Origin of the sequence: Nocardioides bruguierae, from assembly GCF_023656415.1 — a bacterium.
Classification (GTDB): domain Bacteria; phylum Actinomycetota; class Actinomycetes; order Propionibacteriales; family Nocardioidaceae; genus Nocardioides; species Nocardioides bruguierae.
The window spans coordinates 451267-492936 of record NZ_JAMOIL010000001.1; the positions used below are offsets into that span (position 1 = coordinate 451267).

Annotated in this window: 44 protein-coding genes (1 of these 44 only partly in view); 16 read left to right on the forward strand and 28 right to left on the reverse strand. The window is 73.9% G+C overall.

Going from position 1 to position 41670, the window contains the following annotated elements:
• Together katG and M8330_RS02205 are read right to left on the reverse strand one after the other, a co-directional pair.
• Nucleotides 1–1385, reverse strand: the 5' portion of a protein-coding gene (gene katG / locus M8330_RS02200; protein WP_250825996.1) for a catalase/peroxidase HPI. It extends 856 nt beyond the left edge of the window; 1385 of the gene's 2241 nt are visible here — the first part of the coding sequence; the start codon lies at nt 1383–1385; the stop codon falls past the left edge of the window.
• A gap of 62 nt (nt 1386–1447) precedes the next feature.
• Nucleotides 1448–1882, reverse strand: coding sequence for a Fur family transcriptional regulator (locus tag M8330_RS02205; RefSeq protein ID WP_250054618.1), 435 nt, complete (start codon nt 1880–1882; stop codon nt 1448–1450).
• 178 nt (nt 1883–2060) lie between these two features.
• Here M8330_RS02205 and M8330_RS02210 point away from each other — a divergent pair, with 178 nt between their 5' ends.
• From M8330_RS02210 to M8330_RS02220, 3 genes are all read left to right on the forward strand, one after another.
• Entirely contained in the window at nt 2061–3227 is a 1167-nt protein-coding gene (locus M8330_RS02210) for a pyridoxal phosphate-dependent aminotransferase (protein ID WP_250825997.1), read from the forward strand.
• A gap of 225 nt (nt 3228–3452) precedes the next feature.
• On the forward strand, nt 3453–4673 hold the full coding sequence (locus M8330_RS02215) for a methyl-accepting chemotaxis protein (protein WP_250825998.1): 1221 nt from the start codon (nt 3453–3455) through the stop codon (nt 4671–4673).
• 67 nt (nt 4674–4740) lie between these two features.
• Complete coding sequence (locus M8330_RS02220; protein ID WP_250825999.1) at nt 4741–6024, forward strand: competence/damage-inducible protein A; 1284 nt, start codon at nt 4741–4743, stop codon at nt 6022–6024.
• 36 nt (nt 6025–6060) lie between these two features.
• Here M8330_RS02220 and M8330_RS02225 read toward each other — a convergent pair whose 3' ends face one another.
• On the reverse strand, nt 6061–6558 hold the full coding sequence (locus tag M8330_RS02225; RefSeq protein WP_250826000.1) for a MarR family winged helix-turn-helix transcriptional regulator: 498 nt from the start codon (nt 6556–6558) through the stop codon (nt 6061–6063).
• 91 nt (nt 6559–6649) lie between these two features.
• Here M8330_RS02225 and M8330_RS02230 point away from each other — a divergent pair, with 91 nt between their 5' ends.
• Complete coding sequence (locus M8330_RS02230) at nt 6650–7918, forward strand: multidrug effflux MFS transporter (protein ID WP_250826001.1); 1269 nt, start codon at nt 6650–6652, stop codon at nt 7916–7918.
• Between the two features lie 18 nt (nt 7919–7936).
• Here the strand turns inward: M8330_RS02230 and M8330_RS02235 are convergent, their stop codons facing one another.
• From M8330_RS02235 to M8330_RS02245, 3 genes are all read right to left on the reverse strand, one after another.
• Nucleotides 7937–10444, reverse strand: coding sequence for an Eco57I restriction-modification methylase domain-containing protein (locus M8330_RS02235; protein ID WP_250826002.1), 2508 nt, complete (start codon nt 10442–10444; stop codon nt 7937–7939).
• Between the two features lie 28 nt (nt 10445–10472).
• Nucleotides 10473–12839, reverse strand: a complete 2367-nt coding sequence (locus tag M8330_RS02240) for a sensor histidine kinase (RefSeq protein WP_250826003.1) — start codon at nt 12837–12839, stop codon at nt 10473–10475.
• 74 nt (nt 12840–12913) lie between these two features.
• Nucleotides 12914–13297 (reverse strand): response regulator transcription factor, encoded by a 384-nt coding sequence (locus M8330_RS02245; RefSeq protein ID WP_250826004.1) that lies wholly within the window; start codon nt 13295–13297, stop codon nt 12914–12916.
• Between the two features lie 342 nt (nt 13298–13639).
• On the opposite strand from M8330_RS02245, the gene M8330_RS02250 reads away from it, so the two are divergent.
• Nucleotides 13640–13990, forward strand: a complete 351-nt coding sequence (locus M8330_RS02250; protein WP_250826005.1) for a hypothetical protein — start codon at nt 13640–13642, stop codon at nt 13988–13990.
• Between the two features lie 23 nt (nt 13991–14013).
• Here the strand turns inward: M8330_RS02250 and M8330_RS02255 are convergent, their stop codons facing one another.
• Nucleotides 14014–15798 (reverse strand): DUF429 domain-containing protein, encoded by a 1785-nt coding sequence (locus M8330_RS02255; protein ID WP_250826006.1) that lies wholly within the window; start codon nt 15796–15798, stop codon nt 14014–14016.
• Between the two features lie 103 nt (nt 15799–15901).
• On the opposite strand from M8330_RS02255, the gene M8330_RS02260 reads away from it, so the two are divergent.
• Nucleotides 15902–16243, forward strand: a complete 342-nt coding sequence (locus tag M8330_RS02260) for a DUF2200 domain-containing protein (RefSeq protein ID WP_250054628.1) — start codon at nt 15902–15904, stop codon at nt 16241–16243.
• An 84-nt stretch (nt 16244–16327) separates the two neighbouring features.
• Here M8330_RS02260 and rnhB read toward each other — a convergent pair whose 3' ends face one another.
• Both rnhB and M8330_RS02270 read right to left on the reverse strand, forming a co-directional pair.
• Nucleotides 16328–16993 carry a ribonuclease HII gene (gene rnhB, locus M8330_RS02265; protein ID WP_250826007.1) on the reverse strand — a complete coding sequence of 222 codons (666 nt, stop codon included), beginning with the start codon at nt 16991–16993 and terminating at the stop codon, nt 16328–16330.
• A gap of 63 nt (nt 16994–17056) precedes the next feature.
• Nucleotides 17057–18451: a PAS domain-containing protein gene (locus M8330_RS02270; protein WP_250826008.1), complete on the reverse strand. Its 1395-nt coding sequence runs from the start codon at nt 18449–18451 to the stop codon at nt 17057–17059.
• Between the two features lie 521 nt (nt 18452–18972).
• Between M8330_RS02270 and M8330_RS02275 the strand changes: the two genes are divergently transcribed.
• Entirely contained in the window at nt 18973–21198 is a 2226-nt protein-coding gene (locus M8330_RS02275) for a sensor histidine kinase (protein ID WP_250826009.1), read from the forward strand.
• Nucleotides 21199–21240: 42 nt separating this feature from the next.
• On the opposite strand, the gene M8330_RS02280 is transcribed toward M8330_RS02275, so the two are convergent.
• Nucleotides 21241–21882, reverse strand: coding sequence for a class I SAM-dependent methyltransferase (locus M8330_RS02280; protein WP_250826010.1), 642 nt, complete (start codon nt 21880–21882; stop codon nt 21241–21243).
• A 226-nt stretch (nt 21883–22108) separates the two neighbouring features.
• Between M8330_RS02280 and M8330_RS02285 the strand changes: the two genes are divergently transcribed.
• Nucleotides 22109–22957, forward strand: coding sequence for a helix-turn-helix transcriptional regulator (locus M8330_RS02285; protein ID WP_250826011.1), 849 nt, complete (start codon nt 22109–22111; stop codon nt 22955–22957).
• A 71-nt stretch (nt 22958–23028) separates the two neighbouring features.
• Here M8330_RS02285 and M8330_RS02290 read toward each other — a convergent pair whose 3' ends face one another.
• The 7 genes from M8330_RS02290 to aqpZ all read right to left on the reverse strand — a co-directional run bounded on the left by M8330_RS02290 (nt 23029) and on the right by aqpZ (nt 27450).
• Nucleotides 23029–23214 carry a hypothetical protein gene (locus M8330_RS02290; protein WP_250826012.1) on the reverse strand — a complete coding sequence of 62 codons (186 nt, stop codon included), beginning with the start codon at nt 23212–23214 and terminating at the stop codon, nt 23029–23031.
• A 209-nt stretch (nt 23215–23423) separates the two neighbouring features.
• The gene (locus M8330_RS02295) at nt 23424–24128 is read right to left on the reverse strand and encodes a class I SAM-dependent methyltransferase (RefSeq protein WP_250826013.1); all 705 of its coding nucleotides are present in this window, start codon (nt 24126–24128) and stop codon (nt 23424–23426) included.
• Nucleotides 24129–24208: 80 nt separating this feature from the next.
• Nucleotides 24209–25036: an IS5 family transposase gene (locus tag M8330_RS02300; RefSeq protein WP_250826014.1), complete on the reverse strand. Its 828-nt coding sequence runs from the start codon at nt 25034–25036 to the stop codon at nt 24209–24211.
• A 50-nt stretch (nt 25037–25086) separates the two neighbouring features.
• Nucleotides 25087–25350 carry a hypothetical protein gene (locus tag M8330_RS02305; RefSeq protein WP_250054636.1) on the reverse strand — a complete coding sequence of 88 codons (264 nt, stop codon included), beginning with the start codon at nt 25348–25350 and terminating at the stop codon, nt 25087–25089.
• A gap of 188 nt (nt 25351–25538) precedes the next feature.
• Nucleotides 25539–25742, reverse strand: a complete 204-nt coding sequence (locus tag M8330_RS02310; RefSeq protein WP_250054637.1) for a cold-shock protein — start codon at nt 25740–25742, stop codon at nt 25539–25541.
• Nucleotides 25743–26006: 264 nt separating this feature from the next.
• Entirely contained in the window at nt 26007–26690 is a 684-nt protein-coding gene (locus tag M8330_RS02315) for a type 1 glutamine amidotransferase domain-containing protein (RefSeq protein ID WP_250054638.1), read from the reverse strand.
• 19 nt (nt 26691–26709) lie between these two features.
• Nucleotides 26710–27450: an aquaporin Z gene (gene aqpZ / locus M8330_RS02320; RefSeq protein WP_250826015.1), complete on the reverse strand. Its 741-nt coding sequence runs from the start codon at nt 27448–27450 to the stop codon at nt 26710–26712.
• A 237-nt stretch (nt 27451–27687) separates the two neighbouring features.
• Here aqpZ and M8330_RS02325 point away from each other — a divergent pair, with 237 nt between their 5' ends.
• Entirely contained in the window at nt 27688–28599 is a 912-nt protein-coding gene (locus tag M8330_RS02325; protein WP_250826016.1) for a homocysteine S-methyltransferase family protein, read from the forward strand.
• A gap of 108 nt (nt 28600–28707) precedes the next feature.
• Nucleotides 28708–29493, forward strand: a complete 786-nt coding sequence (locus tag M8330_RS02330; protein ID WP_250826017.1) for a DUF1206 domain-containing protein — start codon at nt 28708–28710, stop codon at nt 29491–29493.
• On the opposite strand, the gene M8330_RS02335 is transcribed toward M8330_RS02330, so the two are convergent.
• Together M8330_RS02335 and M8330_RS02340 are read right to left on the reverse strand one after the other, a co-directional pair.
• Nucleotides 29457–30275, reverse strand: a complete 819-nt coding sequence (locus tag M8330_RS02335; protein WP_250826018.1) for a phosphatase PAP2 family protein — start codon at nt 30273–30275, stop codon at nt 29457–29459. The genes M8330_RS02330 and M8330_RS02335 overlap by 37 nt on opposite strands.
• Complete coding sequence (locus tag M8330_RS02340) at nt 30272–31024, reverse strand: phosphatase PAP2 family protein (protein ID WP_250826019.1); 753 nt, start codon at nt 31022–31024, stop codon at nt 30272–30274. Before M8330_RS02340 ends, M8330_RS02335 begins: the two co-directional genes overlap by 4 nt.
• Before the next feature lie 96 nt (nt 31025–31120).
• Here M8330_RS02340 and M8330_RS02345 point away from each other — a divergent pair, with 96 nt between their 5' ends.
• Nucleotides 31121–31909 carry a class I SAM-dependent methyltransferase gene (locus M8330_RS02345; RefSeq protein ID WP_250826020.1) on the forward strand — a complete coding sequence of 263 codons (789 nt, stop codon included), beginning with the start codon at nt 31121–31123 and terminating at the stop codon, nt 31907–31909.
• 76 nt (nt 31910–31985) lie between these two features.
• On the opposite strand, the gene M8330_RS02350 is transcribed toward M8330_RS02345, so the two are convergent.
• Both M8330_RS02350 and M8330_RS02355 read right to left on the reverse strand, forming a co-directional pair.
• On the reverse strand, nt 31986–32639 hold the full coding sequence (locus M8330_RS02350) for a class I SAM-dependent DNA methyltransferase (protein ID WP_250826021.1): 654 nt from the start codon (nt 32637–32639) through the stop codon (nt 31986–31988).
• A gap of 699 nt (nt 32640–33338) precedes the next feature.
• Nucleotides 33339–33719, reverse strand: a complete 381-nt coding sequence (locus tag M8330_RS02355; protein ID WP_250826022.1) for a hypothetical protein — start codon at nt 33717–33719, stop codon at nt 33339–33341.
• Nucleotides 33720–34017: 298 nt separating this feature from the next.
• Here M8330_RS02355 and M8330_RS02360 point away from each other — a divergent pair, with 298 nt between their 5' ends.
• Together M8330_RS02360 and M8330_RS02365 are read left to right on the forward strand one after the other, a co-directional pair.
• Entirely contained in the window at nt 34018–34332 is a 315-nt protein-coding gene (locus M8330_RS02360) for a hypothetical protein (protein WP_250826045.1), read from the forward strand.
• Between the two features lie 5 nt (nt 34333–34337).
• Nucleotides 34338–34940, forward strand: coding sequence for a hypothetical protein (locus tag M8330_RS02365; RefSeq protein WP_250826023.1), 603 nt, complete (start codon nt 34338–34340; stop codon nt 34938–34940).
• On the opposite strand, the gene M8330_RS02370 is transcribed toward M8330_RS02365, so the two are convergent.
• Entirely contained in the window at nt 34922–35212 is a 291-nt protein-coding gene (locus tag M8330_RS02370; protein ID WP_250826024.1) for a hypothetical protein, read from the reverse strand. The genes M8330_RS02365 and M8330_RS02370 overlap by 19 nt on opposite strands.
• 105 nt (nt 35213–35317) lie before the next feature.
• A complete protein-coding gene (locus M8330_RS02375; RefSeq protein ID WP_250826025.1) occupies nt 35318–36301 on the reverse strand; it encodes a uracil-DNA glycosylase in 984 nt (327 codons plus the stop codon).
• Nucleotides 36302–36423: 122 nt separating this feature from the next.
• Between M8330_RS02375 and M8330_RS02380 the strand changes: the two genes are divergently transcribed.
• Nucleotides 36424–37266: a GIY-YIG nuclease family protein gene (locus M8330_RS02380; protein WP_250054660.1), complete on the forward strand. Its 843-nt coding sequence runs from the start codon at nt 36424–36426 to the stop codon at nt 37264–37266.
• 69 nt (nt 37267–37335) lie between these two features.
• Here the strand turns inward: M8330_RS02380 and M8330_RS02385 are convergent, their stop codons facing one another.
• Complete coding sequence (locus tag M8330_RS02385) at nt 37336–37527, reverse strand: hypothetical protein (protein WP_250826026.1); 192 nt, start codon at nt 37525–37527, stop codon at nt 37336–37338.
• Nucleotides 37528–37696: 169 nt separating this feature from the next.
• Between M8330_RS02385 and M8330_RS02390 the strand changes: the two genes are divergently transcribed.
• The gene (locus M8330_RS02390; protein WP_250054664.1) at nt 37697–37909 is read left to right on the forward strand and encodes a hypothetical protein; all 213 of its coding nucleotides are present in this window, start codon (nt 37697–37699) and stop codon (nt 37907–37909) included.
• On the opposite strand, the gene M8330_RS02395 is transcribed toward M8330_RS02390, so the two are convergent.
• Nucleotides 37900–38061, reverse strand: a complete 162-nt coding sequence (locus M8330_RS02395) for a hypothetical protein (protein ID WP_250826027.1) — start codon at nt 38059–38061, stop codon at nt 37900–37902. The two genes, M8330_RS02390 and M8330_RS02395, sit on opposite strands and share 10 nt — an antisense overlap.
• A gap of 93 nt (nt 38062–38154) precedes the next feature.
• Nucleotides 38155–38715, reverse strand: a complete 561-nt coding sequence (locus M8330_RS02400) for a hypothetical protein (protein WP_250826028.1) — start codon at nt 38713–38715, stop codon at nt 38155–38157.
• A 301-nt stretch (nt 38716–39016) separates the two neighbouring features.
• Here M8330_RS02400 and M8330_RS02405 point away from each other — a divergent pair, with 301 nt between their 5' ends.
• On the forward strand, nt 39017–39907 hold the full coding sequence (locus M8330_RS02405; RefSeq protein ID WP_250826046.1) for an alpha/beta fold hydrolase: 891 nt from the start codon (nt 39017–39019) through the stop codon (nt 39905–39907).
• Nucleotides 39908–40725: 818 nt separating this feature from the next.
• Here M8330_RS02405 and M8330_RS02410 read toward each other — a convergent pair.
• Both M8330_RS02410 and M8330_RS02415 read right to left on the reverse strand, forming a co-directional pair.
• Complete coding sequence (locus tag M8330_RS02410; RefSeq protein WP_250826029.1) at nt 40726–41247, reverse strand: GNAT family N-acetyltransferase; 522 nt, start codon at nt 41245–41247, stop codon at nt 40726–40728.
• Nucleotides 41248–41395: 148 nt separating this feature from the next.
• A partial coding sequence (locus M8330_RS02415) for a hypothetical protein (protein ID WP_250826030.1) occupies nt 41396–41670 on the reverse strand: 275 nt, incomplete at its 5' end.

Consider the following 41670-nt stretch of genomic DNA (forward strand, 5'->3'; position numbering starts at 1 on the left):
GACTTGGTCAGGGCGGTGCCGGCAGGCACCACGTCCTGCCAGAGCAGGGTCTCGGCGGGCACCTCGGGGCCGAGGTAGCGCGCCAGCGGGCCCATGTCGCGGTGCGTCAGCTTGAACCACGCGCGGGCGAAGGCGTCGGCAAACTTGGCCGGGTCCTCGTAGAAGCTGCGGGCGATCGGCTCGTAGATCGGGTCGAAGCGCAGCGAGAGGTCGGTGGTGAGCATCGTCGGCTTCTTGTTCGGCTCGCCGTGGGCACCGGGGATGGTGTCCTCGGCGTCCTTGGCCACCCACTGGTGGGCACCGGCGGGGCTCTTGGTGAGCTCCCACTCGTAGCCGAAGAGGTTGTGGAAGAAGCCGTTGCCCCACTGGGTCGGGGTGGTGGTCCAGGTGACCTCGAGGCCGGAGGTGACGGTGTCGACGCCCTTGCCGGTGCCGTAGCCGTTCTTCCAGCCCAGGCCCTGGTTCTCCAGCGGCGAGGCCTCCGGGTCCGGGCCCATCTTGTCGTCGGCGTGGGCGCCGTGGGTCTTGCCGAAGGTGTGGCCACCGGCGATGAGCGCGACGGTCTCCTCGTCGTTCATCGCCATCCGACCGAAGGTCTCGCGGATGTCGCGGGCGGCCGCCAGCGGGTCCGGCACGCCCTCGGGGCCCTCGGGGTTGACGTAGATGAGCCCCATCGTGGTGGCGCCGAGCGGCTTCTCCAGCTGGCGGTCGCCGGTGTAGCGCTTGTCGGTGCCCAGCCACTCGGTCTCCGAGCCCCAGTACACGTCGTTGTCGGGCTCCCACACGTCGGCGCGGCCGCCGGCGTAGCCGAACGTGGTGAAGCCCATGTCCTCGAGCGCGGCGTTGCCGGCGAGGATCAGCAGGTCGGCCCACGAGATGGACTTGCCGTACTTCTTCTTCACGGGCCACAGCAGACGACGAGCCTTGTCCAGGCTCACGTTGTCGGGCCAGGAGTTGAGCGGGGCGAAGCGCTGCTGGCCGGCGCCGGCGCCGCCGCGTCCGTCGGTCACGCGGTAGGTGCCCGCGGAGTGCCAGGCCATGCGGATCATCAGGGGGCCGTAGTGGCCGAAGTCGGCCGGCCACCAGGCCTGCGAGGTGGTGAGCACCTCGACGACGTCCGCCTTGACGGCGGCCAGGTCGAGCGCCGAGAAGGCCTCGGCGTAGTCGAAGCCCTCGTCCATCGGGTCCTTGGCCGGGGCGTGCTTGGCCAGGATGTTGAGGTTCAGCCGGTTCGGCCACCAGGTGTTGTTCGGGTCCGCGGTGAGCGGCGAGGGCAGCGTGTCGCCGTGCGCGACGGGGCAGCCGCCGGCCGCGCCGGGCGCCTCTACCGGCTCGTCCGTGGTGATCTGCCCGTGCTCGTTGCCGGGGGTGGGCTCCGTGGTCATGCGCTGTCCTTCCAGTGGGGTGCCGTGGGGCGGGGTGACGCGAGAGGGAGAGGGGCGCGCGCTCAGGCCGTGGCCGCGGCGCGGGCGCAGTCGGGGCAGGTGCCCCAGTACACGACCTCGGCCTCGTCGACGACGAAGCCGTGATCGGCCTGCGGGGTCAGGCACGGGGCGTGCCCGACGGCGCAGTCGACGTCGGCGATGGACCCGCAGCCGCGGCACACCACGTGGTGGTGGTTGTCCCCCGCGCGGGTCTCGTACCGGGCCACCGAGCCCTGGGGCTGGATGCGGCGTACCAGCCCGGCCTCGGTGAGGGCACGCAGCACGTCGTAGACGGCCTGGTGCGAGACCTCGCCCAGGTCCGCCCTGACGGCGGCGATGACCGCCTCCGTCTCGGCGTGCGGCATCGCGGACAGGGCGCGCAGGGTCGCGAGCCGCGGTCGCGTGACGCGCAGCCCGGCCCCGCGCAGCAGGGCCTCCGGGGCGGTCGTCTCGGTCATGCCTGCAACCTGCCGCATGTTCTGGAACGAGTCAAGATTGATCTCGGCGTGGCGATGTGCTCGCTCCGCACACGCGCCTCGACAGGCGGCCCCGTGGTCTGTGACCTCCGGCACGCGCGCGGCGCGCCGACCCCGCCCCGTCCTGGCGAGGCGAGGGGCGCGGGCGTTTCCTGGTGCCGTGCCGCAGCTGTCCACCACCGTCGCCTCCGTGCCCGCCTCGGGCATCCGCCGCATCTACGACCTCGCCCGCGGGCTCGAGGCCCAGGGGCAGGAGGTGCTGGACCTCTGCGTCGGCGAGCCCTCCCTGGCCGTGGCACCGCACGTGCTGGCCGCCGGGGCCCGCGCGTGGACCGAGGACGCGACGCAGTACACCCCCAACAGCGGGCTGACCCCGCTGCGCGAGGCGCTGGTGACGAAGCTGCGCGACTTCAACGCTGCCGACGTGGGCCTCGACCAGGTGCACGTGACGCCCGGCGGCATGCAGGCGCTGCAGCAGGCCATGGCCTTCGCGCTCTCCCCCGGCGACGAGATCCTCGTCCCGGACCCGGGCTACTCGAACTTCCCGATGACCGCCCGGCTCGTCGGCGGCGTGCCGGTCGCCTACCCGCTGCACCCCGAGCGCGCCTTCGTCCCCGATATCGCCGACCTCGAGGCCCTCGTGACCCCTCGCACGCGGGCGCTGCTGGTCAACAGCCCCTCGAACCCGCTCGGGGTGACCTACGACCGGGCCACGCTCCAGGCCCTGCTCGACCTGGCCCGCCGTCACGACCTGTGGGTGATCAGCGACGAGGTCTACGAGTACCTCGACTGGAGCGGCGAGTTCTGCTCGCTCACCGCCCTCGACTCCCCCGCCGACGGCGGCGGCCGCGTCCTCGGGGTCTTCTCGCTCTCCAAGACCTACGCGCTCACCGGTGCCCGCGTCGGCTACCTGGTCACGCCGCCGGGACTGGACGAGCGGTTCCGGGCCGCCCAGGAGGCGTCGGTCTCGTGCGTGAACGCCCCGGCGCAGGTGGCGGCGCTCGCCGCCGTGACCGGGCCGCAGGACGCGGTCGAGGACGCGCGGGCGCACTACGCGAGCACCCTGGCCGCCGGCCGTGCCGCGCTGGACGCGCGGGGCGTGCGCTACCTCGTGCCCGGCGGGGCCTTCTACCTGTGGATCGACGTCTCGCACGTCAGCGGCGGGGACGTGGCGGCGTGGTGCGAGGACTTCCTGCGCACCGAGCACGTGGCCGTGGCTCCCGGCTCGACGTTCGGCAGCCTGGGCGAGGGCTGGGTGCGGGCCTGCTGCGCCGGCGACCGCGACACGGTCGCCCGGGCGCTGGCCCGGGTCCCCGCGCGGCCCTGAGCGGCGGGCGACGAGGGCACCGCCCCGGTGGTCCAGCAGCGAGGAGCCCCGGCGACGAGCGCACGCCCCCGGTGGTCGAGCAGCGAGGAGCCCCGGCGACGAGCGCACGTCGAGACCGCCCGGACGCCCCCTCCCCCCCTCCTCAGGCGCGCGGCGGGCCTGCCGATCAGGGGCACCGTGACGACTCCCACCACTGCCACCGCCTCCGGCCGGACCCGACGGGACGTGTCCCTGACCGGACGCCTCCTCCCCGTCCTGTGGGGAGCCAACGGGCTCGCCTCGATCGCGGGCGGCCTGCTCGCGGGCGGCAACGTCGCGATGATCGCGTTCGGCGTCCTCCAGCTGGTCGTGGGCGGTGCCCTGCGGCCCGTCCCGTGGTCGCGCGTGCCGGCGGCGCTGCCGCTGTCCATCCCGTTCCAGGTGGTGGGCGTCCAGGTCGTGCAGGCGTTCGTGGTCGAGGACCTCTCGCTCAGCGCGGCCGTGGCCAGCGTCTGCCTGGCCCTGTGGGTCGGCGTGTCCCTGCCGAAGTCCTCGCTCTACGCCACCCTGGCCATGCAGGCCGGGGTCCTCGGCCTCATCGCCTGGCAGGACGCCGCGCAGGCGCAGCCCGTCGCGTACGTGGCCGTCGTGTGGCCCGTCGTCGCGGCGGTCGGCGGCTGCCTGTACTGGCTGCGCGACCGGATCGACCTCGCCGCCGAGCAGGCGGCGCAGGCGCAGGCGGACGCGCTCCGGGCCCAGCTCGCGACACAGGCGGCCGACGAGCGGGCCGCGCAGGAGCGCCAGCAGGCCGTCGCCGAGGAGCTGGCGGGCCGGGAGGCGCTCCAGGCCCGCATCCGGTCGCAGGCCGAGGCCCTGGCGCGCGCTGCCGCGACCGTCTCCGACCAGTCCGGGGTGGCGTCCTCGTCCGTCAGCGAGCTCTCCGCCGCCATCGCCGAGCTCTCCCGCACCGCTCAGACCACCGGCGCTATCGGGACCCAGGTCGCCGGGATGGCCCGGGAGGCCGGTGCGGTCATGGATGCCCTCGCCGGCTCCAGCCGAGCCGTGGTCACCGCCTCCAGCGTCATCTCCACGATCGCCGACCAGACGAACCTGCTCGCGCTCAACGCCACCATCGAGGCCGCCCGGGCGGGCGCTGCCGGCGCCGGCTTCGCCGTGGTGGCCGGGGAGGTCAAGGAGCTGGCCCGCCAGACCGGGGAGAACGCCGAGTCGATCAGCTCGACCATCGGCCAGGTCGAGAGCGACATGGTCAACGCCGTCGCGCACGTCGGCCGCATCGGCTCGGAGATCGACGAGCTCCAGCGCCAGGTGGCCACGTTGGCCGCCGCGATCGAGGAGCAGTCGGCCGTGGTCGCCCAGATCACCGGCACCGTCGCCGCGACCGCCGCGGAGGCCCAGGGCATCGCGGACGGCGCGGCCACCCTGGAGGGCATCGCGACCGCGGCCTGAGCCGCCGCCGGTCGCGAGACCGAGGCCGTCCGACCCCCTGCCACCGAGGCCGGACTACGTTGACCGGGTGAGCACGCAGCCCCGTCCCCGCGCCGCCGTCGTCGTGACCGGGACGGAGGTGCTGACCGGTCGCGTGGCCGACGCCAACGGCGGCTGGCTGGCCGAGCGGCTGCGGGGCCACGGGGTGGAGATCGGCACCGTGGTCGTCGTCGGCGACCGCGCCGAGGACCTGCGGGACGCCCTCGCCTGGCTCACCCCGCGGCACGCCCTCGTCGTCACCACCGGCGGCCTCGGGCCCACGGCCGACGACCTCACCGCTGCGGTCGTGGCCGAGCACCAGGGCCGCCCCCTCCTCCTGGACGCGGCGCTCCGCGAGCGCGTGCGGGCCCGGGTGGAGGCGGTGGCCGCCCGCCGAGGCTGGCCCGTCGACACCCCGGCCTCGCTGGCCGGCATCGCCAAGCAGGCGCACGTGCCGCAGGGCGCCACGGTGCTCGAGCCCGTCGGCACCGCCCCCGGCCTCGTCGTGCCGCCCACCCGCGACGGTCACGCGCCCGTGCTGGTGCTGCCGGGCCCGCCCAGCGAGCTGCGGCAGATGTGGCCCGCCGCCGAGACCTCGCCGGTCGTCGCCGGCGTCCTGGCTGCGGGTGCCGGGCTCGAGCAGCGGCACCTGCGGCTGTTCGGCACCCCCGAGTCCGACCTGGCGGCCGCGCTGCGCGACCTCGGCCCCGCCCTGGACCCGCTCGAGCTGACCACCTGCATCGACGACGTCGGCGAGCTGGAGGTGGTCGGGCGCTTCGCGCCCGAGGACGCCGAGGTCTGGCAGGCCCTGGCCGATGCCCTGGCCGCGCGATTCGCCGACACGCTGTTCAGCCCGGACGGCCGCAGCCTGGACCTGCTCCTGGCCGAGGCGCTGCGCGAGGCCGGCGCCACCGTGGCCACGGCCGAGTCGTGCACCGCCGGCATGCTCGCCTCCCGGCTCGCCGACCTCCCCGGCTCCTCGGACTACCTGACCGGCGGCCTCGTCGTCTACGCCAACGAGGTCAAGCGCGACCAGGCCGGCGTCCCCCAGGCGATGCTCGACGAGCACGGTGCCGTCTCCGCCCCGGTGGCACGGGCCCTGGCCGACGGCGTGCGCACCAGGCTCGGCACCACCTGGGGCGTCGGCATCACGGGCGTCGCCGGCCCGGGCGGCGGGACGGCGGCCAAGCCGGTGGGCCTGGTCCACGTCTGCCTCACCAGCGCCGACGTCGTCCTGGCCGACGAGCTGCACCTGAACGGCGACCGGGGACGCGTGCGCAGGCGCACCGTCGAGGCCGTCATGCACCGACTGCTGGCGCAGCTGCGGGGCTGAGCGCGCGGGGCCGAGCGCGGGGCCGAGCGGGGGGGGTCAGGGCCGCAGACCGTCCTCCAGCGCGGCCAGCACCCGCAGCGTCGTGGCCAGGTCCTCCTCGGCGACGTCCGCCTCGGCGAGCGCCTGCGCCACCAGCCCCGACCACTGCCGTCGCACCGCCCGCGTGCTGGCCTCGGCCCGGTCCGTGGCGTGCAGGCGCACCGTGCGCGCGTCCTCCCCGTGGGTGCGCTCGATCAGCCCCTGCCGCTCCAGCGCGCGCAGCGTGGTGGAGAGGTTGCTGCGCTGGAGGCCGGTGGCGGCGGCGGCCTGCCCGGAGGTCGCGCCCGGGTGACGGTGGACGAAGCGGAGCACCGCGACCTCGTTGGCCGTCAGGGGCACGGCGTCGTGGGGGAAGTGCCGTCCCAGCAGCTCGCGGGCGATCGCGGCCACGTGGTCGGCCACGTCGGCGTGCCGGACGGCGTCCGGGTCGCCGCCGGGCAGCGCGGCCCAGCCGTCGCCTCCCCCGGCCGGCGGCGGTGCTGTGTCCGACGTCATGGAGCCTCCCGTTCGACATCTGTCGGTCCCGTGCGGATCATTATGCATGCATAACCATTGACCAGCCATCGACCCTGCACCGAGGAGCACCGTGTCGACCGACGTCCACCGGACAGACCCCAGCACCGACGTCAGCAGCGCCGGCGTCGCCAGCACCGGCGGCCTGGCCGCCGAGGACCGCGGCGGGGTGCCGCGTCCGCTGCTGCTCACGCTGGCCCTGCTGGCGGCGGTGGCCCCGCTCTCGACCGACCTCTACCTGCCGTCGTTCCCGCAGCTCGCCTCCGACCTCGGCACGACCGAGACCGGCGCGCAGCTGACCCTGACGATGTTCCTGATCGGCCTCGCCGGCGGGCAGCTGGTCTTCGGACCCCTCTCCGACCGTCTGGGCCGCCGTCGTCCGCTGCTCGCGGGCGTGGTGCTGTGCATCGCCGCCGGCGTGGTCGCCGTCGCCGCGCCCACGCTGTGGGTGCTGGCGCTCGCGCGGCTGGTCCAGGGCCTCGCCGGCTCGGCGGGCATGGTGCTCGGACGCGCCGTGATCACCGACCTCACCCGCGGCCGGGTCGCCGCGCAGGCCCTGAGCCTGATGATGATCGTGGGCGGCGTGGCCCCCGTGCTGGGGCCCTCGGTCGGCGGTCTGCTGGCCGGACCGCTGGGCTGGCGCGGGCTGCTGGGCATCGTGCTGGCCCTCACCGTGCTGATGCTCGTGACCGTGCTGGCGTTCGTCCCCGAGTCCTTCCCGGCCGAGCAGCGGGCGGCCGAGCGGGCGGCTGCGGCCGACCGGCCGAGCGCCTGGCGGGCCCTGGCGAGCCGACGCTTCGTGGGGTACACGCTCGCCTTCGCGCTCGGCTTCTCGGTGATGATGACCTACATCTCGGCCTCGCCGTTCCTCTACCAGGACCAGATGGGTCTCTCCGAGGCCGCCTACGGCCTGGTCTTCGGCGTGAACGCCCTCGCGCTCGTCGTGGTCAGCGCGATCTCCGCGCGCCTGGTCGCCGTGCACCCGGTGCGGCGGCTCCTCACCGTCGGCCTGACCCTCGTCCTGGTGGCCTGCCTGGTGCTGCTCGCCCTGGTGCTGGCCGACGTGCCGGCGGGCTGGTTCGCCCTGCCCATCTTCGTGGCGGTGGGCAGCCTCGGCCTGGTGATGGGCAACGGCACCGCGCTCGCGATGTCGGCCGTGCCGCACGCCCGCGGCAGCGCCTCGGCCGTGCTCGGCGCGCTCCAGTTCGGCCTGGGCGGCGTCGTGTCGGTGCTCTCCGGCCTGGGCGACGGTGCGATCGGCCAGGCCGTCGTGATGGCCGCCTGTGCCGTGGCCGCGGTGCTGGCCCTGGCACTGGCGGGCCGGGCTCCCCTGGACGACTGAGCGGGGCCGGGCTCGGCCTCAGGCCTCGCGGTCGCGGACGGTGGCCAGCAGGGCGGACTCCCACGGCCGGCTGTCCTGGGGGTCGAGGCCGCAGGCGGCGTCGGTGAGCGCGGCGAAGCGGGCGCGAGCGCCGGCGTCGTGCGCGAGCGACCCGAGCAGCAGGCCCGCCGCCGTCAGGTCGGCGGCGGCCGCGGCACCGGTCGGCGCCGGCACGGCGCGGACGTCGGTGGCCGAGACCTTCAGCGAGTGCGCGCCGAGCCCGGAGCCCAGCGTCCGCGCGACCAGCCAGTCGTGCACGGCCGGGCTGCCCAGCAGGGCGCCGAGCTGCTCCAGGCCCAGCCCGCCGGTGGGCACCACGCTGATCACCGGGACGCAGGGCAGCAGGTTGCCGTCGCGGTCGAGGACGATCTCCAGGGTCCTCCCCTGCGTCGCCACCAGCAGCTTCGGCACGAGGCGACGGGCGGCCCACCGCTGCATCCGCGCGTCGAGCCGGTCCAGGTCGACCACCGGCCTGCGGTAGCGCGCACCGTCGAACCGGCTCTCCACCTCGCCCCAGCGCAGTCGCCAGGGGTCCACCGCGCCGGTGGTCACCAGCCGCGGCCGCGGGTCGTCGTCGTCCGGGCGGGCCTCCACGACGGCGCCGCGCAGGCCGTAGTACTGGTCGCGGTAGTCGGCCGCGACGTCGGCGAGGTCGCCCACGGTCAGGTCGTGCGGCGCGCTCGGCCGCTCCAGCAGTGCCCCCAGCCGCCGCGCCGCGAGCAGGCTCCACCGCCCCGAGGCCCAGGCCTCCGCCAGGACGCGGCGGGGCCGGTCCGGAAGCGGCGTCGCCGGTCGGCCCTCCAGCAGTCGTGGGACGGCGGCACCGGGATCGGGGTCGGGATCGGGGTCGGCGAGCACCAGCGCCACCGGCGTCACGGCGGCGCCGAACTCGGACCCGTCGCCACGCCACAGGGCGGCCACGGCGTGCCGGGCGGCGACGCCCCGGCGCACGTCGGCCGCGTCCGCGGAGGCGAGCACCGAGTCCGGCAGCACCAGCCCGACGCGGCCACCGGGGCGACGGAGCCGGGCGGCCAGCAGCAGGAAGTAGGTGCTCTCGTCGGCCTTCGGGCCGCCCAGCCCACCGTGCACGTGCCGCACGAGGCTCCGTCGACGGCTCACCAGGGCCCCGGCGCGCAGCGGTGAGAGGAACGGCGGGTTGCCGACCACGACGTCCGCCCCGCCCCGGGCCGCGAGGTCGGGCAGGTCGAGGTGCCAGTGCACTGGACGGTGCCGAGCAGCGGCGCCGCGCACCCGGGCCGCCGCCTCGGGGTCCGTGCCGGCGGCCAGCGCGCGCACGCCGGCGTCGGTGACCGGTGCCGGGCGGTCGAGGAAGGCCAGGCACCAGGCGTCGGCCGCGTCCCGGGCCGCGCGGGGTCGGCGGCGCGTCGGGACGCACGGCGTCACCGCGGCCGAACGCTCGCGGGCGTTGGCGCGGCGTCGGTCGGCGAAGGCGGTCCGGTCGTCGCCGTCCGTGGCGGTGAGGGCCAGGTCCGGCACCCCGGCCGCGAGCAGGTCCGGCGTGGTGCCGACCAGGGAGTCGCCCACGACCAGGCGGTCGTCCAGGCACGCGGGCTGGGCCCCGGCCCGCGCGACCGCGTGCCACAGCCGCGCCTGGGCGAGGTCCGCGGCCAGCGGGTCGCAGTCGACCCCGACGAGGCAGCCACGGGCGACCTGCGGCCAGGCGGTGCGCGCCGGCACACCGAGGTCCCCCAGCCGGGCCACGACCCGGTGGCCCGCGGCCACCAGGAAGTCACCCGCCCCGACGGCCGGGTCGAGCACGCGCAGGTCGAGCAGCGCGGCCGTCGGCTCCGGGGCGCGCACGGCTTGCTCGAGGACGGGGTCGAGGGCCTCGTCCAGCACGAGGGCGACGACGTCCGGCGGCGTCCACCAGCTGCCGGAGGCGCGCCGGGCGTCACCACTGCGGACGAGACGCCACTGCGGTGGCCCGGACGCCGGGACGTGCACCTGCGGCTCCAGCTCCAGCAGCCACTCGTAGGCCAGGGCCGGCCAGTCCCCCGCGTCGTCGGGGCCGTGCTCGGTTCCACCGAGACCGGCGAGGGCGGTGGCTGCCACCGTCCACGCTCCGGCGGGGAGCCGGACGCCGGCGAGCGCGTCCCCGTCCGGGTCGGTGCGGAAGACCCCGCCCAGGTGCGGGGCGCCCCCGCGGCCGGCAGCGAGCCGACCGGCCTCCGCGCGGGCCGCGGCCCAGGTCGCGGGCGCTCCCCCGGGGCCGGACCCGGGCGGCAGCACACCAGCGCGGCCCAGGTCGGCCCGCACCAGCAGGCGCAGCACCACCCGCAGCAGGCCGCGGTGCAGGCCGTGCCGGAGCGCCTCGCGGTCGGCCGCCGTGCCCGGGTCGTCCTCGGCCAGGGCGGAGGCCGTCGCGGCCTGGGAGCGGTGGGCGAGCACGCCGCTGCCCAGCACCTCGAGCGCCGTCTGCAGCCGCCGCCGCTCGGCCCGGGACGGGCGTGCGGGGCCGCGGGTCATGCACGCAGGGTAGGGCGTGCCCGAGGGCTCACCGGGGCAGGCCCGGACGTGCCTGCTCACGGGCGCGCGGCAGGTCCAGGACGAAGCGGGAGCCCGGGCCCCCGGGGAACATCGCCGCCTCGTGCGCCCCGGGCACGTGCGGGGCGGCGAGGCAGGAGATCCGGCCACCGTGCCGCTCGACGATGACGCGGCAGACGGCGAGACCGACCCCGGCACCGGGCGCCCCCTCCTCGGCCTGCGCCCGCTCGAACCTGCCGAAGATGCGCTCCCGCCACTCCGGGGGCACTCCGACCCCGTTGTCGGTGACGCTCACCTGCACCCGGTCGCCCACCTCCTCGGCATCGATCTCGATCACCGGCCGCACGTCGCGGGCCACGTACGTGGCGGCGTTGACCAGCAGGTCGTGCACCAGCTGGCGGAACATCTCGGGGTCCACGTGCACCGAGGGCAGGTCGTCCGCGATCTCCACCCGCGCCTGGGGCGCCGCCTGCTCGGCGACCTCGCGCAGCGGGGAGAGCAGCCCGCTCAGCGGCACGTCCTCCGGCTCCGGCTGGGCCCCCTCGGCCCGCGCCTGGGCCTGCATCTGCTCGATCTGCCGGGCCATCCGGTCCGAGGCGTCCTGCGCCCGGGCCAGCGAGCGCCGCGCCCGGCCGCGCTGCTCGTCCCCCTCGTCGTCCTGGGGCACCTGGAGGGCCGCCATGTCCAGCCACCCGCGCAGCAGCGTGAGCGGGCTGCGCAGGTCGTGGGCCGCGACGGTGGCGAACTGCGCCAGCTGGTTGACCCGCGCGTGGTCGGCCGTGACGTCGGTGGCCACCAGGAGCACCTGCTCCCCGCCGTCGGCGGTGACGGGCAGCCGGTCCGCCCGGACGCGGGCGACGATCTCGCGGCCGTCCACCCGGGTGACGAGGAGGTCCACCGGGCCCACGTGCCCCTCGACCCGCGCCCGCCGCAACGGGTGCTGGTCGTCGCGGACCGGCGAGCCGTCGAGGTTGCGCACCACGAGTGCGCCCGGGGCGCCGCGGCGGTCCCGGCCGAGGAGCTGCGCGGCCGCGTCGTTGACGAGGACGGGGCGGTCCTCCCGGTCGAGCACGGCGAGCGCGTCCGCCATGGTCTGGGAGAGGTGGTCGAACAGGTCCAGGCGCTGGGCCAGCTCCTCCTCCCGGCGCCGGTCGCGCCGCGCCAGCGCACGCCGCTCCTCGGCCACGGCTGCGACGGCGAGGCTGCTGACCACGACCGCGGCCACGAACAGCTGGAGCCAGATGGCGCGCAGCTCCGGGTCGACGACGTCGCCGAACAGCACCCGACCCTCCGTGGCCAGCAGCGCGACCGCGGTGCCGAAGACGAGCACCTGGAGGCTGGTGAGGGCGGGGCTCAGCCGCACGGCCGCGGCCATCGCCAGCGGCGGGACGAGGAAGGCCAGGTGCGTCGTGCGCGGGTCGGCGACCGCCGCGTAGGTGATCGCGGTGCCGGACAGCAGCAGCACGGCGTCCACGAGGTCCCAGCGCCGGACCGCGGCGACCTCACGCAGGACGGAACCGCCGCGTCGGTGGTGCTCCACCAGCACGAGCCCGGGCCCGGCGACGACGAGGCCGCCGACCGCCCAGCGGACGACGAAGCCGGCCAGGTGCAGTGGGTCGGGGTGGAGGTAGTGCAGGCCCCAGACCGCCTCGGAGACGCTCTGCACGAACAGGGTCACCGCGGTGGCGACCAGGCTGCCCGCCAGCACCGCGAGCACGACCCCGCCCAGGCACCGCAGCCGGCGGCCGTCCCGCTCGGCGGGCGCGCCGGCCGCGTCGACCTCGGCGCGGTGTGCACGGCCGAGCACCGGCAGGTCCGTGGCGACGCGCAGGACGACGGCACCGACGACGGAGAAGGCCAGGGCACCGGGCAGCTGCACGAGCGCCCAGCCGAGACCGGCACCGCTGAGCAGGACCCCGGCCACGGTGGCCACGACGAGACCGACGACGAAGCGCACCACCTGCCACGGCGTGCGGGCCGTGGCCAGCCAGAGCAGCTCGACGCCGGCCGCGGGCCAGAAGTCGCTGAGCATGCCGGGGCCCGGCGCCGTCGACCGCCCGAGCACGACCGCGAGCAGCAGGGCGCACCCCAGGACCCCGTCGCGCAGCAGGGCGTCACGGACCGAGCCACGGCGGCTCCGCCTGCCGGGCTCGTGCGCGGCACGCTCCCCCGGCACGGCCGGGGCCGTGCCTGCGCCGGCCGAGGACGCGCGCGGCACCCGGAGCAGCTCGGCCGGTGGCAGCAGCCGACGGGAGACCTCCCCCGTGTGCCGGGGCAGGTGCAGGGCCTCCGGGGTCTCCGGGAGCGGGCGCAGGCCGGGGCCGGGGACCGGGTCCGGCGGCGGGCTCGCGCCGGTGCTGCGGTGCAGGGGGGACATCGCCGCATCCTCCGTCGAGTGCTGCGGGGCGGGGGGACCCCGGTCGCGCTGCCGGGGGGGTGGGAGCCGAGGGGTCAGCCCGTGGTCGGGGGGTGCGGCTCGACGGTGAGCTCGTCGACACGGCCCAGCAGCTCGGCCCGCGTGAACGGCTTGCCGAGGAGCCCGACGGCGCCGGCGTCGACCGCCGCGCGAAGGTCGTCGCGGGAGGAGAGCGCGGAGACCATCAGCACCGGCGGGACGGCGCGGGTGGACCCCTCCAGCTCCTGGAGGACCTCGATGCCGTCGAGGCCGGGCATGGTGCGGTCGAGCAGGACGAGGTCGAAGGACTCCTCCGCCAGCGCCGTGAGTGCGCCGCGGCCGTCGGGCTCGGTGCGGACGCGGTGGCCGGCGCCGGACAGCATGAGGTCCATGACCTCACGGATGTCGGCCTCGTCGTCCACGACCAGCACGGTGCTCACCCGACGAGCGTGAGCCCCTTCTGCCTGATTCTGGGGATCTTCCAGCATTCCGTGATGAAGAAGAGATGAAGCGGGCGCAGTCTCGCGCCTGACGCACCGACTCGCCCCAGGTCAGAGCCGGGTCGGCCCTGCGACGCCGCGGGGTGGCCCCCGGACCCGGCAGGGGGGAGGGACGAGCGATCGGTCCAAACCAGCGTCAGGGGACGCGGTACTCGGGCCGGCGACAGGTCCAGACCGCAGGGGGTGCGTGAAGAAGTCGTGAGGGCGAGCGCGTGACCACGCGCCCCGCGCCTCGTTCATCCCTGCACCAGCCCACGCCGAGCCGATGCCCAGGAGGTCGCCATGACCAGCACCGCTCCCCTCAGCACCGCCCGCCCCGTCTCCACCGCTGCCCTCCAGCAGTTCCAGGCGGCCCACCGGCGGACGTGGGACGTGCGGCTGGTCGGCGAGTCCTTCCCGGCCGTGCTGGACCACCTCGAGGCCCGCTACGCCATCGGCTCCGACGAGCTGGGGCGGGTGCTCATCCAGCACCAGCCCACCGGTGAGGTCGAGTCGTTCGCGACCCGCGACCTGGCCGTGGCCCTGGACGTCCTGCTGACCCGCGAGATCGAGGCCGCGCAGGAGCTCGACCGGCAACACGCCGGTGCCGGGGCGCACCGACGCTTCCAGGTGCTCAGCTTCTCCGCCGCCTGAAGCGGCCGGCCCCCGAGGGAACGTCAGTCCGCAGGCCGGTCGGCCCGCGCCTCGTCCATCTGCGCCAGCCGGGCGGCGAGCAGGTCGCGACGGTGCACGTTGCCCTGCAGACCCACGTAGCCGTCCCGGTAGGCGCCGAGCAGGGCGTCGTCGAGCCGCCGCACGGCACCGGGCGGGAACCGGTAGCCCATGGCCTCGTTCAGGCCGGTGAGACGCGGGTCGCGCAGCACCCCGCCCAGCTCGTCGAGGCTGGTGATCCCCACCTCCAGCAGCAGCCCCGCGATCCAGGCGTAGTGGTCGGAGCGCGACCAGCCGGCGTCGTGGAACTGGCCGGCCAGGTAGGCCGCGAGCTCGCGCGGGTCCAGGCGCGGGTCCTCGGGCTCGGGCCTGGGCAGCCCCTCCCCCGGAGCGTCCTGCTCCCCCGGATCGGTCCCGGCGTCGGGCCGGCTCCGTAGCCGCTCACGGATCGCGGAGAACTCCTGGTCGGCGAGCTCGAGGAGCCCCGCGGCCAGCGTGAAGCGGCGGTCCAGGTCGCGCGCGTGCTCGGCCGGGACGCGGCCCTTGTAGCGCGCCTCGTGCTCGAACTCCGCCCACGCGTGCTGCAGGACGGTGCGCAGCTGCACCTGCGCGTCCCGGCCGTGCAGCTCGGGCCGGGCCTCGCGCAGCTCGTCGGGCGCACCGAGCAGGAGGTGGCGGCTGGCGTACCCGAACCGACCCTCGCTCGCCGTCGCCTGCCCCATGTCCCGGTCGTCGAGCACGTCGGCCTGGGCGGCGAGCAGGTCGGCCACCGCCGTGACGTCGCTGTGCACGTAGGTCACGACCCGCACCCCGAGCACGTCGGTGATGTCGCGCAGGGGGTCCGGGTAGAGCGGCTGCCCCGCCTCGTCCAGGCGGGTCGCCTTCTCCGCGAAGGAGGTGACGCTCTTGGTGCGGCCGGTGACGGTGAGGTAGTTGATGCCGGCCTCGTCGAGCACCTCGGTGACCAGCTCGACCCAGGCACGCCCGGCCTCGACCAGCGCGGGCTGGTCGTCGGCGTAGGCCTGCACGGCGCGGGCCACGGGGTCGTCGGTGCGGCGGGGCGCGGGCACCGCCCCGCTGGACGTCGGCAGCGCCGGCGTCACGATGTAGCCGGTGGCCAGGTCCCCGTACGTGGCGGTCTGCTCGGGCCGGTGGTCGGCGAACCAGGCGACGTAGGCGCAGACGACGGCGTCCACCTGGTCCTCCACCACCCGCAGCTGCGACTTGCGGGTGGCGGCCTCGACCTGGCGGCGCAGCGCCTGCCACGCCGCGTCGACCGCCACGATGGTCTCGACGTGACCCATCAGCGTGAGCAGCTCGCGCCGCAGCAGGTCCAGGTCGCGCCCGGGCTTGGCCTTGTACTTCAGGGTGCGCTCGAGGTCGAAGAGCACCACGCTCGCGGCGTGCGGGTAGACCTCGATGGCGCGGCGGGCGCGGCCGCTGCGCGGGTCCGGGTCCAGGCCCAGGAGCCGGCACACGCGGCGGGCGCGCGTGCGGCCCTCGGCGAACTCCGGCTTGCCCGTGTTCGAGGGGTGCGTGCCGGCCTCGAAGCGCCGGAAGTCCTTGCTGAGCGCCTGCTCGGCCGGCCGGGAGCCGGTGGCGTTGGTGACGACGATCGGGGCGTCGATGCCCACCAGGCACTCCTCGGCGGTGAACGTCTCGAGCGCCTCGCCGATCTCGGCGTCGGTACGGACGGTCGAGACGTGCAGCAGCCGGGCGTCGGCGTCCAGCACCGCCAGCCCGGTCGGGTTGCGCTCGCCCCAGGCGAGGTCGACTCCCACGTAGTGCACGGGCTCATCCTGCCGGGTCGCCCCGGGGCGGCGCTCGGCGCCACCCCGGGGCCGGACACGTCGAGGCGGGCGCACGGGGCAGGCGGGCCGTATCGTGCTCGACGTGCACCGCATCTTCACCACCCCCGTCGCCGACGTGTGGCCGGCCTACGTCGCCAAGGTCGAGCGCAAGGGCCGCACGGTCGCGGAGCTGCGGGCGGTGACGACGTGGCTCACCGGGTTCGACGACGCCGCGCTCGACGCGCACCTCGCGGCCGGCACGACGTTCGCGGACTTCTTCGACGACGCGCGGCTCAACCCCGACGTCCACCTGGTCACCGGGGTCGTGTGCGGCGTCCGGGTCGAGGACGTGGAGGACCCGCTGATGCGGCGCATCCGCTACCTCGACAAGCTCGTCGACGAGCTGGCCCGCGGCAAGGCGCTGGAGAGGGTCCTGCGCTCCTGACCTGCCCGACCGACTGACCTGCCCGACTGACCGGCCCGACTGACCGGCCCGACCGACCGGCCCGACCGACCGGCCGGGGCCGGCTCAGCCCCTGAACAGGCTGAGCTGCACGACGCCGCGGCGGGAGTGCTCCCACTGCGGGTGCCGGTCCATGAACGACCAGCTGGTGCGGTGCTCCGGCGTCGGCCCCAGCCGGCCGATCGCCTCCTCGTGGGCCTCGGAGAGGTAGCCGACGTTCTCCGCCAGGCCGTAGCCGGGGTGGGTCTCGGCCAGCGCGCGCATGGTGCGGTCGCGGTGCTCCTTGGCCAGCACGGACGCGGCGGCCACCAAAACGCTGGTGCGGTCGGCCCCCGCCCGCGCGGTCACGGACCAGGGGTGCCCGACGTAGTCGTGCGGCCCGTCGAGCAGGACGTGGTCGGGCCGCTGCGGCAGCGCCTCCAGGGCGCGCCGGGCGGCGAGCCCGAGGCAGCGGGCCATCCCGAGGTCGTCGATCTCCGCCGCGTGGGCGTGCCCGAAGGCGTGCCCGGCCACCCAGTCGGTGACCTCGAGCTCCAGGCGCGCCCGGGTGGCCGGGGTCAGCAGCTTGGAGTCGGCCAGCCCCTCGGGGGCCGGGCGGGGGCCGCCCACGACGGCGCACACGACGAGGTCACCAGCGGCCGCGCCGCGCCCCACCTCGTCCACCCCGGCCAGCACGTCGGCCCCGGTGGTGGCGCGCACCTCGTCCTCGAGGTCGTGGGTCGGCAGCTGCACCCGCCCATCCTCGCGTGCGGGCACCCGGGGCCGGCGCAGCCGCGCCGCGGCCGCCGCACGCCGTCAGCGGCCGACGTGCTCCAGCGCGGCGAGCACCGCGCGCAACGAGTCCTGCACCGCCCGCTCCTCGCTGACCGCGTCCTCGACGAGCCGGGCCAGCGTGGTGCCGCCGGAGATCTTCGAGCCGGCGGCCTTGGCCAGGGCCCGCACCTCGTCGAAGAGCTGCAGGGCGCTGTCGGGCTCCTCCAGGCGCACCGACTCCACCCGGCCGTTGAACGCCAGCAGGCTGATCTGCGCCAGCGAGTCGGCCACGTGCTCCAGCGGTCGGCCCAGCCCCGCGGAGAGGCGGCGCAGCTCGTGCAGCGCGCGGGCCGAGGCCTCCACGTCACGCGAGAGGTTCTCGACGAGGCCGCGCAGGTCGGTGAGGCGGACGGGGTCGGGCTCGCCGGCGGTGAGGTCCTCGACGAACACGTCGATGACGTCGAGCTGCATCTTGGCCGAGGACACGGCGAAGGTGAGGTCGGTGAGCTGCCCACGCACCGCGTCGATGGCGTCGCCGACAGGCGTGACCAGACCGGCGAAGCGGGTGGCCTCGTCGTTGATCAGCCGGGCGACGGCCGAGAGGCCGGCCCCCGACGCGCCCACCTGGTAGCCGAGGATCTGGCTGTTGAGGCTGAACCGGCGGATGGTGCGGGCCAGCGTGCGCAGGTAGCCCGCCTCGTCCCCGAGCCGGGTGCTCTCGGCGCTGAAGGGGCCGAGGTTGCCCACGAGCCCGTCGAGCGCGGCCACCAGGGCGGCGTGCGCCCGGTCCAGCTCCACGGTGCCGCCGTGACCGGCGCCGGTGCGGACGCGGCGCCCCGCCCCGTCCGTGCCCCGGCGGCCGTGGCCGGAGAGCTCGGCTCGCGCCGAGACCTCCCGCGGCAGCATCTCGTTCTGGAAGTCGCGGTACGAGGCGTAGCCGGCCTCGGCGAGGATCTCCAGGAGCCGGGCGTGCCCGCCCTCGGCCACGTCGCGCGCGGCCAGGCCCTGGGCCTGGAGCGTCTCCTCGTGCTCGAGCACCTGCTGGTAGACCGCGGAGACCAGCTCGAGCGTGGCGGGGTGGCAGGGCTTGGCCCGCACCGAGAGGTACTCACCGCCACCGCCGACGGGACGGATCGAGGCGAGGGTCCAGTAGTGGCTGCCGTCGCTGGCCAGGTTGTCGGTGTAGGCGACGACCTGCCGCCCGGCCTCGATCTCGGACCACAGCAGCCGGAACAGGCCACGCGGCATCGAGGGGTGGCGGACGATGGAGTGCGGAGCCCCGTCGAGGTCGGCCAGGTCGTACTTCGAGACGTGGGCGAAGACGCTGTTGCCCGAGAGGATGTGGCCCCGGGCGTCGGTGCGCGAGAAGAACAGGTCGGTGGGCGGGAAGGTGGTCTCGGCCCCCGTGGGGGTCGGACGCGTGCGGGCGATGGTCATGACGAGGTCTTCCTGGCAGGACCGACCCGGACTCCGGTGGACCCGGTCGTGCCTGCCCCATCGGCCGCTCTGCCGCAGGCGTGAGGGGCCGTCCGGCCCCACTTCGCCGGGCAGGTGGCCGTGGCACGTGGCGCGCCGCCCGTGAGGGTGCCGTGAAACTGTCGTGCCGATCGGCGGCGAAAGTCCCCGACAGGTGACAGAGTGCTCCCACGGGTATCGGCCGGCACGCCGCTGCTCGTCCCCACCCCCCACCGCAGCGTCCGGCGCACCGGAGGCGCGGGACGGACTCCCTCGTCGGTCCCGCACCCCCGGTGGACCACCGCCTCGGCGCCGCTGCAGCACAGCAGGAGCAGTACTTGTCGACGTCGAGGGTCACACCTCCCCGCCAGCCCGCGCCGGACCGGCGCGGCGCGGGGCTTCCGCCGCGCGCGGATGTCCCCCCGTTCTCCCGGGCCCGCCCCGCCGGCACGCCCCTGCCCGGCCCCGGCGGAGCCCCCAGCCCGTCCCCGGCGCCGCCCCGAGTGGTCGCCCGCGCCTCCTGGTGGGTGCACCTGGCGCTGTGGCTGGGCTACGCCGGCTCGCTGGCGCTCGGCCGACTGCTGCTGGGCCCCGACAACGTCTCGCTCGTCTGGCCGGCGCAGGGTGTCGGCGCCGTGATCCTGCTCGTCAGCGCCACCTCGACCCGCCGGGTCCTCGCCGTCGGCGTCGGCCTGGCCGCGCTGCACCTGCTCGCGAACCTCCTGACTTCCGCCCCGCTCGGCCTGACCCTCTTCGGCACCCTCAGCGGCATCGTCGAGGCCGGCGTCGCCGCCTTCCTGGTGCACTCGCTCCTCGTGGTGCCCCGGCGCCAGCGACTGGCCACCGGCGAGGTCCGGCCTCCCGCCTCCGCGCTGCCGCACGCCGGGTCCGTCGCGGCCACCGGTCCCGCGCGCATCGGCGCCGACTCGACGCCCGCCGACGTGCTGGAGCCGACCCGCGCGCGGCTGGTGACGGCCATGGGCGTGTTCCTCGCGGTCGTCCTGATCGCCTGCGCCGCCGGGGTCCTGGTGGGCACCGCCGGCCTCACGGCCACGGGCTTCCCGGTCACCTCCAGCACCGTGGGCGCCTGGTTCGCGCGGCACATCCTCGGGATGGTCCTCACCCTCGGTGTCGCCCTCCTCCTCGGCCACCTCGACGAGGACGGCGCGGTCCGGCTGCGTCCGGCCTGGCGACGCCCCACGACCACGGTGCACGCCCACCGGGACGGGCTGGGCGCACCCGCCGTCGAGACCGCCTGGATCGTCGTCTGGTTCCTCGTCGCCCTCGGCTGCCTCTTCTGGCCGTTCCCGCAGACCGCCAGCATCGCCCTGCTGGCCTTCGCCTGGATCGGGGCCCGGGCCCGCGCGTCGCTGCTCGTGGTCCTCGTGTGGGTCTACGTGGTCGTCGTGCTCGCCGCGGCCCGTGCCGGCGGCACCACCTTCGCCCAGATCACCGACACGACCTCCGAGTCGTTCGCCGTGCAGCTGTTCCTCTCCTGCGTGATCGCGGCGGCGACCCTCGCCCACGCCTACACCCGCGACTACCGCCGCTTCACCGACACCCTGGCCGCCAGCAGGGGGCTGCACCTGCGCCGCGCGCAGCTGCTGAGCGCGATCACGGACAACATGCGCGACGCCCTGGTCGTCCTGGACGAGGAGGGCCGTCTCGTGGAGGCGAACGAGGCCGGACGCCGGCTGATCGCCGCCACCCGCCGCTCGGCGCCCGACGAGCCCCTCGACCTCGGCCTGGCCCACCCGGACGGCACGCCGCTCGCCGAGGAGGACCGCCCCACCCGGCGCGCGCTGCGCGAGGGCACGGTGCCCGGTGTCGACCTCCGCATCCCCACGGTGGACGGGGACCACATGATCTTCCAGGTCTCGGCCCGGCGGCTGCCCGCCACCGGTGAGGGGGACCGGACCCTCGTGCTGGCCATCGGCTCCGACGTGACCGACGAGCGCGAGCGCACGAACCGGCTCGCCGAGTTCGCCCAGATCGCCGCCCACGACATCCGCAGCCCGCTCACCGCCGCCTCCGGGTGGCTCGAGATGGCCGGCGTGCACCTGGGCGGCGTCGACGCCGGCCCGGTGCACGACCCGCCCCCCACACCGGGCCCCGACGCCACCGAGGACGAGCGCGCGCTCTACGCCGTCCGGCTGGCCACGCGCGCGGTGGAGCGCATGGACGACGTCCTCGCCGACCTGCTGGCCCAGGCCACGGCCGAGGGCGCCGCGCTGCACACCGAGGAGGTCGACCTGCTCGGCCGCCAGGGGCTGATCCCCGAGGTCGTGGCCGAGACCGCGCCGCACGCGCGGATCGTGGTCGACTCCTCCCACACCCGGGTGCTGGCCGACCCGCAGATGCTGCGCCAGCTGTTCCGCAACCTCGTGGGCAACTCGGCCAAGTACATGCCGACGGGCGTCCTGCCGCAGATCGCGGTGCAGGCCTACCTCGAGGACGACCGGCTCCAGGTGCGGCTGACCGACAACGGCATCGGCATCCCCGAGGAGTGGCAGGAGCGGGTCTTCTCCCGGTTCACCCGGGCCCACGCCCACCTGCCGACCTACGAGGGCACCGGCCTGGGCCTGGCGATCGTCCGCTCGGTGGTCGAGCGGCACGGTGGCCGCATCTCGTGCTCGACCCCGCCCACGCCCATCGACCCACACGGCGGGCCCGGCACGACCTTCGCCTTCGACCTGCCGGCCTGGCCCGACGACCTGCCGGGCCGCTGAGGCACGACCCGGCAGGTGCCCGCCACCGCGGGGTGAGGGGGGTCAGGCCGCAGCGACGGCGACGGGGACCACGACGGCCCGCGTGAGGTGGTTCAGCAGCGGCAGCATCACCCGCGGCCCGACGTGGTCGGCCGCGCTGCTCTGGAGCACCCAGCCGGGGCTCTCGAACGGCTCCAGCACCACGCGGTTCGTGTGACAGCCGCCCACGAGGGCCTGCTGCACGGGGTTGAGCACGTCCTGGGCACGGGCCGCCACCGGACGCGGGTCGCGGCCGTGCTCGAGCAGGTGCAGCGCTCCACCGGGGCGCAACAGGCGGCGCACCTCGGAGAGCACCGCGTCGCGGTCGGGCACCGTGCACAACGTGAACGTGATCAGCACGTCGTCGAACGAGCGGTCCTCGGCGTCGATCCGCCCCGCCCCGTCCAGGCCCACGCGGTCGACGGGCACGCGGGAGGCCCCGCGGGCCTGCTCCGACATCCGCCAGCCCACGTCGCTGGGGTCGACCGCGTGCACCGCCGTCACTGCATCGGGGAGGTGCGGGAGGTTGAGCCCGGACCCGAACCCGATCTCCAGCACCTCCCCGTGCAGCCCCTCGGTCGTCTCACGGCGCAGCTGCTCGAGCCCCGGGTTGTCCAGTGCGGCGTGCACGACGTGCGGCACGACGCGGTCCGTCCACCAGCTCATGGCGGTCTCCTCCCCCGCCGCGACCGCGGCGCTCCGACTCCCGGTGCGAGCCTGCCGGACGTCCGGGGCGACCTGCCATACGCGGATCCGCGTACGTGCGCGCCGGCCGGGGCCCTGACCTGTGCGTCCGCCGTCCCGCGAACGTTTCCTCGACGGAAAACCGGGTGCGCAGGGTAAGGACCTCGCGCATCCTTCGAGTCACGCGACACGTGGGGGGAGACCACTGATGTACGTGCCGAGACTGTCCCGAGCGGACCTGGACGACATCCGTGCGGTGGTGACGGAGTGCGAGCGCACGGACGGGAGCCTGCCCCTCCCGTGGACCGTCGTCGACCTGCTCACCCGGCTGCTGCGCACCCAGCAGTGGGCCGTGTTCGCCACCAGCCTGCGCACCGGGTCCACGTGGTTCACGCAGGGCTGGGACATGGTGGACGGACGCTACGTGATGGGCGTCGAGTACGACACCGAGCACGTGCAGGCGCACCCGCTGTACTGGCAGCTGGCGTGCAGCCTGCCCGAGCGCACCGGGGACCTCGCCTCCATCTGGACCGACGACCTGATGCGCACCGTCGCCGGCGACCGCGCGCTGCGGGAGTCCGCGGACCTGGCGATCGCCGCGTCGGACGGGTCCGTGGACGCGGCACCGCCGGAGGGGTACGAGATGATGATGTGCTCCCTGCTGGAGCCGGCCCACCAGCTCCGCGTGCTGGCCGTGCTCGACGACCCGGTGCGCGAGCGGGACCTGTTCCTGCTGGAGCTGCTGCGCCCGCACCTGGTGCAGGGCACCGCCCGCTGGCGTCGCGCCCACCCGCCGAGCCTCGGCCTGACCGCTCGCCAGGTCGAGATCCTCAGCCGCGTCCGCGACGGCCTCACCAACCGGCAGATCGCCCGACGCATGGACCTCTCCGAGGGCACCGTCCGCACCCACCTCAACCACGTCTACAGCCGGCTCGGCGCCACCAGCCGCACCGACGCGGTGCGCCGCTTCTTCGAGACAAACCCCCGGACGTTGCTCGTGCCCGAGGCCGTGCACCACGACCCGTACGGGCCGAGCCTGTCGGCGGAGCGCGGCTGACAGCCCCGCTGCGGGGTCGCTGCACCGGGGCCGGCCGACCGGGTCAGTGCACCGAGGTCAGTGCACCGGGGTCAGTGCACCGAGCTGGTGCACGTGGGCGGCGGAACCTCGCTCGGCCAGTGCGCCTGCGTGATGAAGCAGCCCCGCTCGAGGACCTCGCGCTCCTCCGGGACCGGGACGGACGTGGTGGCGGGCACCCCGAGAGCGACCTGCGCGAGGAGCAGGGCGGTGAGGTGCGGAGCAGGGACGAACAGCATGGCGACCTCCTGGGTGTCAGCCGCCCGGCCTGGTCGCCGAGCGGCGAGTCCAGCGTGCGCCGCGTCACACCCGCGCCGGTATCCGCGGTCCTGCGTACGCGCATCCGCGCAGCGGGCCGGGCAGGCCGCACGAGACCGGGATCCCGGTCTCACTGGGTGTGTCCCTATTGGCCGGTTGGTGGTCCGGGCTCGTCGGCCCGATACGTCGGTCAGAGCGGGCGCGTTGCGCGGACGTAGAGGAACACAGGCGAGGTGTTCAATGCCGCACGCATCCTGTCGTCAGGCACCGCTGGCTTGTCGAACCGGGGCTCGGGTTCGTGGACCGCGTCGATGACCAGCCCCTGGTGCAGCAGTGGAGAGAAGACCGCGGAAACTGGTCTGCGCCACATCTGGGCAGTCGTCTCGATGCCGTCCACGTTCCACCTCTCCTCGATCAGCTCGATGCGGTGGTAATCGCTGCGGTTTGACCTGAACCAGCCGGTGATCGGGTGATGCACCGACATGACGAGTGCTCCGCCGGGCTTGAGGACGCGGTGCACTTCGCTGATCACTCCCTGCCAGTCAGGCAGGTAGTGCAAGACCAAGGAGGCCGAGACGAGGTCCATGCTTTCGCTCTCGACCATTGGGAGCGTCTGGCTGAGATCGGCAACCTCGATGCGGGCGCGGCCATCGAGCAACTGCCGCGCGTGCTCGACCATTCGCTCGGACTTGTCGAGAGCGACGACCTCGGCGCCAGCCCGTACCAACTCGCACGTGAGGTGACCCGCTGCACAACCGAGTTCGAGCACGCGGCGTCCCTGAACCGGGCCCAGTAGCCAAAGAATCGTCGGCCGGTCGTACAGGGCGTTGGGTGGGCCTGACGCGGAGGAGGCGGCGTAGCGGTCAGCGAGCTCGTTGTAGATGTGGTCACCCATGTCTGGAACCTTCGCACAGTGCGACGCTGGCGCCCGTCACCTCCGTCGCCTCGCGCAACCGGGGTCTTGCCGACGGAAGTTCACGCCGCGTGGGCCTGGACATCTCGGTGGACTCGCGCCCGTGACAGGTGCCGCAGAGTAGTGGCGATGCAGGCGACTTGGAGCCAACCGGTGGCCGAGGTGGTGGTGTTCTCGAACGACTTCGCCAGTCGCCGGGAGCGTCCGAGGCGGCCGTGGGCGACCTCGACGCGCCAGGCGTGCCGGATGGGCCGGAAGGTGGGCTGCTTGTCGTCCCAGCCGACCCGGCGGACCTCGACGTCGTGGTGCCGACCGAGGGTGCGGGCCGCGCCGGCGGTGACCCCACGGTCCACCAGGACCAGGTCGAGCCGGTCGGTCACGCCCTGCTGGGCCAGGTGGTCCAGCATCAGCTCGCTGGCCCGGTTCTCGTGGGTTGAGGCGGGCACGACCAGCGCGCCCACAGGCAGGCCGGTCACGTCGACGGCGACGATGCGCTTGGCGCCCTTGGTGCGACCGTAGGGTCCGCCGCGGTCGTGGAAGGTGAAGCCGCCGTTCGAGGCGCCGCGGGCGAGGTGGGTGTCGATGACGACCATCGACGGGGTCCGCTCGGCCCGACCGTCCGACTCGCGCGCTGCCGCGTGCAGCACTGTCAACGCCTGCGCCCAGGTTCCATTGCGTGACCAGCGGCGGAACTGCGACCAGACCCGCGTCCACGGTCCGAACGGCTGCGGCAGGTAGCGCCACTGGCAGCCGGTCTGCGCGATGTAGAGCATCGCGTCCACCACCGCACGCAGGTCATCCGCATGCTTGCGAAAGCGCTTGCCGGGCGCGTTGAACACCGGCTCCAGCATGTTCCACTGATCATCGGTCAGGTCACTTGGGTACGTCATGCCCCGCACGGTGACGGTGTGCTCGATCCCGGCAATAGGGACACACCCAGTCAGTCGAGCGGGGGCAGCCACTCCGGCGGCACCGTGTCCCCCGGGCTCATCGGCAGGTAGGGCTCGCCGGCACCGGCGGGGCGACCCGAGAGCGCGTGCTCGGCCTCGAGAAGGTCGGCCAGCTCCAGCGCCTGGCGCGCCAGCACCTGGGCGAGCGACTGCAGCTGCTGGGGCGAGCGCTCGTCCTCCAGCCCGAAGGCGAGGTGGGTGAACGTGCGCGCGAGGGCGCTGGCCTTCTCGGTGGTGCGGTCGTGCGCGTTCATGGTGTCTCCTCGGCAGCTCCCCGGGCGGCCGTGCGAGCCACCCTGCTCACCTGTCCACGTCGGCAGGGCGAGGGTCACGCTGAGGGGAACCGGTCACACCCGGGGGGGGTCGGGGCACCAGGGGCCTCCGGACAGCACGAGGCCCCCACCGCGAGCGGTGGGGGCCTCGTCCGGGACTACCCGGTGAATCAGAGGGGGCGGACGTTCTCCGCCTGCGGGCCCTTGGGGCCCTGGGTGACGTCGAACTCGACCTTCTGGTTCTCGTCGAGGGACTTGTAGCCGTTGGACTGGATGGCGGAGTAGTGGACGAAGACGTCCGCGCCGCCGCCGTCCTGGGCGATGAAGCCGAAGCCCTTCTCAGCGTTGAACCACTTGACGGTGCCCTGAGCCATGATCTGTTCCTTGCGTTCGGTGTACCGGCGGGCGACCTGCCTGCCGGGGAGAGCTGAAGACATCTGGTGTAACTGATGTCCAGCGAACCGAAGACCAGAACTACTACGAGATACCAGCCGGGCGTCGTGCCCGGCAAGAACGACCGGGGTCGTCCCTTCAACGTGGGCAACGCTACGGCAAAGAGCGCCGCGACGCACCCCCCGAGTCCCACACGTCGTGCAGCGTGTCGCACTGGGGGTCGTCCTCGGCGTGGTGCGGCGTGCTCAGAGCAGGCCCGCGACGGCCTGCGCCGTGCGTCGCGCGGACGCCGGGTTCTGGCCGGTGACCAGGCGTCCGTCGACCACGACGTGGGGCGCGAACGGCAGGCGGCCCTTCACGTAGCGGGCGTCCCGGGCGCGGGCCACCTGCTCGGCGTTGTACGGCACGTGCCGGTCGACGCGAGCGAGCCGCTCCTCGGCCCACGCGAACCCGGTCATCCGCCGGTCGGCGATGAGGTGGGCCCCGTCGTCCAACGTGACGTCGAGCAGGCCGCAGTAGCCGTGGCACACCGAGGAGACGACGCCGCCGGAGGTGTGGACGCCCCGGACGAGGTCCTGCAGCGCCGTGGACCCCCGGAAGTCGTACATCACGCCGTGCCCGCCGGTGAGGTAGACCGCCGAGAGCGAGCCGGGGTCCACGTCGCGCACCCCGACGGTGTCCTGCAGCAGCGCCATCCGCGCGGGGTCGGCCAGCCAGGTGCGCCCGCCTCGGTCGAGGTTGCCCGGCCCCAGGGAGCGTGGCTCCAGCGGCACCGGTCCGCCGGCCGGGCTGGCGATGCGCTGCTCGACGCCGGCGCGCTCGAAGACCTCCCAGGCGTGGGTCAGCTCGGTCAGCCACAGGCCCGTGGGGCGACCCGGGTCGTCGTAGTGGGCGACGTTGGTGACGACGTGCAGCACGGTCGGGGGCATCGCGCTCCTCGGGTCCGGGTCAGGTCTCCATGGCCTCCGGGAGGCTCACGGCCTCGTCGTCGGCGAACAGGACGGCATAGGAGAAGCCTGCCACGAGCGCGCCTGCGATCGGGGCGACGACGAAGAGCCAGAGCTGCGCGACGGCGTCCGCGCCGGCGTAGAGCCCCACGCCGATGGAGCGTGCCGGGTTCACGGAGGTGTTGGTGACCGGGATGCTCACGAGGTGGATGAGGGTCAGGCTCAGGCCGATCGCGAGCGGGGCGAACCCCTTGGGTGCGCGGGAGTCGGTGGAGTCGAGGATGACCCAGAGGAACACCGCGGTGAGGACGACCTCGGTGACCAGGCAGGCCACCAGCCCGTAGCCCATGGGTGAGCGGTCGCCGTAGCCGTTGGAGGCGAACCCGGACTCCCCCGCCGAGAATCCCTCCTGCCCGGAGGCGATGAGCAGGAGCACCCCGCCGGCGACGAGCCCGCCCGCGACCTGGGTGAGCAGGTAGGCGGGCGTGTCGCGCCAGGCCATCCGCCCGCCCGCGGCGACACCGAGGGTGACCGCGGGGTTGAAGTGCCCGCCGGAGAGGTGGCCCACGGCGTAGGCCATCGTGACCACGGTCAGGCCGAAGGCCAGCGCGACGCCGAGCCAGCCCACCCCCACGTCCGGGTTCGTGGTCGCGAGGACGGCGGTGCCGCAGCCGCCCAGGACCAGGACGAAGGTGCCGAGGAACTCGGCGGCCAGGCGGGTGCTCAGGCTCGGTGTGGACATCGTTTCCCCCCCGGAGGACGTCGGAGCCCGAGCCAAGCGGGGCAGCGCCTCCCCCGCCTCGCCCGGGCCGGGTGACTCCACCGCCGCCGCTGCCCTCGCGGTCTGGACGTGGCCGCGGGGCCGGTCGCTCTGCTACCCACGGGAGTGACACGGGTCACGGACGGCGCACGGGTGCCGACGATCAGGGCCGAGGTACAGGGCCGAGGTACAGGGCCGACATACAGGGGGAGAAACGAGATGGACGACCTGCTCGGGGACCACACGTGGGTCACGGACGGCGGACTGGAGACCGACCTCATCTTCAACCGGGGCGTCGACCTGCCGGAGTTCGCGGCGTTCCCCCTCGCCGCGGACCCCGAGGGCCGCCGCACCCTGCTGGACTACTACACCGGGTACGCCGCGATCGCCCGGGCCGCCCGCGCCGGGCTGCTGCTGGAGTCCGCCACCTGGCGCGCCAGCCCCGACTGGGCCGAGCGGCTGGGGTACGGCCCGGCGGCGCTCGACGCCGCCACCCGCGAGGCCGTGACGGTGGTGCGCGAGGCGTGCGAGGCCTCGGGGGCCCGGCACGTGCTGGCCTCGGGGTCGGTCGGGCCGCGCGGCGACGGGTACCGCTCCGGCGGCACGGACGCCGACGAGGCCGCCGAGTACCACCTGCCGCAGGTGCGCGCGATGGCCGCCGCGGCCGCCGACCTCGTCCACGCGATGACGATGACCGGCGCCGCGGAGGCGATCGGCGTCGCCCGCGCCGCCCGCGAGGTGGGGCTGCCGGTGGCGGTCTCGCTCACGGTCGAGACCGACGGCACCCTGCCGGACGGTCAGCCCCTGGGCGAGGCGCTCGCGGCGGTCGAGGCGGCGGCCGCGCCGGACTGGTTCGGCGTGAACTGCGCCCACCCGAGCCACCTCCTCGCCGGGCTCGACGGTGGGGCGTGGCAGCAGCGGATCGCCTTCTTCCGGCCCAACGCCTCCACCCTCTCCCACGCCGAGCTGGACGAGAGCGAGGAGCTGGACGCCGGTGACCTCGATCTCCTCGCGGCCACGACCGCGCAGGTGCGCGAGCGGACCGGCGGCGTCCGCGTGCTCGGCGGCTGCTGCGGCACGGACGCCCGGCACGTCGCGGCCCTGTGGGACGTCGCCTCCTGGGCGGTGTGAGGCGACCGGTCCGCACCGGGGCGGGCCGGGTGTTCCGCCGCCCGCGGCGACGCAGGACGCTGTGCCCATGAGGTGCGGTCGGTGGGTGCGTCGGACGAGGCGAGCGGCATGAGCACGGCGGACACCGTGCGCGAGCACGCCCGCGAGGCCGGGGACTCCCCGGTGGTGGAGTGGGGCGCGCGTCTGGGCTACGCCGCCAACGGCGTGCTGCACCTGCTGCTGGCGTGGCTGACGTGGGAGATCGCCGAGGGCACCTCCGGCGACCAGGCCAGCCAGTCGGGTGCGCTGGCCGAGCTGGCGCGCCAGCCCGGCGGCCAGCTGGCGCTGTGGGTGCTGGTGGCCGGGTTCGCGCTGCTCGCCGTGTGGCAGCTGACCGAGGCGATCGTCCGGCGGCGTGCCGGCGACAAGGCCAAGGCCGCGGCCAAGCTGGTCGGCTACACCGCGATCGGCTGGACCGCCGCCGTCTTCGCCGCCGGGGGCCGGAGCTCCTCGAACCGGACGACGTCGGACTTCACGAGGATGGTCATCGGCTGGCCGGCCGGTCAGTGGCTCGTGGGCGCCGTCGGTGCCGTCGTCCTCGCCATCGGCGGCTACCACGTGGTCAAGGGAGCCCGCCGCGCCTTCCTGCGCGACCTGCGCGAGCACCCCGGCGTCGCGGCGGTCGTCGCCGGGGCCGCCGGGTACGTCGGCAAGGGCCTCGCGCTCGTGGCAGTCGGCGTGCTGTTCATCGTTGCCGCGGCCGAGCACGAGCCCGGCCGGGCCACGGGGCTGGACGGCGCGCTGCGCTCGCTCCAGCAGCTGCCGGCGGGCCAGGTCGTGCTCGGCCTGGTGGCGCTGGGCCTGGCGTGCTTCGGGGGCTACTCGTTCTTCCGGGCGTGGTTCGCCCGGGTGTGAGCCCCGCCGCCGCGCGAGCGGCGCAGCCAGTGCCACGCCAGCCAGACCGCCACCACCCCGTTGAGCAGGCCGGCCACCACGTCGCTGACGTGGTGCATGCCGCGGTAGACGCGGGCGAGCGCCACCAGGAGCGGCAGCAGCAGGAGCACGACGAGACCGACCCGACGCAGCCCCTCCAGCAGCGAGCCGCGCGCCGGGCCGAGGGCGAGGAGCACCACGAACAGTCCCAGGTACAGGCCGGTCGCCGCACCGGTGTGGCCACTGGGGAAGCTGGAGGTCGGGGGCGACTCGTCCAGCTTCGGCACGTCCGGCCGGTCGCGCGCCAGCACCAGGGTCACGAAGAAGAAGACCAGCGCCTGGCCGGAGATCGCCACCAGGGGCACCACCGCGGACCACCAGTGCCCGAACCCGCCCGTGCGGGCGCGCCACCACAGCAGCGCGACCGCCACGAGGCAGACGCCCACGATGGTGATGGTGTTGCCCGCGTAGGAGAACAGCTGGCTGATGGTGTTGCCGGCCCCGGTGCGGTGCTGCACGAACCAGCGGTTCACGCCCTCCTCGGCGCTGCCCAGGCCGGCGAACGGGCCGTCCACGATCAGCCAGCCCGTGCCGAGCAGCAGCCCGAACCAGACCACCAGCGGCAGGGCGACGCGCAGGCCCAGGTCCCGCAGCGCCTCCCCCGCGGACGGCGGCGTGGTGTCGCGCTCCCAGCGATGCAGGTCTCCCCCGCCGCCGGTCTCCGCACGCTGGGCGACGTGGGTGCGCGTGCTCGCGGTGCTCATCGGCGTGCTCCTGTCCGGGCGGAGCCGGGCTGGTCCGCGCCCTGGTCCTCACGTGGGTCCTCGTGCTGGCCCTCGTCCTTGGCAGCCATCGACGGCGTCCACCCGCGGAAGCCGGCGTGCGAGGCGAGCACCAGGCCCGTGCCGAGGACGACCCCGGCGGCGACGTCGGAGGGGAAGTGCGCCCCCAGGAAGACACGGTCGAGGCAGGCCATCAGCACCCAGCCGACGGCGACGAGCAGCGAGACCACCCGACCGCGGCGTGCCAGCAGCGGCCAGAGCAGCAGCACGCAGGTGGTGGCGATGACGGCGGAGTTGAGCGCGTGGCCGGAGGGGAAGCTGTAGGAGCCGAACTGGCTCACCGGGTCGTCCAGCACGGGACGGGCCCGCCGGACGATCTCCTTGGTGGTCACGCCGACCAGCCAGCCGCCCGCCATCGTGGCGGCGGCCCACCAGGCCCGCGTCCGACGGGCGGGGCGGCGGCCGACCCAGAGGCAGAGCGGCAGGCCCACCACCGCGTAGGCCAGAAGCGGCTGGCTCAGCGTCGACCAGACGAGCAGGAAGTCCTTCAGCCACGGGTGCGCCAGCGTCACCGAGGTGGCCGCGAGCACGACGCTGCGGTCGGCCTCGACCAGCGGGGTGAAGGAGGCGTGCACGAGGTAGGCCAGCACCGAGAACGGCACGACCACCACCAGCGCGTAGAGCGCCGCCCACGCCAGGCGTGTGAGCCGGTGTCGCAGCAGAGGGGACATACCTGGCAGATGTATCCACCCGGCGGCGGTTCAGCCTCACCCTCGCAGGTCAGGGCCGCGCCGGCCTCGCCACGCGGTCAGCACTACCCTGACCGCGTGGCCCCTCCCGCGTCCCGTCGCGACCTGTTCACCGGTGCCGCCGACGACTACCACCGCCACCGCTCCGGGCTGCCGCCCGAGGTGGTCTCCCTGCTCGCACCGCTCCTGGGCACGCCGGGTGCGCGTCGGCTCCTCGACCTCGGCACGGGCACGGGGCTGGTCGTCGACGCGCTCCTGCCCCACCTCGACGAGGCGATCGGCGTCGATCCCGAGCCGGAGATGGTCGCGGTCGCCCGACGTGAGGTCGCGGACCCGCGGGTGCGGTGGGCTGTGGCGGCTGCCGAGGACTTCCGCCCGGACGACGGCTGGGCGGCCGAGCTGGTCACGGTCTGCCGCGCCTTCCACTGGATGGACCCGGACGCGGTGCTCGCGCGACTCGCCGAGCACGCCTCGTCCACCGCGACCGTGGCGGTGATGGGCGACGCCAGCGTCTGGACCTCCACGCAGCCGTGGAAGCAGGAGGTGCGGGCCCTGATCCAGTCCTTCCTCGGGGAGCGTCGACGTGCCGGCTCGGGGGTGGGCCCGGCCGACGGCCGCCGCCACGAGGACGTGCTCGCCGCCTCCCCGTTCGGCCGGGTCGAGCAGGTCACCGTGCCCGTGGTGCACGAGCGCAGCATCGACTCGGTTGCCGGCTACCTGCGCTCCACCTCGTTCGCGGCGCCGCGGCTCTTCGGGGAGCGGCTGCCGGCGTTCGACGCCGCCCTGCGGACGCTGCTCGCCGAGCACGCGGTCGACGGCGTCGTCCGCGACGAGAACGTGTTCGGCGTGCTGCTCGCGCGCCGCTGACCACGCCGGGCCGTCCCGCTGGCTGCACCCTCCCGGCACCGCCCGCTGCCGGCAACGCCCGGTCCCGATGGCAGGCTCACGCACCGACGCGGGCCAGCAGCACGGCCTGGTCGTCGACCTCGGAGCCGACGGGGGCCCGCACCATCCGGGCGGTCTCGACGAGACCCGCGCCCGCGCACCAGGAGGCCACCTCGTCGGCGGTGAAGCGGTAGCGCAGCAGGGTCACCTCGTGGCCGTGCCGCCGGTGCGAGGGGGCGGTGTCGCGGGTGCCGGTGCCGGCCTGGAACGCCACGACGAGGTGGCCGCCGGGGCGCAGCACGCGACGGGCCTCGGCCCAGATCCGCTCCTGGCCGTCGCGCGGGGTGTGGATGGTGGAGTACCAGAGCACGACGCCGTCCAGCGAGGCGTCCTCGTGCGGTAGCCGGGTGAGCGGGGCGACCTCGAAGGAGAGGTCCGGCTGGTGCTCGCGGGCCATCGCGATCATCCCGGGCGAGAGGTCGGCGCCCCGGACGGCGAGGCCGCGGTCGGCCAGGTAGCGCGTGATCCGTCCGGTGCCGCAGCCGGCGTCGAGCACGCGTGCACCGGGCCCGACGGCCGCCACGAACGCGTCCAGCACCGCCAGCTCGAGCGGGGTCTCGGCGCGCGTGTCGGGCAGGAGGGCGGCGTAGGTGGCCGCGACCGTGTCGTAGGCGAGCGCGACCGCCTCGGGGCGCTGGTCGGGCTCGGGCACGCCGGGACCCTAGCGCCCGCGCTCCGCGCGGCGCCCGCACCATCACCCGACCGGCCCGCAGGAGACACGTCGCCCGCCGGAGAGCCTTTACTTCCCTGCGCCCACGGGGTAGTCCTGGCTCGACGGCCGCCGGCGAAGGGAACCGCGATGCCCTCGAGCCACAGCACCCCCGGGGTCCACGTCGAGGAGCTGCCGCCGACCGCGCGCACGGTCACGGCCGCGAGCACGTCGACCGCCGCCTTCGTCGACTGGTTCCCCCGGGGGCCGGTCGGCACGCCGGTGCGGGTGACCTCCGTGGCCGAGGCCGCGAGGCTCCTGGGTGGGCTGCACCCACGCAGCGAGGCGTCCTACGGGTTGTGGCAGTTCTTCGCGCAGGGCGGGCAGGTGGCGTGGGCGGTGCGCGTGGCCGACCCGGCCGACACCGCCGCGTCCGTGGACCTGCCGGCGGCCCGCGCCCGCCGTGGTACCGCGCTGCACGTCACCGCCGCGAGCCCGGGCGCCTGGGGGTCGGGGCTGCGCGTGGCGGTGGTCGCGGGCAGCCGGCGGGGCCTGTTCAGCCTGTTCGTCCGGGAGGAGGACGACGGGCGGGTGGTCGCGGCCGAGGAGTTCCGCGACCTCGCCGACCCGGCCGAGGCGGTGGCCGTCGTCAACGTGGCCTCACAGTTGGTCCGGCTGGCCGTGGGGGCCGAGGGCATCCGGTCACCGCGGCGGGGCGCCGCCACGGCGAGCGGCGAGCCGGACGACGGCGCGGCGGTGAGTCCGTGGCAGGCGATGAGCGTGGCGGGAGCCGACGCCCCCGACCCGGTCGACGGCCTCGCCAGCCGGCTGCTCGCGGCGCTGCCCACGCTCGCCGGGCTGGAGCCACCCATCGACCTGCTCTGCCTGCCCGCCACCGCCGGCCTCCCGCCGGCCGAGCAGCGTGCCGTCGTGGAGGCGGCCGTGAGCCTCTGCGCCGAGCAGCGGGCGGTGCTGCTCGCCGACGCCGCCGCGTCCGAGGCCGGTGCCGGCGCTGGTGCTGAGGAGGTGGCGGCGCTCGTGGGGCCGGTGCTGGAGCGCACGCGGGACGCCGCGCTCTTCCACCCGCGCCTGCTGGTGCCCGACCCGCTCGCGCCCGGGCGCTCCCGCAGCGTGGCCTCCAGCGGGGTGGTCGCAGGCGTGATGGCCCGGACCGACGCCGCCCCGGGGCGTCTGGACGCCGGCGGCGGGGCTCGATGCCGGCGTGCACGGGGTCTCCCTGGCCACGCCCGTGAGCGCGGACGACAGCGAGCGGCTCGCCCCGCTGGGGGTCAACACCCTGCGGGAACCGCCAGGCACCGGCGCCGTCGTCGTGTGGGGCGCGCGGACGCTGAGCAGCGACCCCGAGTGGCGCTACCTGCCGGTGCGACGGACGGCCCTGCACCTGGAGCGCAGCCTCGCGGCAGGCCTGGGCTGGGTGGCGTTCGAGCCCAGCACGCCGGCGACCTGGGAGGCCATCACTCTCGCCTGCACGTCCTTCCTGGAGGGGCTGTTCCGCCAGGGGGCGTTCCAGGGCAGCACCGCTCGTGAGGCGTACGTCGTGCGCTGCGACCGGTCCACGATGACGGCGGCCGAGGTCGAGGCGGGCGTGGTGACCGTGCTCGTCGGGTTCGCGCCGCTCAAGCCCGCCGAGCTCGTCGTCCTGCGGCTGCGCCTGCGGGCCGCGGGCGGGAGGTGAGGCCGGTGCCCGCCTTCACCTGGCTGCCCGCCAACCGCGCCACGCGCGGGGACGTCGACGCGGTCTTCGCCTCCAGCACCGCCCAGCGCTGTCGCTGCCAGGGCCTGAAGGCGCCCGGCTGGATCTGGCGCGACACCACGCAGGACGAGCGGGAGGCTGCGCAGGTCGAGCAGACGGCGTGCGGCACCGACGGCCCCACGTCCGGCCTGATCGGCTACCTCGACGGCGAGCCCGCGGGGTGGGTCGCCGTCGAGCCGCGCGAGCAGTACCCACGCATCTGGAGCCGCCGCCAGCCGTGGATGCGGATGGACCCCGAGCTCGAGGGCGTCTGGTCGGTCACCTGCTTCGTGGTGCGCAAGGAGATGCGCGGGCTGCGGGTGATGTACGACCTCGCGGAGGCGACCGTCGAGCACGGCGCCCAGGTGGGCGCCCGGCTCCTCGAGGGCTACCCGATGGAGCCGCCGCCGGGCAAGAAGGTCATCTGGGACGAGGCGTCCGTCGGTCTGCTGCAGGTGTTCCTGCACGCCGGGTACGAAGTGACCGCCTCCCCCACCCTGCGGCGGCGGGTGGTGCGGCGAGCGCTACCGGCTCACGTGGACTTCAGGTAGACGAGGAGCGCGATGGTCGCGGCGCACACCACGACGTATCCCACCTTCGCCGCACCGCGCGGCTGCTCCCGCCGGTACTCCACGGAGACTCCCCAGCCGATGGCGGCCCCGCCCAGCAGACCCACGAAGCCGGACACCCACCCGCCGTAGGCGATCGGGACCAGCACGGCGCCCACCACCCCGAGGATCGCCGCCAGCGCCAGCGGATGAGTGGCCAACCAGGATCGGTTGCGCTCCTGGGTGGGCGACAGGTCGTCGGTCTCGAGGCGCACGGCGCTCCTTCGTGCTGCGGGTCGTGTCGTGGCGGCCGCTGGACGCCGCCGGGCGTCAAGCCCAGCAGAACCGACCGACCGCGGCCTCACCCGGGGCGTAACGCCTCAGAGCGAGCCCGCCCAGTCGATCTCTCCACGGCCGTGCGCGGACAACGCCTCGTTCGTCCGCGTGAAGGGCCTGCTCCCGGCGAAGGGCACGGTCGCCGATGGGTATGACGTCGGGTGGGCAGACCGGAGCACCGTGTGCCCGGTTCCCTCGACCAGCTCCGCCTTGCCGTGGGCGTGGGACCCCCAGAGGACGAAGACCACGTGCTCGGGCTTGGCCGCCACCGCGCGGATCACGGAGTCGGTGAAGGCCTGCCACCCACCGTTGTCCCCCTTCCAGTCGCGGTGGACGGCTCGGTCGGCGTCGCTGCCGGTGCGCAGCGTCAGTGCCGTGTTGAGCAGGAGGACGCCCTGTCGAGCCCAGCCCTCGAGGCTGCTTCCCGTCGGGGCGGGCAGCCCTGTGTCCGCGGCCAGCTCCTTGAAGATGTTCCGCAGGGCCGGCGGTCTCGTGTCGGACGTGGTGGAGAAAGCCAGTCCGTCGGCGTCTCCGGGCGTCGGGTACGGGTCCTGACCGACGATGACGACACGGATGTCGGCGAACGAGGTCAGCTCGAGGGCACGGAAGACCGCCGACTCGGCCGGGACCACGTCGTGCGCCCGACGCTCGGCGTAGAGGAAGGACACGAGCTGCGGCCACAGCAGCGCAGGCAGCTGGGACTGGAGTCGGTCGGCCCAGTCCCGGGGCAGCCAGCCGCCGACCGGAGGCGGCCGTTCCTCCTCACGGACGGAGGCATGCTGTCGCAGCGCCTGAAGCACGGGCTCCCAGTCGCGACCGAGCTGCCCGTCACCGGCGTGGTGCGCTTCCCGGACACGCCAGAACGCCCATGCCCGGAGAAGGTCGACCCCGCACCAGCCGGGGACCCGGCCGTCGCTGTCGAACTCCGCCATCGCCGGAGCGAGCAACCGCTGCAGCTCCCGCGGTTCGGCCAACCGCTCGTAGGCGTTGTAGCCGAGCGCCCATTCCAGCTCTTCCGGTGAAGCCATGACGAGATCATGGCATTCCTGACGTCACGATCGTTGCAGCCTGCGACGCGCGGTTGCGACCGGCTGCCGTGACGTCGGCATGTCCCTGTGCTCCGGGCGAGTGCTCGATATGGTCGCGGGCGATGTCGTCTCCTGCCTCCTCCGTCCTGACCTTCAACCACCTCCTGGCCCTCGCCGGCGTGGACGCCGCCCAGGTGCGCCTGGTGCGACACCAGGACGGGCGGCTGCGGCCAGGTCGCCTGTACGAGGCGTGGCGGCAGGACCGTGGGGCCTTCGAGCGGTACCAGGCGGTGCAGAGCAAGGACCGATTCCCACTCGGTGGGGTCCTGGCCGGGTTCGTCGTCACGGAGGCCCGCAAGACGGTCTTCGTCGGGCTCTACCGGGTGGACGGCGTCAGCACCCGTCCCGACGACAGCACCGACCTCGTCACCGGGCACGACGTCTCAGGCTTCCACGACTACGAACTCACCCTGCTCGACGAGCTGGCCGACTACCGGGACCGCGTCGTCATCGACTGGGGCCCCGGCACCCGCAGCTGGGTGCAGCACGCAGCGAAGCAGCCGAAGACGGTCGTGGAGATCGCCGAGCAGTACGAGCCCCGCTTCCCCGGCTTCCGCGAGTTCGTCCGGCCGATCGAGGACATCCCCACGCTCCCCAACGGCTGGCAGCAGGTGCTGCGCAGCGTGAAGGGCGTCTACCTGCTGGTCGACCGAGATTCCGGCCACCAGTACGTCGGGTCCGCGAAGGGCGCCGACAGCCTGTTCGGACGCTGGCTGCAGTACGCGACCGACGGCCACGGCGGCAACGAAGGGATGAAGAAGGCGGCAGCGCCCGGGCGGCGCAGGTACCAGGTCTCAGTCCTGGAGGTGGTAGACGAGAACACCCCGGACACGACGATCGAGCAGATCGAGTCGTTCTGGAAGAACAAGCTGCTCTCCCGCATCTTCGGCCTCAACGTGAACTGAAGACCACCCGGTCGTGCCTCCGCGGGACGCCGGCGACGTCGGGTGAATCCATGCCGTGGTCCATCGGGATCAGCTGCGTTCCGCCGGAGGCTCGTGCGAGTCCTCGAGGCTGACCAGGATGGCGGTCATCATCAGGTTCGACCGACTCAGGCGCCAACGCGCCCACCACGGCCACACGCCAGCCGCGATCTGAGCCTGCGCCATGGCGTCCGCGGTGCGCCGAACGTCCACGCGACCGTCCTCGCCGCGCACGAGGTCCACGGACGCCGTCGCCTCAGCAGTGCCGGACACCGTCGCTCTGGTTCCTCTGCCGAACACGGATGCACCCCTTGACCTGCTCCCGGTGAAGCATCTCTGACCATGAACGTAGGGGCGCACGAAGTATCCGGTCAAGCGCCTGCACTGTGCATGATCCAGAGCGCCTACCACCGTGCCGAAGTTCGCGACGAATGACCTCAGGGGCGGCAACGACCTGCCCGTGAACGCGCCGGAGCTCGCCGAGGTGAGGCGGCTGACCAGGGCGCTCGACAACCGGCAGGTGGGGCCTCCCCCGATGCTGGACGCGACGACCAGTCCGTTGCTGAGTTCGCACCTCTGTTCAGTCTTCCTGCCGGCACACAAGCTCAGGCTCGATCACGTGTGAACCATTCGTTGCCCCCCCGAGCCCAGGCAGCACGCGATGATCATGCCCACCACGACGACCCAGCGCTGGGCGTCACCGGCCTCGTGGTCGGCTCTCTCCCAGGCGGCGTCAGCCAGCAGGTCGCGCCGGGTCAGCGTCTCGCGGAGGCTCATCGACGCCAGGACGCCGACGAGGCGGCCGGAGAGCGCGTGAGGGGATCGGTCGAGCCCAGTCAGAATCCCGCATTCACGAGGGTCGCCAGAACGTCACGGACTGGTCATTTCCAGGTCGATTCCGTCCACGGCTCCGGTGGCGGAGAACTCGAGAACGACCAGGAAGTCGTCAACACAGTTCGACATGCTTTCCGGCGCTCGAACAGCGGCAACATCCGTCACGGACCACGAGCTGCGGGCGCTCACGCGAGTACAGCCCACCGTGGCCGGCACTCGCGTGCTCACGACAGGGCCTCCACTGGCGAAAGAGGCTTCCACCACAGAGAGGGGCGACACCGGACACCGACGCTCCTGGAAGGTCTTCTGGCCCTCGACACAGCCCTCCCAGGACTCGGGGTCATCGGCCTCGGTGGATGAGAGCACGGCAACCTCGTCACCCGACAACCGGTAGGTGACCTCGTCGGCCCACGTGACCTCCGAGTCGCCTGATCTCGCGAAGGCGACGAACCGCCGAGCCTGATCGGTGAGAGCGCTCCTGTCGACAGCAGCGGGGTCGGACGACCCTTGCTGGGCCTCGCTCGCCGTGGGCTGCTCAGATGCTGCCGAATCAGAGTTGTTCGTGCTGCACGACGTCATCGCGAGCGGGAACGCCACCACGCCTACCAGGACGCGCGACCGCCTCGTCCGTGAATCCAAGCCAGCCGACGAACGCCCGAGAAAATTCATGTGCCGACATTAGGCGGGGCAGCGGCCCCCCTCCCACACCACGCATCACGCCTCGACATTTCTTCAGGGGACTTCGTCACTGTCGAGAGCACGAGAAACTCGTGGCGATGCCGCATAGCGAAGGACGGAATTCCGCATCGACACCGTCGACCCTCGTTTCGCCGCCTGCTGGATGCTCCATGAGCACCGCCCGGGCCGAGCCTCGTGCGGATCAGTCCTTGGCAGGCGCATGCTCCGCGGGCTTCACTGCCCCGGTGGCCACCGTGATCTCCCTGACGACCGGCGTGCGGACGTCCGCCTCACCGGGCCAGAGGACGGTCCGGTGGTCCTCCTGCATCCCGGCACCCCGGTGGCGGCCACCCGGCTGCGGTTCCTCGAGGTCCCCGCCCATGAGCGGGGGCTGCGCGTCCTCGCGATCTCGCGCCCCGGGTACGGCGCCTCCACGCGGCTGCCGGCGCGCGCAATCGTCGACGTGGTCGCAGACACGGACCACGTCCTGCATCACCTGGGTGTCCACCAGTGCGTCGTCATCGGGTGGTCTGGCGGCGGACCCCACGCACTCGCCTGCGCCGCCCGACTGTCCCAAGCCACCGCCACCGCCGTCATAGCCTCGGGCGCGCCATACCCCGCTGGGGGCCTGGACTGGATGACCGGCATGGCCGCGGGCAACGTGACCGGCTTCAGCGCCGCGATCGAGGGTGAGGCAGCCCTGAGGCCGCTGCTCGAGCGAGACCGGCCAGCCATGCTCGACAGCACCGCAGATGACCTGCTCAAGGTCATGGCAGAAGGCGTGGCCGAGGTCGACCGCTCCCACGTGACCGGCCCCCTCGTCGAGGACCTCCTCGCCAGCAACCACGTCGGGCTCCAGGACGGAGTCGACGGTTGGTGCGACGACGCCCTGGCTCTGGTTCGCGACTGGGGGTGGAGGTTCAGTGAGATCCGCACGCCGACGACGCTCTGGCACGGCCAGGACGACCGACTCGTCCCCTACTCCCACGGGAGATGGCTCGCCGATCACGTCCCCGGCGTCACACCACATCTCCTGCCGGACGAAGGACACTTCTCGATCGTCTCGGGACGGATGGGCGAGATCCTCGACGAGCTCCTGCGCATCGCCTGACCGCAGACGGGCTGGCGATGCCCCACGCGCCTCGCCGGGGGATTTGCACGAAGCTGGCACACGGCGAATCCCGCCGTGTCGCCCTATCCGTTGGCGCTGACCTGGATTCGCCGACTCCAGGTTCCCGAGTACGCCTCCTGTCCATCAGGGCGTCTCGGTACTTCACGTCGTTGGCACGAACGAAGGTCGCAGTACCAGTGATCCTGATCCACGTGGCGGCGGGAAGGCAGCTCAGGGGAACGACCACCCGAGTACGCTCCGTGTCGGCCGACCATGCAGACTCGGTGGACCGCTCCGACGGGCGTTGGCTTGGCGCTTACTGCATTCAGTGCGGCCGGACCGGCGTGTGCTTATTACGGAGTGGAGCAGACTTGTTGAATCGCTACCGCAGACTATGGTTGATAGTCGGCATTATTGCCTCGCTGGCAGCATTGGTAGCGCTATTGCTTGCTATTTCTTTGTCGCACAAATTTTACGTGAGCGCCGCCTTGGCGGCATCTGCAGGTGCGACCGGCATCTATGGATGGCGGTCGTCGCGAGATATGGAGCAGTAGGCGCAGGAAGGTCGCCAACTCTCTTGCGCACCGCAGAACGGCCAGACCACCAGGGCCACCTTGCAGCCCCCCGGTTGGATGCCGCTCCTGCTTGAGCCTTGATCCACCGGCCGGGTCGGCGGGCGTGAGAGTGCAGTAGAACGAGAAAGGGTCCGCTGCACGGATAGAGGACACCTTCGAGTCCCGCAACCCGATCCGCTTGCGAGCCCCACTTGACCATGCCGCACGGGGTCCCTCCGCGAGACCATCCCTCGTGTGCATCAGCTAGAGGTGTCGGGACGCGAAAAGGTGGTGCGGACTCGGATCACCTGGGTCAGTCACGAGTTGCCGCGACAAACCGACGCTTCGAGCGACTGCGATGGAGCCTGGGTTGTTCTGGGCGACGCGCGCCACCACTGCGCACCGCGGGACTGTGGACTGCACGTTGGCGATGACTGCACGAACCGCTTCACTGGCATAGCCGTGGCCCCATGATGAGGGATCGAAGCGGTAGTAGAGATTGAGAACCGGCTGTCCCCCGATCGTCTGGTGCTTGGCACCTGCGAATCCGATGATCTCCCTTGAGCCAGCGAGTTCGACGGCGGCGTACCCAAACCCATGCGCCACCCAGTGGGACCGCCACGCCTCAAGAAGGCGCTGTGCATCTTCGGGGTCGACCATTCGTCCGTCTGGGTTGTGCTCGTATGTGAGCACGTTGCTGTGAATCGCGAAAAGCCGGTCGACATCCTCGGGCCTTGGGCTACGGAGGACCAGCCTCGAAGTAGTTGCCCACGGCACATCAGTCACGGGCACAAGCATGATGCGTCCGGCGCAATCTCCCCGTCGGGACGCACCCAAAGGTGCACTTCGACTGGTCCCGATAGGCGAAGGTCCAGTGACGGCGTTCGAACATCTGCCGGACGGTGGCGGATCTGCCTGTGCGCGGATGCCCGGATCAGGGCTGGTAGACGATGCGGAAGCGGTAGTCGAGTTCACGTCGGAGGCTGCGGATCAAACGGGCCGCTTCTGCGTCGATCCTCGCAGTCGCCGGACCTTGGGACGCCCGACCCCACTCCACGATGTCGCTCGCGAGTTCTTGACTAACGCTCCACTCGCGAACCAGTTCGTCGCCGTCGACGAAGATCAGGCCGTCCTCGCTCCACAAGGGGACATCGACACCGTCCTCAGACATGAAGCGGATCAACGACCCCTCGCTCGGCCCTTCCCAGG

Coding starts and splice junctions, on each gene's coding strand:
- M8330_RS02250 (WP_250826005.1), top strand. CDS start 13,640: ATGACCAGCACCGCTCCCCTCAGCACCGCCCGCCCCGTCTCCACCGCT.
- M8330_RS02280 (WP_250826010.1), bottom strand. CDS start 21,882: ATGAGCTGGTGGACGGACCGCGTCGTGCCGCACGTCGTGCACGCCGCA.
- M8330_RS02225 (WP_250826000.1), bottom strand. CDS start 6,558: ATGACGTCGGACACAGCACCGCCGCCGGCCGGGGGAGGCGACGGCTGG.
- M8330_RS02380 (WP_250054660.1), top strand. CDS start 36,424: ATGTCGTCTCCTGCCTCCTCCGTCCTGACCTTCAACCACCTCCTGGCC.
- M8330_RS02305 (WP_250054636.1), bottom strand. CDS start 25,350: ATGAACGCGCACGACCGCACCACCGAGAAGGCCAGCGCCCTCGCGCGC.
- M8330_RS02395 (WP_250826027.1), bottom strand. CDS start 38,061: ATGAGCCTCCGCGAGACGCTGACCCGGCGCGACCTGCTGGCTGACGCC.
- M8330_RS02335 (WP_250826018.1), bottom strand. CDS start 30,275: ATGAGCACCGCGAGCACGCGCACCCACGTCGCCCAGCGTGCGGAGACC.
- M8330_RS02340 (WP_250826019.1), bottom strand. CDS start 31,024: ATGTCCCCTCTGCTGCGACACCGGCTCACACGCCTGGCGTGGGCGGCG.
- M8330_RS02240 (WP_250826003.1), bottom strand. CDS start 12,839: ATGTCCCCCCTGCACCGCAGCACCGGCGCGAGCCCGCCGCCGGACCCG.
- M8330_RS02310 (WP_250054637.1), bottom strand. CDS start 25,742: ATGGCTCAGGGCACCGTCAAGTGGTTCAACGCTGAGAAGGGCTTCGGC.
- M8330_RS02235 (WP_250826002.1), bottom strand. CDS start 10,444: ATGACCCGCGGCCCCGCACGCCCGTCCCGGGCCGAGCGGCGGCGGCTG.
- M8330_RS02325 (WP_250826016.1), top strand. CDS start 27,688: ATGGACGACCTGCTCGGGGACCACACGTGGGTCACGGACGGCGGACTG.
- aqpZ (WP_250826015.1), bottom strand. CDS start 27,450: ATGTCCACACCGAGCCTGAGCACCCGCCTGGCCGCCGAGTTCCTCGGC.
- M8330_RS02285 (WP_250826011.1), top strand. CDS start 22,109: ATGTACGTGCCGAGACTGTCCCGAGCGGACCTGGACGACATCCGTGCG.
- M8330_RS02295 (WP_250826013.1), bottom strand. CDS start 24,128: ATGGGTGACCACATCTACAACGAGCTCGCTGACCGCTACGCCGCCTCC.
- M8330_RS02290 (WP_250826012.1), bottom strand. CDS start 23,214: ATGCTGTTCGTCCCTGCTCCGCACCTCACCGCCCTGCTCCTCGCGCAG.
- M8330_RS02270 (WP_250826008.1), bottom strand. CDS start 18,451: ATGACCATCGCCCGCACGCGTCCGACCCCCACGGGGGCCGAGACCACC.
- M8330_RS02315 (WP_250054638.1), bottom strand. CDS start 26,690: ATGCCCCCGACCGTGCTGCACGTCGTCACCAACGTCGCCCACTACGAC.
- M8330_RS02205 (WP_250054618.1), bottom strand. CDS start 1,882: ATGACCGAGACGACCGCCCCGGAGGCCCTGCTGCGCGGGGCCGGGCTG.
- M8330_RS02375 (WP_250826025.1), bottom strand. CDS start 36,301: ATGGCTTCACCGGAAGAGCTGGAATGGGCGCTCGGCTACAACGCCTAC.
- M8330_RS02405 (WP_250826046.1), top strand. CDS start 39,017: ATGCTCCGCGGGCTTCACTGCCCCGGTGGCCACCGTGATCTCCCTGAC.
- M8330_RS02300 (WP_250826014.1), bottom strand. CDS start 25,036: ATGACGTACCCAAGTGACCTGACCGATGATCAGTGGAACATGCTGGAG.
- M8330_RS02330 (WP_250826017.1), top strand. CDS start 28,708: ATGAGCACGGCGGACACCGTGCGCGAGCACGCCCGCGAGGCCGGGGAC.